60 protein-coding genes, 1 tRNA gene and 3 pseudogenes are annotated in these 55,086 nt (G+C 40.2%); 24 read left to right on the top strand and 40 right to left on the bottom strand.

The window, feature by feature from the left end:
- Positions 1–731: 731 nt before the first annotated feature.
- The 6 genes and pseudogenes from rsmA (at position 732) to RMY16_RS21570 (ending at position 4,377) form a co-directional block, all read left to right on the top strand.
- A complete protein-coding gene (rsmA, locus tag RMY16_RS21590; RefSeq protein ID WP_322738098.1) occupies positions 732–1,574 on the top strand; it encodes a 16S rRNA (adenine(1518)-N(6)/adenine(1519)-N(6))-dimethyltransferase RsmA in 843 nt (280 codons plus the stop codon).
- A gap of 73 nt (positions 1,575–1,647) precedes the next feature.
- Positions 1,648–2,601, top strand: a complete 954-nt coding sequence (ispE, locus tag RMY16_RS21585) for a 4-(cytidine 5'-diphospho)-2-C-methyl-D-erythritol kinase (RefSeq protein WP_322738097.1) — start codon at positions 1,648–1,650, stop codon at positions 2,599–2,601.
- A gap of 197 nt (positions 2,602–2,798) precedes the next feature.
- Positions 2,799–3,128 carry a DUF3082 domain-containing protein gene (locus tag RMY16_RS21580; RefSeq protein ID WP_292739837.1) on the top strand — a complete coding sequence of 110 codons (330 nt, stop codon included), beginning with the start codon at positions 2,799–2,801 and terminating at the stop codon, positions 3,126–3,128.
- Positions 3,129–3,183: 55 nt separating this feature from the next.
- Positions 3,184–3,280, top strand: a pseudogene (locus tag RMY16_RS33095) (indole-3-glycerol-phosphate synthase TrpC); the annotation flags it as partial.
- A gap of 243 nt (positions 3,281–3,523) precedes the next feature.
- Positions 3,524–4,135 (top strand): sporulation/spore germination protein, encoded by a 612-nt coding sequence (locus tag RMY16_RS21575; protein WP_322738096.1) that lies wholly within the window; start codon positions 3,524–3,526, stop codon positions 4,133–4,135.
- Positions 4,136–4,305: 170 nt separating this feature from the next.
- Positions 4,306–4,377 (top strand) — tRNA-Gly (locus RMY16_RS21570).
- Positions 4,378–4,534: 157 nt separating this feature from the next.
- Here the strand turns inward: RMY16_RS21570 and RMY16_RS21565 are convergent.
- The gene (locus RMY16_RS21565; RefSeq protein ID WP_322738095.1) at positions 4,535–6,283 is read right to left on the bottom strand and encodes a hypothetical protein; all 1,749 of its coding nucleotides are present in this window, start codon (positions 6,281–6,283) and stop codon (positions 4,535–4,537) included.
- 649 nt (positions 6,284–6,932) lie between these two features.
- On the opposite strand from RMY16_RS21565, the gene RMY16_RS21560 reads away from it, so the two are divergent.
- Both RMY16_RS21560 and RMY16_RS21555 read left to right on the top strand, forming a co-directional pair.
- Complete coding sequence (locus RMY16_RS21560) at positions 6,933–8,159, top strand: succinate--CoA ligase subunit beta (RefSeq protein ID WP_322738094.1); 1,227 nt, start codon at positions 6,933–6,935, stop codon at positions 8,157–8,159.
- A 398-nt stretch (positions 8,160–8,557) separates the two neighbouring features.
- The gene (locus RMY16_RS21555) at positions 8,558–9,439 is read left to right on the top strand and encodes a CoA-binding protein (RefSeq protein ID WP_322738093.1); all 882 of its coding nucleotides are present in this window, start codon (positions 8,558–8,560) and stop codon (positions 9,437–9,439) included.
- A gap of 342 nt (positions 9,440–9,781) precedes the next feature.
- Here the strand turns inward: RMY16_RS21555 and RMY16_RS21550 are convergent, their stop codons facing one another.
- The 4 genes from RMY16_RS21550 to cysK all read right to left on the bottom strand — a co-directional run bounded on the left by RMY16_RS21550 (position 9,782) and on the right by cysK (position 13,921).
- Complete coding sequence (locus tag RMY16_RS21550) at positions 9,782–10,870, bottom strand: HAMP domain-containing sensor histidine kinase (RefSeq protein ID WP_322738092.1); 1,089 nt, start codon at positions 10,868–10,870, stop codon at positions 9,782–9,784.
- Positions 10,871–10,875: 5 nt separating this feature from the next.
- Positions 10,876–11,586: a response regulator transcription factor gene (locus RMY16_RS21545; RefSeq protein WP_322667944.1), complete on the bottom strand. Its 711-nt coding sequence runs from the start codon at positions 11,584–11,586 to the stop codon at positions 10,876–10,878.
- A 99-nt stretch (positions 11,587–11,685) separates the two neighbouring features.
- Positions 11,686–12,381 carry an NYN domain-containing protein gene (locus RMY16_RS21540; protein WP_322667943.1) on the bottom strand — a complete coding sequence of 232 codons (696 nt, stop codon included), beginning with the start codon at positions 12,379–12,381 and terminating at the stop codon, positions 11,686–11,688.
- 580 nt (positions 12,382–12,961) lie between these two features.
- A complete protein-coding gene (cysK, locus tag RMY16_RS21535; RefSeq protein ID WP_322738091.1) occupies positions 12,962–13,921 on the bottom strand; it encodes a cysteine synthase A in 960 nt (319 codons plus the stop codon).
- A gap of 1,018 nt (positions 13,922–14,939) precedes the next feature.
- On the opposite strand from cysK, the gene RMY16_RS21530 reads away from it, so the two are divergent.
- The 7 genes from RMY16_RS21530 (at position 14,940) to RMY16_RS21500 (ending at position 19,453) form a co-directional block, all read left to right on the top strand.
- The gene (locus RMY16_RS21530; RefSeq protein WP_322738090.1) at positions 14,940–15,362 is read left to right on the top strand and encodes a hypothetical protein; all 423 of its coding nucleotides are present in this window, start codon (positions 14,940–14,942) and stop codon (positions 15,360–15,362) included.
- A 35-nt stretch (positions 15,363–15,397) separates the two neighbouring features.
- Positions 15,398–15,685: a hypothetical protein gene (locus tag RMY16_RS21525; protein WP_322738089.1), complete on the top strand. Its 288-nt coding sequence runs from the start codon at positions 15,398–15,400 to the stop codon at positions 15,683–15,685.
- Positions 15,686–15,687: 2 nt separating this feature from the next.
- Positions 15,688–15,999 carry a hypothetical protein gene (locus RMY16_RS21520; protein WP_292753940.1) on the top strand — a complete coding sequence of 104 codons (312 nt, stop codon included), beginning with the start codon at positions 15,688–15,690 and terminating at the stop codon, positions 15,997–15,999.
- Between the two features lie 332 nt (positions 16,000–16,331).
- Entirely contained in the window at positions 16,332–16,694 is a 363-nt protein-coding gene (locus tag RMY16_RS21515) for a hypothetical protein (RefSeq protein WP_069068421.1), read from the top strand.
- Positions 16,695–16,842: 148 nt separating this feature from the next.
- Positions 16,843–17,850: an LLM class flavin-dependent oxidoreductase gene (locus tag RMY16_RS21510; RefSeq protein ID WP_322738088.1), complete on the top strand. Its 1,008-nt coding sequence runs from the start codon at positions 16,843–16,845 to the stop codon at positions 17,848–17,850.
- Positions 17,840–18,214, top strand: a complete 375-nt coding sequence (locus RMY16_RS21505; protein WP_322738087.1) for a hypothetical protein — start codon at positions 17,840–17,842, stop codon at positions 18,212–18,214. The genes RMY16_RS21510 and RMY16_RS21505 overlap by 11 nt, the downstream gene beginning before the upstream one ends.
- A 354-nt stretch (positions 18,215–18,568) precedes the next feature.
- On the top strand, positions 18,569–19,453 hold the full coding sequence (locus RMY16_RS21500; protein WP_322738086.1) for an Rpn family recombination-promoting nuclease/putative transposase: 885 nt from the start codon (positions 18,569–18,571) through the stop codon (positions 19,451–19,453).
- 148 nt (positions 19,454–19,601) lie between these two features.
- Here RMY16_RS21500 and hypB read toward each other — a convergent pair whose 3' ends face one another.
- From hypB to RMY16_RS21445, 11 genes are all read right to left on the bottom strand, one after another.
- A complete protein-coding gene (hypB, locus tag RMY16_RS21495) occupies positions 19,602–20,423 on the bottom strand; it encodes a hydrogenase nickel incorporation protein HypB (protein WP_322738085.1) in 822 nt (273 codons plus the stop codon).
- On the bottom strand, positions 20,414–20,755 hold the full coding sequence (gene hypA / locus RMY16_RS21490) for a hydrogenase maturation nickel metallochaperone HypA (RefSeq protein ID WP_322738083.1): 342 nt from the start codon (positions 20,753–20,755) through the stop codon (positions 20,414–20,416). The genes hypB and hypA overlap by 10 nt, the downstream gene beginning before the upstream one ends.
- Before the next feature lie 20 nt (positions 20,756–20,775).
- A complete protein-coding gene (hypE, locus tag RMY16_RS21485; RefSeq protein WP_322738082.1) occupies positions 20,776–21,879 on the bottom strand; it encodes a hydrogenase expression/formation protein HypE in 1,104 nt (367 codons plus the stop codon).
- A 58-nt stretch (positions 21,880–21,937) separates the two neighbouring features.
- Positions 21,938–23,101, bottom strand: coding sequence for a hydrogenase formation protein HypD (gene hypD, locus RMY16_RS21480; protein WP_322738081.1), 1,164 nt, complete (start codon positions 23,099–23,101; stop codon positions 21,938–21,940).
- Between the two features lie 129 nt (positions 23,102–23,230).
- Positions 23,231–23,491 carry a HypC/HybG/HupF family hydrogenase formation chaperone gene (locus RMY16_RS21475; RefSeq protein ID WP_322667932.1) on the bottom strand — a complete coding sequence of 87 codons (261 nt, stop codon included), beginning with the start codon at positions 23,489–23,491 and terminating at the stop codon, positions 23,231–23,233.
- An 80-nt stretch (positions 23,492–23,571) separates the two neighbouring features.
- Entirely contained in the window at positions 23,572–25,920 is a 2,349-nt protein-coding gene (gene hypF, locus RMY16_RS21470; RefSeq protein ID WP_322738080.1) for a carbamoyltransferase HypF, read from the bottom strand.
- The gene (locus RMY16_RS21465; RefSeq protein ID WP_322738079.1) at positions 25,910–27,127 is read right to left on the bottom strand and encodes a hypothetical protein; all 1,218 of its coding nucleotides are present in this window, start codon (positions 27,125–27,127) and stop codon (positions 25,910–25,912) included. The genes hypF and RMY16_RS21465 overlap by 11 nt, the downstream gene beginning before the upstream one ends.
- A gap of 630 nt (positions 27,128–27,757) precedes the next feature.
- Positions 27,758–28,603 (bottom strand): NifU family protein, encoded by an 846-nt coding sequence (locus RMY16_RS21460; protein WP_322738078.1) that lies wholly within the window; start codon positions 28,601–28,603, stop codon positions 27,758–27,760.
- 56 nt (positions 28,604–28,659) lie between these two features.
- Entirely contained in the window at positions 28,660–28,884 is a 225-nt protein-coding gene (locus tag RMY16_RS21455; protein WP_322667928.1) for a hypothetical protein, read from the bottom strand.
- Between the two features lie 8 nt (positions 28,885–28,892).
- Positions 28,893–29,159: a hypothetical protein gene (locus RMY16_RS21450; protein WP_322738077.1), complete on the bottom strand. Its 267-nt coding sequence runs from the start codon at positions 29,157–29,159 to the stop codon at positions 28,893–28,895.
- A 62-nt stretch (positions 29,160–29,221) separates the two neighbouring features.
- Positions 29,222–30,196 carry a hypothetical protein gene (locus RMY16_RS21445; protein ID WP_322738101.1) on the bottom strand — a complete coding sequence of 325 codons (975 nt, stop codon included), beginning with the start codon at positions 30,194–30,196 and terminating at the stop codon, positions 29,222–29,224.
- Positions 30,197–30,677: 481 nt separating this feature from the next.
- On the opposite strand from RMY16_RS21445, the gene RMY16_RS21440 reads away from it, so the two are divergent.
- The 4 genes from RMY16_RS21440 to RMY16_RS21425 all read left to right on the top strand — a co-directional run bounded on the left by RMY16_RS21440 (position 30,678) and on the right by RMY16_RS21425 (position 34,841).
- Positions 30,678–31,418, top strand: a complete 741-nt coding sequence (locus RMY16_RS21440; protein WP_322738100.1) for an Rpn family recombination-promoting nuclease/putative transposase — start codon at positions 30,678–30,680, stop codon at positions 31,416–31,418.
- Between the two features lie 92 nt (positions 31,419–31,510).
- Positions 31,511–31,720: a hypothetical protein gene (locus RMY16_RS21435; RefSeq protein WP_322738076.1), complete on the top strand. Its 210-nt coding sequence runs from the start codon at positions 31,511–31,513 to the stop codon at positions 31,718–31,720.
- 440 nt (positions 31,721–32,160) lie between these two features.
- Positions 32,161–33,123: a hydrogenase small subunit gene (locus RMY16_RS21430; RefSeq protein ID WP_322667923.1), complete on the top strand. Its 963-nt coding sequence runs from the start codon at positions 32,161–32,163 to the stop codon at positions 33,121–33,123.
- Positions 33,124–33,245: 122 nt separating this feature from the next.
- The gene (locus tag RMY16_RS21425) at positions 33,246–34,841 is read left to right on the top strand and encodes a nickel-dependent hydrogenase large subunit (RefSeq protein ID WP_322738075.1); all 1,596 of its coding nucleotides are present in this window, start codon (positions 33,246–33,248) and stop codon (positions 34,839–34,841) included.
- 82 nt (positions 34,842–34,923) lie between these two features.
- On the opposite strand, the gene RMY16_RS21420 is transcribed toward RMY16_RS21425, so the two are convergent.
- The 4 genes from RMY16_RS21420 to RMY16_RS21405 form a co-directional block, all read right to left on the bottom strand.
- Positions 34,924–35,532 carry a Uma2 family endonuclease gene (locus RMY16_RS21420; protein WP_416211688.1) on the bottom strand — a complete coding sequence of 203 codons (609 nt, stop codon included), beginning with the start codon at positions 35,530–35,532 and terminating at the stop codon, positions 34,924–34,926.
- A complete protein-coding gene (locus RMY16_RS21415) occupies positions 35,532–35,699 on the bottom strand; it encodes a hypothetical protein (RefSeq protein WP_322738074.1) in 168 nt (55 codons plus the stop codon). Before RMY16_RS21415 ends, RMY16_RS21420 begins: the two co-directional genes overlap by 1 nt.
- 4 nt (positions 35,700–35,703) lie before the next feature.
- Complete coding sequence (locus RMY16_RS21410; RefSeq protein WP_322738073.1) at positions 35,704–35,913, bottom strand: hypothetical protein; 210 nt, start codon at positions 35,911–35,913, stop codon at positions 35,704–35,706.
- A 188-nt stretch (positions 35,914–36,101) separates the two neighbouring features.
- The gene (locus RMY16_RS21405; protein WP_322738072.1) at positions 36,102–37,142 is read right to left on the bottom strand and encodes an SH3 domain-containing protein; all 1,041 of its coding nucleotides are present in this window, start codon (positions 37,140–37,142) and stop codon (positions 36,102–36,104) included.
- 205 nt (positions 37,143–37,347) lie between these two features.
- Between RMY16_RS21405 and RMY16_RS21400 the strand changes: the two genes are divergently transcribed.
- Both RMY16_RS21400 and RMY16_RS21395 read left to right on the top strand, forming a co-directional pair.
- The gene (locus RMY16_RS21400) at positions 37,348–37,593 is read left to right on the top strand and encodes a type II toxin-antitoxin system Phd/YefM family antitoxin (RefSeq protein WP_322738071.1); all 246 of its coding nucleotides are present in this window, start codon (positions 37,348–37,350) and stop codon (positions 37,591–37,593) included.
- Complete coding sequence (locus tag RMY16_RS21395) at positions 37,590–37,988, top strand: type II toxin-antitoxin system VapC family toxin (protein WP_322738070.1); 399 nt, start codon at positions 37,590–37,592, stop codon at positions 37,986–37,988. Before RMY16_RS21400 ends, RMY16_RS21395 begins: the two co-directional genes overlap by 4 nt.
- A 9-nt stretch (positions 37,989–37,997) precedes the next feature.
- Here RMY16_RS21395 and RMY16_RS21390 read toward each other — a convergent pair whose 3' ends face one another.
- From RMY16_RS21390 to RMY16_RS21375, 4 genes are all read right to left on the bottom strand, one after another.
- Positions 37,998–38,192: a hypothetical protein gene (locus RMY16_RS21390; protein ID WP_322738069.1), complete on the bottom strand. Its 195-nt coding sequence runs from the start codon at positions 38,190–38,192 to the stop codon at positions 37,998–38,000.
- A 122-nt stretch (positions 38,193–38,314) separates the two neighbouring features.
- Positions 38,315–38,821, bottom strand: coding sequence for a GNAT family N-acetyltransferase (locus RMY16_RS21385; protein ID WP_322738068.1), 507 nt, complete (start codon positions 38,819–38,821; stop codon positions 38,315–38,317).
- Between the two features lie 63 nt (positions 38,822–38,884).
- Positions 38,885–39,094, bottom strand: coding sequence for a type II toxin-antitoxin system HicB family antitoxin (locus RMY16_RS21380; RefSeq protein ID WP_322738067.1), 210 nt, complete (start codon positions 39,092–39,094; stop codon positions 38,885–38,887).
- Positions 39,095–39,215: 121 nt separating this feature from the next.
- Complete coding sequence (locus RMY16_RS21375; RefSeq protein WP_322738066.1) at positions 39,216–39,884, bottom strand: DUF1294 domain-containing protein; 669 nt, start codon at positions 39,882–39,884, stop codon at positions 39,216–39,218.
- Positions 39,885–40,148: 264 nt separating this feature from the next.
- Here RMY16_RS21375 and RMY16_RS21370 point away from each other — a divergent pair, with 264 nt between their 5' ends.
- Positions 40,149–40,571 (top strand): hypothetical protein, encoded by a 423-nt coding sequence (locus tag RMY16_RS21370; RefSeq protein WP_322667916.1) that lies wholly within the window; start codon positions 40,149–40,151, stop codon positions 40,569–40,571.
- Between the two features lie 120 nt (positions 40,572–40,691).
- On the opposite strand, the gene RMY16_RS21365 is transcribed toward RMY16_RS21370, so the two are convergent.
- Positions 40,692–40,967 carry a DUF2281 domain-containing protein gene (locus RMY16_RS21365; RefSeq protein WP_322683927.1) on the bottom strand — a complete coding sequence of 92 codons (276 nt, stop codon included), beginning with the start codon at positions 40,965–40,967 and terminating at the stop codon, positions 40,692–40,694.
- A gap of 87 nt (positions 40,968–41,054) precedes the next feature.
- On the opposite strand from RMY16_RS21365, the gene RMY16_RS21360 reads away from it, so the two are divergent.
- Positions 41,055–41,528, top strand: coding sequence for a hydrogenase maturation protease (locus RMY16_RS21360; RefSeq protein ID WP_322738065.1), 474 nt, complete (start codon positions 41,055–41,057; stop codon positions 41,526–41,528).
- Between the two features lie 19 nt (positions 41,529–41,547).
- Here the strand turns inward: RMY16_RS21360 and RMY16_RS21355 are convergent, their stop codons facing one another.
- The 4 genes and pseudogenes from RMY16_RS21355 to RMY16_RS21340 all read right to left on the bottom strand — a co-directional run bounded on the left by RMY16_RS21355 (position 41,548) and on the right by RMY16_RS21340 (position 44,796).
- Positions 41,548–41,922 (bottom strand): hypothetical protein, encoded by a 375-nt coding sequence (locus RMY16_RS21355; RefSeq protein ID WP_322738064.1) that lies wholly within the window; start codon positions 41,920–41,922, stop codon positions 41,548–41,550.
- Between the two features lie 18 nt (positions 41,923–41,940).
- A pseudogene (locus tag RMY16_RS21350) lies at positions 41,941–43,167 on the bottom strand (SagB/ThcOx family dehydrogenase).
- 22 nt (positions 43,168–43,189) lie between these two features.
- Positions 43,190–43,450: pseudogene (locus RMY16_RS21345) on the bottom strand (ankyrin repeat domain-containing protein); the annotation flags it as partial.
- Between the two features lie 206 nt (positions 43,451–43,656).
- A complete protein-coding gene (locus RMY16_RS21340) occupies positions 43,657–44,796 on the bottom strand; it encodes a homocitrate synthase (RefSeq protein ID WP_322738063.1) in 1,140 nt (379 codons plus the stop codon).
- Positions 44,797–45,335: 539 nt separating this feature from the next.
- Here RMY16_RS21340 and RMY16_RS21335 point away from each other — a divergent pair.
- Positions 45,336–45,545, top strand: a complete 210-nt coding sequence (locus RMY16_RS21335; RefSeq protein WP_322738062.1) for a molybdopterin-binding protein — start codon at positions 45,336–45,338, stop codon at positions 45,543–45,545.
- 383 nt (positions 45,546–45,928) lie between these two features.
- Here the strand turns inward: RMY16_RS21335 and RMY16_RS21330 are convergent, their stop codons facing one another.
- The 11 genes from RMY16_RS21330 to nifK form a co-directional block, all read right to left on the bottom strand.
- The gene (locus tag RMY16_RS21330) at positions 45,929–46,228 is read right to left on the bottom strand and encodes a 2Fe-2S iron-sulfur cluster-binding protein (protein ID WP_322667909.1); all 300 of its coding nucleotides are present in this window, start codon (positions 46,226–46,228) and stop codon (positions 45,929–45,931) included.
- 228 nt (positions 46,229–46,456) lie between these two features.
- A complete protein-coding gene (locus RMY16_RS21325; protein ID WP_322738061.1) occupies positions 46,457–46,834 on the bottom strand; it encodes an iron-sulfur cluster assembly accessory protein in 378 nt (125 codons plus the stop codon).
- A gap of 97 nt (positions 46,835–46,931) precedes the next feature.
- Positions 46,932–47,741 carry a HesA/MoeB/ThiF family protein gene (locus RMY16_RS21320; RefSeq protein WP_152588234.1) on the bottom strand — a complete coding sequence of 270 codons (810 nt, stop codon included), beginning with the start codon at positions 47,739–47,741 and terminating at the stop codon, positions 46,932–46,934.
- Between the two features lie 10 nt (positions 47,742–47,751).
- The gene (gene nifW, locus RMY16_RS21315) at positions 47,752–48,069 is read right to left on the bottom strand and encodes a nitrogenase-stabilizing/protective protein NifW (RefSeq protein ID WP_322738060.1); all 318 of its coding nucleotides are present in this window, start codon (positions 48,067–48,069) and stop codon (positions 47,752–47,754) included.
- Positions 48,066–48,281 carry a CCE_0567 family metalloprotein gene (locus RMY16_RS21310; protein ID WP_322667906.1) on the bottom strand — a complete coding sequence of 72 codons (216 nt, stop codon included), beginning with the start codon at positions 48,279–48,281 and terminating at the stop codon, positions 48,066–48,068. The genes nifW and RMY16_RS21310 overlap by 4 nt, the downstream gene beginning before the upstream one ends.
- Before the next feature lie 135 nt (positions 48,282–48,416).
- Positions 48,417–48,893, bottom strand: a complete 477-nt coding sequence (locus RMY16_RS21305; protein WP_322738059.1) for a NifX-associated nitrogen fixation protein — start codon at positions 48,891–48,893, stop codon at positions 48,417–48,419.
- Entirely contained in the window at positions 48,890–49,303 is a 414-nt protein-coding gene (nifX, locus tag RMY16_RS21300) for a nitrogen fixation protein NifX (RefSeq protein WP_109012236.1), read from the bottom strand. Before nifX ends, RMY16_RS21305 begins: the two co-directional genes overlap by 4 nt.
- Positions 49,304–49,839: 536 nt before the next feature.
- A complete protein-coding gene (gene nifN / locus RMY16_RS21295; protein WP_322738058.1) occupies positions 49,840–51,177 on the bottom strand; it encodes a nitrogenase iron-molybdenum cofactor biosynthesis protein NifN in 1,338 nt (445 codons plus the stop codon).
- Positions 51,177–52,559: a nitrogenase iron-molybdenum cofactor biosynthesis protein NifE gene (nifE, locus tag RMY16_RS21290; RefSeq protein ID WP_100900530.1), complete on the bottom strand. Its 1,383-nt coding sequence runs from the start codon at positions 52,557–52,559 to the stop codon at positions 51,177–51,179. Before nifE ends, nifN begins: the two co-directional genes overlap by 1 nt.
- A 117-nt stretch (positions 52,560–52,676) precedes the next feature.
- Positions 52,677–53,024: a Mo-dependent nitrogenase C-terminal domain-containing protein gene (locus RMY16_RS21285; RefSeq protein WP_322738057.1), complete on the bottom strand. Its 348-nt coding sequence runs from the start codon at positions 53,022–53,024 to the stop codon at positions 52,677–52,679.
- Between the two features lie 156 nt (positions 53,025–53,180).
- A complete protein-coding gene (gene nifK / locus RMY16_RS21280; RefSeq protein ID WP_322738056.1) occupies positions 53,181–54,716 on the bottom strand; it encodes a nitrogenase molybdenum-iron protein subunit beta in 1,536 nt (511 codons plus the stop codon).
- Positions 54,717–55,086: the final 370 nt, after the last annotated feature.

Here is a 55,086-nt window from a genome sequence, read left to right as displayed (position 1 = left end):
TGTTAAGCATACCGCCAGCGTTCATCCTGAGCCAGGATCAAACTCTCCGTTTTGTTGTGTTTCGAGTTTGTGGCTCCGAAAAAAATATTTCCCGGAATCCTATCTATAATTTCGATTAACTTTTTGGGGAATCCCAAAAATAAAATCTTTTGACGAGGATTGGTTTTTTCTTAAGCTTTCAAAGTATTATGTTTTTCAGGTTCAGCGGTGGTTGGCTTCTTTTGCCTTTCCACTTAACTAGAGTAACTAGTCATCCCCTAGTTTGTCAAGGGGTAAATTTATTTTTTTTCTAAAAGGGCAAATCGCTTGACTGGACTTGCTTTCAGGTTAATGGGTTAAGCAACAAAAGGAAGACGAGAACGAAGCGGCTAAACCTGACTGTGTGAATAATGGATATTGCTTGTCTCTAAATGGGATCTGATGCAGGTTGAGTGATTATAGTTAATGATTATAGAAAAAGGCACGAGGTAGTCTTGCTAGAGCGATTTGTCCTGAATCCAAATGCTCGAACGAACGATATATATATAGTTATTGTGGAGCTTGCGGTTTAAGACTCCATCCTACAGGTAACGTTTATTATATGGACATTAACGCGATCGCCATCACTACGTTCGTGGAGGGTTTGAAAGAGAAGATAGGCGTTACAGTGAGTCTGACACTGTAAAGGGGCTTCAAAATTTATAATGAATTTTTGAGAAAAAGCTAAAAAATAGACTAGGCAAGAAATACAGATGATCCGACCGCGTAAGGTCTTTGCTCAACATTGGCTCAAAAGTGAAAAGGCACTCGACGCAATTATTAAAGCAGCAGAGTGTACAGAAAGCGATCGCTCCCCCAAAGGCGATCGCGTTCTGGAAATTGGCCCTGGAACTGGCATTCTGACTCGTCGTTTATTACCCTTAGTGCAATCTTTAGTTGCAGTAGAAATAGACCGCGATTTATGCCAACTGTTGTCAAAGCAGCTTGGGAAGAATGAAAATTTTTTACTGCTGCAAGGCGATTTTCTGACTCTAGATTTACCATCTTATCTGGCAGCCTTTCCCAATTTCCTAAAACCGAATAAGGTAGTAGCCAATATTCCCTACAACATTACAGGGCCAATCATTGAGAAACTACTGGGTACAATCGCCAACCCTAACCCTGAACCATTTGACTCAATAGTGTTGCTAGTACAAAAAGAAGTAGCAGAAAGGTTCTATGCTAAATCAGGCTCAAAAGCTTTTGGGGCATTGAGTGTACGGGTACAGTATTTGGCTGAGTGTGAGTTAATCTGCACAGTCCCAGCGGCCGCATTCCATCCACCGCCAAAAGTCGATTCAGCAGTGGTGCGATTGCGCCCCCGAAAAATAGAAATACCAGCACTTAATCCCCGACAATTAGAGAATTTTTTAAAGTTGGGATTTGGTGCCAAGCGCAAAATGTTACGAAATAATTTGCAATCAGTTATAGAACGTGATCGCTTGAGCCACTTACTGGAACAATTAAAAATAAATCCCCAAGCCAGAGCCGAAGACCTCAGCGTTCAGCAATGGGTAATTTTAGCAAATGAATTGGGAGTAGGGAGTAGAGAGTAGGGAACAAGGTAAATTTTTTCCATTCCCCTTTCTTTATTCCCCATTCCCCATTTCCCATTCCCCACTCCAAAAAATGCGTTCTTACAGTCTAATTGCTCCTGCTAAAATCAACTTATATCTGGAAATTATTGGCGATCGCCCTGATGGTTATCACGAGTTAGCCATGATACTTCAAAGTATCGGGCTTGCAGACCAAATTGATGTGCGTTCCATTAGCACTGATACCATTAGGGTTCATTGCAACCACCCACAAGTACCGACAGATAAAAGTAATCTGGCATACCGAGCAGCAGAATTAGTGGTAAGGCAATTTCCTGAAGCCTTTGCTAAATATGGGGGTGTTGAGATTACCGTCAACAAGCAGATTCCTGTAGCTGCTGGATTGGCTGGAGGTTCGACGAATGCAGCAGCTGTGTTGGTGGGGATAGATTTACTGTGGAAGTTGGGGTTAACTCAGTCAGAATTAGAGGAGTTGGGAGGTACACTCGGTTCAGATGTCCCATTCTGTGTAGCGGGTGGAACTGCGATCGCAACAGGTAGGGGTGAGCAACTTTCTCCTCTGCCGAGTTTAGATAACATATATATAGTATTGGGAAAATACCGGAGTCTGGAAGTTTCCACCCCTTGGGCATATAAAACATATCGACACCAGTTTGGTAATTCTTATATTAGAGATAGCGGCAACTTGGCAGCGCGTGCTAATGCAGTTCATTCAGGAGCAATAGTAAAATCTATTCTGGATAAAAATACGAGAGAAATTGCCCAAAAATTGCATAATGATTTAGAGCGCGTGGTATTGCCAGCCTATCCGCAAGTCTTGCGGTTGCGAGAAGTATTTGCTAATCAGGAAGGCGTTTTAGGAACAATGATGTCTGGTTCTGGGCCAACGGTATTTGCTCTTTTTGAGTCACAACAGCAGGCAGAACTAGTTTTGCGGCAAGTCAGGGAAGCAATTGTTGATGAAGACTTAGAATTGTTTGTGACTCGGACAATTACACATGGTATTCAGGTGGCATCGTCAATTTAAATAAATCTTTATCGTTAATGGAGTATGGGAAATAAGCTGATGAGCTTTTAAGTTGCATAGTTCAAATCACTAAAAAAATGCAAAGATGCAATTTTAATAATGATTAGTTGAGAATAAAAATTGTTCCTAATGCTGCAATCCAAAATCTAAAATCGTTCAACTGAGCGCTCACAACAAAGTCTAAAATCTAAAATATTATGAATGACCAAAATCTAACGCCGCAAACAGATGCTAAAGAATCGGTGACAGCTAGCCCGTTACGCTGTTTTACTGGGGCGGTGATTTCTGGAGGAATGGGATTTGCAGCGTATTCGCTGATGATTGCGATCGCGACAAATTTTGCTAGTAAACCGATCCATTCAATCAATCCATTGGTGGTAAAGATTTCTTCTGCTGTCCGCACTCTGGTTGTTGGTGTAGTTGCTTTAGGTAGCGGGATTTTTGGTATAGTGGCAATTGGTTTATTGGCTTTGGGAGTACAATTATTAGTACAGCAATTGACTAAGCAAAAAAGTAGTGAAAACTAGTAATTTGCTTTGAATCAGTAATCTAAAAGCACAAGTTTTTCTAAGGCAGGACAACTTACCCATACTGTACAAGGAGTTGATTTTACTCTTGCCAAATTTATTTAGTACAAGCCGCAGGCGTAGATGCAGTGCTACTGGTTGCAGCAATTCTCTGGTTTACTGTATCCCTACTTGTTTTAGTCAAGCTTTTTGGAATTGACATAGACACAAAGCGGCTTGTCGTCAGACATCGCTCCTTGAATAGAAGATGTTGTAATTTTGGTAAATAGTATAAAATTTGACTTTAAAAGATTTCGGGTTGACACTTTATAGACTGGCTCAATATTCACAAATTTATACGGAATTGATACCAAAGACACTGAAATCGATAACAACATCATTTATAAGCAAAATTTATGAACACAATCAAGAGATATTTTTTACCCCCTATTTTTGTGACAATGGTTTTGAGCCTCGGTAGTTGTAGCTCTAACCCGACCGCAGGTAATATTGACAGCGCAACCTCATACCCTACCACAGCACCAGCACCAACGAATAGCCTACCTTCTCAGTCTCCCAGCCAAATTCCTAGCGTAGCTCAGTTAAGAGAAAAATCTCCTAATCAAGAATCTTCTAAGGAAAATACGCCTTCCTCATCAACTTCTAAGGTTGCCACTGCCAAAACAACTAGCGTAACACTATACACAAGTGATACTCAGTGTCAAAAATTAATTCCAGAAAAGGTTTCAGTACCAGCCGAAGAACCAGTGACAAATGTAGTGAGTAAAATCTTAGAAAAACGAGATACAAGCGACTTTAGCTTGTCTGGGTATCGTGTCAACATTAAAAATGGCATTGCTACAGTTGATTTACGCATATCTCCTGAGTCAAAGCGGCAAATAACTTCTCTTTCTAGTTGTGAACAGTTTGCTCTGTTTGGCAGTCTCCGCAAAACCCTAACGAGCAATTCTCAATGGAATATTAAAGAGGTTCGCTTCACGGAGCGAGGCGAGGACATTGTTCTTTAGTTAAATATAGTAGTAAGTGCCGTCATCAGCTAGCTAAAAAGATTTTTCAATCTGAACAGCCGTATACTCATGCATCAGTATTTGCTAGAGTGGTGTATGTTCTAGGCAATTGAAAACAGCTGCAAATAGTGGTATATTTTATTTGACTACTAAGTTTATGTTAGCAATCTGCGGGTGTAATTCAGTGGTAGAATGTCACCTTCCCATGGTGAACGTCGTGGGTTCGAGTCCCATCGCCCGCTTTGAAAAATGTTGTACATCCTTAAATAGGAAAAAACCTGACATAATCCTTACTATGTCAGGGTTTTAGGTATTTGAAATCTGTGACAATATTTTGTTAAATTGACAAATAATTAGTTAATGTACAATTCATCCTTTATACTTCACTGGGGATACTACTTACCCGCCTAAAGTCCGCGTATAAATTACCTGACCTTGGGAATCATAAAGAAAAAGGGATAGATTGGCATTTTCACCAATTACGGCTAAGGCTTCGCGTAAGATTTGCAAGTGATTGGTAACATCAACAGCAGTATCCGAATTCTTAGAATAAGGATTGGCCAAGTTATTTTGCCTTATTTGGTCATACTCAGGGGTTAGTCTGACAATAATTTCTGCATTGTCCGTGCTAAAGGTGCAAATCTGAATTCCATTAGTACAGGTCTTATCCAAGTCAGTGCGAGTTTGTTGCAAACTACTAACAACTTGTAGTTTTTCTTGTGCTTGTTTGAGTGCAGCTGAATAGGGTTCGATGAGAGACTGAGCCTGAGTGTAGTACAAGCTATCTTGGGGAACTTTTTTAACCGTTTGCAAAGCCTGCTCCCAATATATCGCCGCTGCTTGCCATTGGTTTTGTTGTTCATAAACTTTGGCTTGCTTGGCAGTGCTAAAGGCCTGTTGGTAGGTTTTAATAGCTAATTGTTCTTTAGTAGCGCGATCGCGTACTAATACTAATTTAGGTTTATAGCCTACCAACAACTTTTGGGCTTCTTGGTATCCAACGCTATTTCGGGGAATAGTATTCAAGGTATTAATTACTACCAGCCAAGTAGACTGCGCCTTTTGCCAATCATTTAAGGATTTAGCAGTAGCTTCCCGTTTCTCGGCTGCAACGGCTACACCTTTTGCCGCTGTTAGTTTTTTCAGCCATTTTTCCTCAATAAATATCTGTTGATTTACAGCGTGCAAACGAACACGATAATTCAGTAATTTACCCTGCACCAGCCCATAGAGTTCACTACTCGAACTTATACTTTCTAGTGGCGCTATAGCCTGTCGCCATAAGTGTTGCCTGGTTTGTAATTCCTCTAAGCTAGATGCTGGAGTTTGAACTTTTTGTGTCGCCAAAGATCCCGTCTGCAAAGCTTTGACCACCTGATTGATTTTTTCTGCTCGTCCAGACAAACTTGCTTTTAGTTCCTGTGACAGCTGGTAACGAGGCGACCAACTAGGAATTACATTCAGGTCTGTGCTGGCTGCTGCAAGTTGCTGTTGTACAGCAACTAATTCTTTTTCAGACTTAGCGCGGCGCATCAGTTGCGGAGATTTTGTTTTTAATTGCTTGGCGTTTTGTATTTCTTGACACTCAGACATCACACAAGGGCGAGTCAATAAGTAAGCACCACCACCTAAAACTATAATTCCCACCAACACTGCACCCAGGAGGATAGGTTTAACCTGGAATCCTGGCTTTGAAGCCGACAAATTCGACACATCTGCAAACGGGTCAAAGAGTTCTTCTTCTTCGCTCTCATTGATTGATAAAGAATATGTCAGAGATGATGAGGGGGATATTACTTCCTCATCTTCTTGTGCTTCCTCATCTCCCTCTGCTACCCATCCCTCCGTCGGCTTCAACGCCAAGAAACATTTAGTATAAGGGAGTTGTTCGCCAAAAACTCTGAGGAAACATTGCACCCGCTGCTCTTTGTGGGGTGCTAAAGACTGAAGTACCTCCTCAATGACTGCAAAAATTAGTTGAGCATCAACGATTACATCTGACGCGTGTTGCGTTAAAATCATTAGCTCGCCTTTATTGACGACGCACTTAACCTCGAAGACTTCAGCCGTTGAGACTTCTACAAGTAATTGTTCTTGCAAAGTTTTGGCTAAAAGCTGTAAATCTTCCTGCTGGACTGCTACTTTCATAGAGCTTTCCCGCTGAACTTCTATATTGTTTTGATTATCTTTAAGGGGATGAAATGAACTTTTTAGGTTTGTTGAATGCAAATGCACAATTTAGCCAACCACAGCCTGAGAATCTGAACGACCAACTTTCTAACACAAATTCTGACTTTTCACCAAAAATTAAAAAAGGAAATATTGTTCGTAGCGATACATTTTTCCATCGCTAGATGCAAAATTAAATAATCTGTCCTCGGATATAAATTACAAATAAAAAATGGGAATAATAGAAGGTTTGAGTATTTTCACTGCATTACTTTGCGATAATTAAATTCACAAAAGCTGCTGCTTTGCAAAATTCTACTTGCAGAGCAATTTTTGCCAAATTATCTAAAGGTTAAGAAAAAGATGCTATGTCAGAGGGCTTTGACAAAAAAGCTAGTTATCTTCTATGCTGGGAAACTTGCTGAGGAGATTAATTATGTGTTGTGGCTCTGCCACAAACAAGTTAACTATCAAAATTAATATGCTTCATTTGCTCAATTCGATAAAATTGATCCGTGAAAAATAATTTTTTATAGCTGCAAAAAGGTTAATTCTGCAATAAAGGTGCTGCAAAATATCAAGACAGGAATAACCAAAATCTTGGAAAGTGTCAATATAAGGTGTATCAATGGATTTATTAGAGTACCAAGTTAAAGAATGGTTTGCGAAGATAGGCATTCCGGTATTGCCTTCACAACGAATTGACCATCCTACAGATTTAAAACGGTTAAAAATTCGCTTTCCAATTGTACTGAAATCTCAAGTCCACGGAGCAGAACGGGCAAAAGCGGGTGGAGTCAGGTTTGCCCAAACGACTATCGATGCGATCGCAGCAGCTCAAAATATCTTTAGTTTACCAATATGGGGCGAATTGCCGGAAGTTGTACTGGCAGAATCTAGATACGACGCCAACCAAGAATTTTATCTAGCAGTAGTTTTAGATACAGCTGTCTGCCGACCAGTACTTTTAGGTTGCAAAGAAGCAGACATCGATTGGGAATCAGCTGGGGAAAGAATGCACTACGTTGTTGTGGAACAGGAATTTTCGCCATTTTATGCGCGAAGATTGGCTTTGAAAATGGGTTTGCAAGGGACGCTGATGCAGTCAGTAAGCAGCGTTGTGGAGAAGATGTACCACTTATTTGTCCAAAAAGACCTGGATTTAGTCGAAATTAATCCCTTGGCAGTCAGTACTACTAGTCAAGTTATGGCTCTTAATGGTAAAGTCAGGGTCAACGAACGGTCGATCAAGCGTCATCCCGATCTTGCCGAGATGGCAGCAAAAATTATCAGTCGTCATACCACTACTGAAATCAATGGTATTTTGGGCGACTGGGATGGTGTGCAAATGCATGGAAAAATCGGTATTTTAGGCAATGGTACTGGTTCAGTGATGGCAACTTTAGATTTAGTTGCGAATGCTGGTGGCAATCCAGGTGTTTGTTTGAATCTACGTCATGCTTTCCTTACAGATACTACACCAACTACCTTCCGCGATCGCCTAGAAACAGGTTTGAAAATGCTAGAGGCTGATAAAAGCATTCAAGTAATACTGATTAACTTTCTGGGTAGCATTCCGCAAACTGAGGAAGTGGCTGAAGTTATAGCTAGAGTTGTGCAGCAAGACAACAGCGAACTTCAATCACAAGTTGTACGTTCTAATGGTAGTAAGGTTCGGCGAGAGCTTAATTTTCCATCCTTAGTTGTCCGTCTTGCGGGTTCCGAATTTAACACTGCGAGAAAATATTTGACGACACTAAAAACCCACACCGATGCGCTTGTTGTGGTAGAAAATTTAGATGAGGCAGTGGCAGCAGCAGTTCTCCTTGCTAAACCAACGGTTAATAAAAGATAGTGAATGTCATTTTGTTCCAATCCAAAAATCAAAAATTATTAGTTTTTACCGTCTGGTATAAATTGTTTAATTTAATGCTCAAATTAAGTACAGCTTTGCTTTCTGGAACTAAATTCTATAAACTGTTCCACATTTTAATTGCATAAGCTGGGTGGGCAAGATGCCCACCCCACAAGAGTTATATTTAATTCGATTATGCAAATTAGATGTTTTTTAGCTTAATACATTCAAACTGGATATTCCTATCTAGAGGCGCGTTTTCTCACTTTTGAAGCACTCAGCTTCCAGACTAATTTTTGGAATTTCAGTAAAAATTGAATCAATACGACACTGTAAATGTGTCGTTTTTATGCCCAGTATTTTAAGGCGCTGGGTTGCCAAATTTACGGTAATTTTTTATGAACCTAACGCCAGAAAGTAAAGTTTTAATTCAAGGCTTTTGTGAATTTATATCAAGCACTCATGTCGCTCAAATGAAAGCTTATGGCACGAATTTAGTAGCTGGTGTTAATCCTGGATGCGGCGGGCAGGAATTGCATGGACTGCCAGTACTTGATTTAGTAGAGGAAGTAACAGAACAATTTGGGGCTATTGACACGACGATTATTTGTGTAGATCCTTACGACGTGTTAGATGCGGCATTAGAAGCGATCGCATCTAATATTTGCCAGATCATTATTATTACTGCTGGCGTGCCGCCTTTGGATATGGTGCAATTACTCCGCAAAGCCGAAGCTTGTGAAACTTTGGTAATCGGGCCAAATAGTCCGGGGATCATCGTACCGGGAAAAATTCTCTTAGGGACTCAACCCAGCGAATTTTATACCCCTGGAAGAGTGGGTATCGTTAGTCGTAGCAGCACCCTCACCTATGAAATCGCCTATGAACTAACAAAAGCAGGTTTAGGGCAGTCGATTAGTGTCAGTATTGGTAGTGATGCGATCGTTGGTTCCTCGTTTTTGCAATGGCTGCAAATTCTCGATGAAGATGAAACCACAGAAGCGATCGTTTTAGTCGGTCAACCTGGCGGTGGTAGTGAAGAAGCAGCCGCGCGTTATATTGCTGAGGCAATTGATAAACCAGTAATTGCCTACATTGCAGGAAGACTTGCACCACCAGGAAAAAGTTGGCGTCAAACCGGGACTTTAGCAACAGTTATCGGCCGCGATCCTAACTTTGGCACAGCCCAAAGTAAATTAGCTGCTTTAAAAGAAGCGGAAGTTCCAGTAGCAGAACGTCCTTCTCAAATTCCAGAATTATTGCGAAAGGAAATTAACTAATTACTAATACTTCTCTACGAGACGTTGCGCCAACGACTACGCTCAGGACAAGCTCGTAATTCAATTTTTAACTACGAATTACGAATTATTTTGATTAGTCAATCTTGGGAACGATTTTGAGGGAACAGGTAGGCGATCGCAGCATAACCCGAAGCACTGAGTAAACTAACCAAAAAAGCAGCCAAAATAAAAGTAGACATAATGTTATACTCTATGCATTTCTAAAATCCTGGCATTCATCAACAAGCTAGAATTTTGGATACTTTCAAATTAGCAATTGGGTATGACACAGCCATGACTACCTTGTGTCAATCCCTCAGACTCAAAGTTTTTTAGCTCAACTCAAGCCAAAGGCAGAAAAAACCGAAACGTACTGCCAACTCCCAATTCGCTTTCTACTTGAATTTGACCGCCTTGTAATTCAATCAAACGACGGGAAATAGTTAAGCCAATACCAGTGCCTCCCGAATGGCGATCGCGCGATTGGTCAGTTCGCCAGAAACGCTCAAACACATGAGGCAAATTTTCTGGAGCGATACCAATGCCTGTATCACTAACCGCAATGCAGAGTTGAGATGCTTCAGCCTCAACAGCAATGGTAATTGAACCTTCGTTAGTATAACGAACTGCATTACCTAGCAGATTAACTAATACCTGTTCCGTGCGGTCAATATCTGCCAATACAGGAGGTAGCACAGATGGACATTGCAAGAGCATAACTGGCCCATCTTCCAATAGTTGGTCGGTAAATTTCTCCACTAATGACTCTAACAATGGACGCAAATTTACCCTTTGGATATTAATTGGTAGATAACCTGCTTCTGCCTTAGATAGTTCTTGTAAATCGTTCACCAACCGCTCTAAGCGCCTAGTTTCTTTAGCTAAACGCCGATAGATTTCAGGAGACGCTTCAATTTCCCCATCAGCCAGTTCTTCCAAATAACCGCGCACCACAGTTAATGGTGTACGTAGTTCATGGGTCATGTCTCCAATTACTTCTCGCCGCCGCGCTTCTACCCCTTCTAAACTAGCAGCCATTCGGTTGAAACTAGCACTAAGTCCACTGAGTTCTGGAATATCAGACACAGGTAGTCGTGCATCCATTTGACCAGCAGCAAATTTTTGGGTGATTTGTTCCATCTCGGTCAATCGCTGCATAATCCGTCTGGACACCCAGTAACTCAATCCTCCGGCGGCGGTACTACCGACTAAGACTGACCAAATAGTGCTGCGCTGCCAAGCAAGTTCAAATCCTGTAACCAATTCAGCACGGACATCAATTAAGTTGAACCCCTGATTTTCTAATCCTTCCAAATGCAAGACAAATAAGCGGGGAGAAGAGATTTTACTGATGCTCACCAGACTAGCTACCCCCACGATCATTACTACTAAATGGGAGAAAAATAGGCGCCCTCTCAGCCCCATCTTCATAACATTTACGCTACCAGAGGATCTTCAAATTTATAGCCCACGCCAACAACAGTTTTTATAAAAGTTGGATTTGCCGGATCGGGTTCAATCTTTTTTCGCAACCGAGCTACATGAGTATCTACAACTCGTTCATCGCCAAAAAAATTATCTCCCCAAAGTTTATCAATTAGTTGAGTGCGGTTCCAAACTCGACCAGGGTTACTGACAAAAGTGGTTAGCAAGTTAAATTCTAGAGTAGTTAAGTCCAAAATTTCAACTTCTTGAAAATTCATCTGGCGACTGGCAGTGCGCTGGTCTACATCGACAATAAAGTGTTGGGTACGATTGACTTGATGTTGTCCCCCTTGGCGGAGGCTACGCCGTAATAGTGCCCGCACCCTAGCTACCAACTCTCTGGGGCTAAAGGGTTTGACCATATAATCATCAGCACCAGTAGATAAACCAATGACGCGATCGATTTCTTCACCCTTAGCCGTGAGCATTAAAATATAAGGATCTTTTGTACCTGGTTTCTGGCGAATTCGGGCACAAACTTCCAATCCATCCAAACCAGGAATCATTAAATCTAGAATGATTAAATCCGGTGGTTGCTCTTGAAACATCCGCAAAGCATTTAGTCCATCGCGGCTAGTGCGACAAAAAAATCCTTCTTTTTCTAAAGAGAGTTCGATTAAACGAGCAATTTCTGGTTCATCTTCAACTATTAAAATATCCATCTGAAATATAGGGTCGAGCAAAATTGGCAGAGCAGGGACACGGGGACACGGGGATATCTTTACACTGCGTCCCCATGTCTCCCACTCTCCGTCTCTTCATTAGAGGTTTGAATTTGACGACGTGCGATAACTATAGCCAAGATTAGAATCTTTTTGAATGTGTGTTTTAATACTATCTAGATCAATGAAGCAGTCAGCAACATCAATCAAACTTTCACTAGTCGTTGTTTGCAAACTGACTACTTCCACCCGAACCCCCATTCTGCTGACAGCGTTCACAGCATAAGCTAAATCTCCATCGCCACTGACTAAAACCGCTGTATCATAGTAGGGAGCTAAAGTTATCATATCTACAGCAATTTCTACGTTCAGATTTGATTTTTTGAAATTCTCTGTTGGTACAACGAGTTCCTTTGCCACTACGCGATAGCCATTGCGACGCATCCATAAGAGAAAACCCTGTTGCTTTTCATTACTGATATCAACCCCAGTATAGAAGAAAGCACGCAATAGTCTGGAACCGCTGGTTAAATGACAAAGCAATTTAACGTAGTCAATTTCTATGCCGAGTTGTAAGGCTGTATGGAACAGGCTTAAGCCATCAATAAAAATCGCAACTCGACCACGATTTAAGTTATTCAAAATCAAACTATCAGGTGCAGGATCTCGCATCTTGGTATCTTTACCTTTGACAGCAGCATCGCTCAAATTTTGCCCTTGCCAATGTGGTTTCGCTTTGAGTACTTTAGATTCCTTAAATTCATTTCTTTGTTTGCTAAAATTAGTTATAATCATTGATACCTCTGATTTTAAAGCTGTAAAGGATTTTGACTAAATTTTCTATAGTATAGTCTGTACTGATTTATAACCTAGCAGGTAATGGTCTTAAGTCACTATATGCAGATAAAGTTAACTGGTGCTAAACAAGATTTAAAATAGACAGCACAAGGTTTTCACTATTGTTATGGTTGATTGAACGAGATATTGCTTCTGTCCACAGATATGTTAATCTTTACCCACGGAGACAGCAAGAGTTTCGATAAAATAAATCTTTTTGTCAGGGTAAGGGCTGTTTTTGTGAGGTCTGTATTGCACTCAACCCAGAAGCACTATGTCTATATTTGGGTAGGCACGAACTGTAAGACCTGTAATAGGGGCAACCCAAGATAAGCAAATTCCGCACAAGAATCCCACTGTTTTTAAGGAGAATGAGCGTAACAATATTTACGCAGTTGTGGGAGTGCCGAAGAGTTAGAAGCACTAATAACGTAATATGGGATGCGATCGCACTTCCAAAAGTAAGTTGTATTAATTTATATAAGAGCCAAATGAGAAGGACAGAGATGATTTGTTGTTCTCTTGTCCCCCTATTTGCTTAACGCACGCCAGCAGTTTCTAAAGACAAATCTTGAAACATGGGTGTGCTGAGATAACGTTCGCCAAAGGAAGGCTGAATCATCACAATTAAACGTCCGGCATTTTCTTTTCGTTTACCGACTTGAATTGCAGCGCACAAAGCTGCACCAGAGGATATTCCAGACAATAAGCCTTCTTCTTTTGCCAAACGGCGCCCATAAGCGATCGCTTGTTCATCGCTGACTCGAATTACTTCATCAACCAATTCTAGGCGAAGAACATCTGGGATAAATCCGGCGCCAATACCTTGAATTTTATGTGGCCCGGCTTCACCCCCAGAGAGGACTGGGCTATTGCTAGGTTCAACTGCGATCGCTTTAAAAGTCGGCTTGCGCTGTTTGAGTACTTCTGCAATCCCAGTAATCGTTCCACCAGTACCTACCCCAGCAATGACAATATCTACTTCCCCGTCTGTATCTGCCCAAATTTCTTCAGCGGTGGTTTCTTGGTGAACTTTGGGGTTAGCAGGGTTGCGGAACTGTTGCAGCATAAAAGCATTGGGAGTATTAGCCACAATTTCTTCGGCTTTGCGAATTGCTCCCCGCATTCCCTCAGTTCCTGGTGTCAACTCTAAAGAAGCACCATAAGCCCTAAGCATAGCCCGTCGTTCTTGGCTCATAGTCTCTGGCATCGTCAAAATTAACCGATAGCCACGCGCAGCTGCTACCATTGCTAGAGCAATTCCTGTATTACCAGAAGTAGGCTCAACTAAAATGGTTTTTCCTGGATAAATTGAGCCAGCGGCTTCTGCTGAGAGTACCATACTTAACCCAATGCGGTCTTTCACCGAAGCCGCTGGGTTCATGCCTTCTAATTTAACAACTATTCTTGCAACTACTCCCTCAGCTTGAGGAATTTTGTTCAGTTGAACTAAAGGAGTTCGTCCAATCAGTTCTGTTACGTCTTGAGCAATCCGCATTATTTAACCCCTAAAATCCTAAATATTAGTACAGAGTATTTACTTATAACAATAAGCTTTGATGTATTTATTTTGCCGTTTAATGCCAATAAATCCATATCCTATATATTTTAACTAAACCACAAAACATTAAAGTTTAGAAAGAACTTTTATTAGATGTCCCCATTGATTGCGACTTCAACAAACGGCTAGCTTACCACCCTTCTATTTTACCATTTGAGATTGCTGATTATTATCTCTTCAGTTAAGATTACTTTTTTTAATTCTGTATATATGAATAACTTTTTTCATTGTTTTCTATTTATTTTGAAAATCTAATTTATTTTCAAAATAATTAATTGCTTTTCCTCACTTGTTAGTCTATCTTTATCACAAGACATTAATATTTTTTTCTGAGTGCAGATTTTGTCAGTTCAAAATTGCATCTAAAACAGTCTTTAACCATTGCCTACATTGCTTTGAGATTGAGTGCAAAAACCCCAGAACCCCACCTCGAAAATACTAGAACCCCATCCAAAAAACACTAGCACCCATACCCCAATGAATTTTTATAAGACTTATCAGGTAGGGATTATAGGCTTTGAGTACTATTCTAATCAATTTAATAATCTTAACAGGGCTGGGGTAAACTGTTTGGTGGAGAGCGGCTGATATAAATCGTATAGGATTTACGCAGAGATTCCCCTCTACCCCCCAACATTCCTGAGCGAAAGCTTAGTGAACTAGGGGGGACTTCTTAATCTCCCTTTTGAGAGTAGGATGAAACCAGATTCCCGAATCAAGTGCGTTCTTTCTGACTAAATAATCCTATGTTTTGTGAAAAGGGTGGTAACTTTTTATTAGTCAGTAGTCAGTAGTAACGAGAAAAATAACTGGCAACTAATGATTGTAAAAATTACCGATTACACATATTTTAATATCAAAACTGTTTAAAAGGTAGAGATATATAACTACTTTAGATAAACAGTAAAAGATATTTTCTTACTGGGTGCATACTACCTAGCAAGGGAGAGCCAAGATGAAAGCCAAACTTTTAAATGTTTTTACAGTTTGCGTCGTTACCTTAGCAGTGCTTTCACCAGGACTAGTAGTATTTGGCATAATTTGGGAGCGACATCTGGAATTAGTAAAATCTCAGAATTTAGCTTACGAAGTTAACAACACAACTACAGATGCTCCCGCCTTGGCTCCCCAGACAGAGGGTACACATTCCCCTCAGACTAGCATTCAATCCTCCGATCGTAATGTGGTTCATCAAATGCTTGCTGTTGCTGAACAATATAAATTTGCCACTATCCTGCAATGGTTCTTCTTGTTAACCCCGATTTGTGTTGGGTTAGGGATTCTTTTTTACGACAGATATCTAGTTCATCGTGCTGCTGTTTTAAGAGAACAAGTTGAAATGTTGGAAAGACTGTGGCACCAAAGTATCGAACAGTAACTTATTCACAATTTACTAAAATCAAGAAAATTACCATGACAGACCAAGAACAACGCCAAAGCTTGTATTTTAATCTGATTGATGAGTTACTTAGATGTCCTAATGGTCAAGAACCAGAGATTTTGGAATCTAAGCCCGAATTGATTGATTCCGGTTTAGTAGAAACAATGTTACAAGTAGCTACTATGTTTGCCCATGAAGGCAATCAAGATGGTGCCAAATTTTTATTTTTTGTGGCGCGTGAACTAGCTAAAGAATTAGGTTTATACCCGGAAGTTACCAATACTGAAGTTGCAAATCCTGAAGTTGCAAATAAGGAGTAAAAATGTTGTTGACTTCAACGGATGCGGGACAAATAGCTTTAGAACTGCTCATGGCAGACTGGAATATTTCAGAAGAGAACAGAGAGTGGTTCACAATCTTTAGCTCTCGCCTGATTGGCGAGAGTTGGTACACTGTGGAACTAGGTATAGAAGGATTCCCTGATAGGTGGTTTATTCAAGTATATGACACTGGAGCGTGCGATCCAAACTATACATTTATTTCACCAATCCGGGGTTCTGAAGGATTTACGGACTTTGTAAATGTACCGGATATCATAGCAGAAGTCTTAGTTTGTGAACGCAATGCTCGTTAATAATTAACAATTCAAAAGTTAGAATTCAACAATAATTTGTAATTAAATCAAGACTTAGAGTCAGCGACCTCTAAAAGTTGTATTATTTATTATGGTTATGGTTCAAATCATAATTTATATATAGCATAATTACGTTGGCGAGTCTGCAAATATAATTACGAATTACAAATTACGAATTACAAATTTTTAATCTAAAGGTGCTTTACGCAAATTTGAGGTGATACCAAATGAGGTACACCTCTTTTTTTATATAGTATTTAAGTTTTTATTTAAGCTTAATCAGCTATTTTGTCATATTTAATTGATAAAATTATGTTATATTAAATAGCGTGATGGACGCTACAGAAATATCAGTTCCAATGATTGCTGAAGATATCTTAGCCAAAGAATTCACAAGAGTCGTCAACCATTACTACCCGCAAGTTGGAGAATTGCTGGATGGGTGTTATGTGAAAGTGATCACCTGTTTTTGGGGACGACCTGCTAGACGTTTGCAATATATAGGAATTTATTGCTCTGACGAAATGATTTCCTGTGTGCAAGCTCAAAAAGAAATACTCAGAGAAGTGGCAGACAACATGGGTTTAATCCAGGTTGTCTGTATGAATGCCAAGCGATTGTTGCGCGATCCGATGTCGAAGGTCAAAGAGAACAACCCACGCCTATGGTTGGAGTTGCAGTGGGTTGCAACTTAGTGATTCATCGCATTAATTGAGAGGGGTAAATGCTTTTGTAGAGAGGACTTTATTCCTCAAATATTTAAGCACTAAAGTGCTTACTACAAACCTATCGACCACTAGAATAATCAGCACCTACGGTGAATATAAAGTATCAACGCAAGTAATGAAAACTGGAATTTTCTGCAATTACGATAATTTTCACCAAGATGCTCGTCGTGCCATCTTTGAGCAAGTTGCACTGGTAAAACAGGCAGAAAGCTTAGGTTTTGAGGAAGCGTGGGTGAGTGAACACCATTTTAGTGAATCTAATCTCAGCCCGTCCATGTTAGTGTTAATGGCACACTTGGCGGGATTGACTTCAACTATCCAATTAGGCACTGCGGCGGTGTTGCTGCCATTCCATAACCCCATTAGGGTGGCGGAAGATGTTGCCACTTTGGATAACTTGTGCAATGGACGATTATTATTTGGAGTTGCCAAAGGCGGCCCCTTTCCTCAACAAAACAAGCATTTTGCGACACTCCCAAGTGAATCCCGTCCCAAGATGCTAGAGGCGATCGCACTGATTCAAAAGCTCTTATATGAAACTGATGTATCATTTAATGGGCGATATTATCAATGCGATCGCTTGACAATTTATCCGAAACCATTGCAGAGTAAAATACCAGTGTATGTTGCCACTGGTGGTGATGACGGTATCGAGCTTGCTGCTAAACATTCCTTCAGCTTGATGGGTGGGCCGCCATTTTCTTTAGAAAGATTGAAGGATACTGTTACCAAATATCGAGCCTTAAATTCTAGTGGTGCGGAAAAATTAGTGCTGGCACGCTTCTTTTTTATTGGCAAAACATTTGACGAGGCGGTGAGTGAAGCGTTACCTTTCGTTCGCAAATTTAGCCAAAAAATGAAAGCTAATTCGGCTGAATTATTGCAGAATAATCCGAATCCCAACCAAAAACCATTCGACCGCACAAATATTTGTTTCGATGAAGATTATTTGATTGAGAACTCAATTATCGGTGATGTGGAGACTTGTCGAGACAAAATCAAGAAATTTCAGGACGAATTAAATTTAGGTACGCTAGCACTCAAACCCTCGTCTGCGGATTTGCAAAAAAACCTAGAGAGTTTGACGCGCTACAACCAAGAGGTGCGAAATTATGTCTTCTAAACTATACTTGCTTCCTCCCGATGATTTACCTCCCGCTGAGGTAACTAAAGAGGATGGAATGCTGCAAATGGAGCTAGAACAGTCTGCTGGCAGATGCTTTTATCTAGCTTGCGATCGCATTACGCGAGTACTGTTATCTAATTGTCAATGGTATCTCACAACAAATGCTAACATCCTCACACTAATTATTGATTGCCCTGACTTAGTATCTTACTGGCATATTGTCAGCAATATTCCCCAGTTGGGTAATAGGTTAGAGCGGTTTGCTAGCAATGGTAAAATCCGCGTTTATCCGCCATTCGGTAAAGGAACGCCGTTTGAAATTAGCGTAAATGAAATATCAGCTTATCGAGATTGGCTTTGAGGTAAATAGAAACTGGGAATCATCTTTACCGCTGTCTAACACCCTGTACTTTTAAAGTGCAGGGTGTTGTATTTTATGATAGATAAAATCCCTTTTTTTAATGATATGCATTTATTTATCAAAGTAGAAATAACTACTAGAAATTAGGCTAATTTTTGTGTTTTGATACGGAAATATTTAGGCGATCGCAATGTCCATATTCATACCAATTTGAAAAAAGAATGTGACAGATATATACTCCCAAACCTTTGTTTTGTCTGGCTTTCTGAATTTTGAATTTTGAATTTTGAATTGGTATTAGTGGTAGTCTAATTAAAAGTGCAGTAGCGATTATCTAAACTTATCTACTTGCTTATGTCCAAACCTGCTGATATCAGCACTAAACGCCTAATCAGTCTTGCGCCCGATAACTGGGTAAAATGGGTAACACAAATTCCCGATGTTATTGTAGGTGAAATTCTCAACTCAGAATTTCAGTGGGTTAGTAGAGAAAGTGATGTACTTATCCGTGTCGAGAATCCGCAGTATGGAAAATTTCTAGTTGTCAATGAATTACAACTGCGCTATAAACCGGAAATGCCACGACGGATGCGTGCTTATGCAGCTCTAGCTGAAGAAAAATATAATTTACCTACCTATCCGGTATTAATCAACATTCTTAAAGGAACTAACACAGAAATACCTACAACATATACATCAAATGTTGCAGGTTTAAGAGCAACTCAAGATTATCGGGTGATTAACCTATGGGAAGTTGATGTAAATACTGTCTTTGAAACACCATTACCATCCTTAATTCCATTTGTACCCATCCTCAAAGGCGGTGAAAACGAGATTGTAATTCGAGAAGCCTTGCAAATTCTGCGTCAGGATGAACAATTAAATCAACTTGAAACAGTTTTGGCTTTTTTTGCTACGTTTGTAATAGAGAGTACCCTAGTCCAAGAAATCATGAGGTGGGATATGACTGTGTTGCGTGAATCGCCTTGGTATCAAGAAATTTTACGTGAAGGAGAAGCACGCGGGGAGGCACGCGGAGAAGCACGCGGGGAAGCACGTGGACGACGAGAGGAATTATATTCAGGTATTGAATTGGCACTGGAGATTAAATTTGGGACTCCTGGCTTAGATTTAATGCCAATCATTTACCAAATCACAGATTTACAGCGATTAAAAGTGATTCAACAGGCTATCAAAACCCTAAATACAGTTGAGGAACTACAGCGACTTTGTGATTGATTTACTGGTAAAAAAACTTGTTATAAAAAATACTTCCAGTTTTGATGAACTTCCAGAGGAATTTCGTAAGTCACTGACTTAATTTGACAGGTTTTAGTTTAAACGCAGAGGTACGCTAAGGAAAGCGCAAAGGGGCGCAGAGTTTTTACTATAATGATGCAGTTAGCCATGCATACCAATTTTCTAACCCAGCACCAGTAGTTGCAGAAACCTGAAAAATCTGAATTTTGGGATTTACTTTTTTAGCATATTCTATACACTTTTGAACATCAAATTGCAGGTAAGGTAGCAAATCGATTTTCGTGAGAATCATGATGTCACTAGCACGGAATATATGCGGATATTTTAGCGGCTTATCTTCTCCCTCCGTGACGGAAAGAATCACGACTTTTGCCTGTTCTCCTAAATCAAATAAGGCTGGACAAACTAAATTTCCAACATTTTCAATCATCACAACTGAGCTTAATGGCGGATTCAGTTGTTGTAAACCTCTTTCTATCATTGAGGCATCTAAATGACAGCCTGTTCCGGTATTGATTTGGATGACTTTAGAACCTGTTTCTTTAATTTTTTTGGCATCGTTAGCAGTTTCTTGGTCGCCTTCAATGACACTAATAGATAATTGATGTTTTAAATCATTGATAGTTCGCGTTAAAAGAGTTGTTTTTCCAGCACCGGGAGAACTCATTAAATTTAAAGCGAGAATATTACGACCTTTAAACCATCCCCGATTTTGGGCTGCTATCAAATTATTTTTTGCCAAAATATCCTGTTCTAAAGATACCGTTGTGTTGTGTATTTTGGCATGAATTTGAGACGCTTCTATATGAGTATCGTGACTGTGGGAGTGAGCGATCGCAGTCCCATCTGGTAAAGTATGAGTATGATGGTGGTGATGTTCAGCTTCACTTGTTTCTAAATTGGTAATTTTAGTTTCGCCATCATCAGAACAACCGCAGGTTACACACATAGTTCCTCTATTTCTATTTCTTTAATTTTCAGTTCTTCACCAGTAATTAAATCTAATTGCACGCTACCGCAATTACAGATTCCGAACGGTTTATCTAAATAAACTTCTGCACCGCATTGGCGACATTTTGCTAAACCGGGAATTTCTAAAATTTCTAATGTCGCCCCTTCTAAAACTGTACCCTGAGTGCAAATATCAAAACAAAATCGGATAGCGTCGGGCATAATGGCTGAAAGTTTGCCAATTTCTAATAAAACTCGCTGCACTTTTGCGCTTTTGGCGTGTTCAGTCACAATTGCCACAATATTTTGGGTAATTCCAAACTCGTGCATATTATAAAATCTATTAAAGATTAACAAATTCGTGGCAATTGGTCGCCTACTAACATATCAACAATCCTTTCAGCACCAAAAGCTGTTTTTAGTAAAACGATACCTGGGGGTGAGGTAATAACTTCGCCAATAATACAAGCATCTTTGCCTGCTGGGTGGGATTTCATAGCTGATAAAACATTTTCAGCATTCTTTTTTGGAACCACCACAACTAACTTACCTTCATTAGCTAAATACAATGGGTCTAAACCGAGAATTTCGCAAACTCCGTTGACTTCTTCACACACTGGGATAGATTCTTCAAAAAGACGAATTCCCACATCGGAACTGAGGGAAAATTCATTTAGGACTGTAGCTAAACCACCGCGCGTAGCATCTCGCATAGCATGAATTTGGGGACATGTATGAAGAATAGTTTCTACTAAGCTATGTAACGGCTGACAATCACTTTCAATATTAGTCTCTAAGGCTAATTTGCCACGGGCAATTAAAATTGCTGTCCCATGATTGCCTATTTCACCATTAATTATTATTGCATCTCCAGGTTTAATGTTATGAGCAGAAATGTTAACTCCTCGCTGGATGACACCAATACCAGCAGTATTAATAAAGAGTTTATCGGCAGCACCGCGAGGTACAACTTTTGTGTCACCAGTGACAATTTGAACACCAGCATTTTTTGCGGCTGCGTTCATACTGGCTGCGACATGGCGTAAGGTTTCTAGAGGTAATCCTTCTTCTAAAATTACGCTACAAGTTAAATATAAAGGTTTAGCACCGCTGACAGCTAAATCATTAACTGTGCCGTTTATGGCTAATTCTCCTATATCACTACCGGGAAAAAATAAGGGGTCTACTACATAAGAATCTGTTGTAAATGCAAGTCTGTCTCCTTGTTGTAGGAGAGGGGCTAAGTTGAAGCTGGCTTGGTCTTCTAGTTGTGAGAGAATTGGGTTATCAAAATTGCTGATAAAGATATCGTCGATTAAATCACGCATGGCTTTACCACCACTGCCATGTGCGAGAGTTATATGAGTGTCTTGCACTTTAGTTTGGCGACGGCGGACTTTTTCTATTTTCTGAAATAGGGGATTTTGTATTGGGTTTGTGGGGAAAATATTCATATTAAAATTTTTTTAAACGCAAAGGGACGCCGAGGAAAGCGCAGAGGGACGCTGAGTATTATTCTGAGGAGAAGCCGCAGGCGGGGAGAGGTTCTTGAGTTATTTTTGGTTTTTGGACAATTGTGGAGAGTCGCCCATATTTGTAATAGGCTGCACAAGCACCTTCGGAAGATACCATGCAAGTACCAATTGGTGTTTCTGGCGTGCAAGCTGTACCGAAGACTTTGCACTCCCAAGGTTTTAAGACTCCTTTGAGAATTTCTCCACATTTACAAGCTTTATGGTCGGCTACTTTAAGATTAGGAATGGTAAATTTAAGTTCGGCATCAAATTGAGCATATTCAGGTTTGATTTGTAATCCTGAATAGGGAATGTCACCTAAGCCGCGCCAATTAAAACTATCTCGGATGGCGAAAACTTTATTTATGGCTTGCAGGGCTACTGTGTTCCCAGATTTTTCTACAATTCGGTTATATTGGTTTTCAACTTCACAACGATTTTCTACTAACTGCTGCAATAGCATCCAAATTGATTGGAGAATATCTAAGGGTTCAAATCCTGAGACAACTATCGGCTTATTATATTGTTGGGAAATAAATTGGTATGGGTCACTGCCAATTACCATGCTGACATGGCCAGGGCCAACAAATCCATCTAGTTGTAAGTCGGGATTATCTAATAGTGCTTTGAGGGCGGGAATCACGAGGACGTGATTGCTAAACATACTAAAGTTATGAAGTTTTTCGGCTGCTGCTTGCAGAATGGTGAAGGCGGTGCTGGGGGCTGTGGTTTCAAAGCCTAATGCGAAGAAGACTACTTCTTTGTCGGGATTATCTCTGGCAATTTGCAGGCTATCTAGGGGAGAGTACACCATACGGATGTCTGCACCTTGTGCCCTAGCTTGCAGTAAAGTGGTTTTGGAACCGGGAACTCGCATGGCGTCGCCAAAGGTGGCAAAAATGACGTTATGATTTTGGGAGATTGCGATCGCATCATCTAATCTCCCCTTTGGCATAACGCATACTGGGCAACCAGGCCCATGAATTAGTTCGATGGTTTGGGGTAAAATTTCTTCGATACCGTATTTAAATATGGAATGGGTATGTCCGCCACATACTTCCATGATTTTGATGGGTTTTTCTAGCTGGCGACATAATTTGGCGATTTCGCGGAGTATGGCTTCAGCTTTTTCCGGTTCGCGGAATTCGTCAACATATTTCATAGGAAGTGAGGTGTAATGAGTTTTATGTATCTGTTAATTTCGCTTTTGTGGTAGAAAGTTTTTTAACGAACCGCGTTTGTGCAACGTCTTTTAGAGAAGCCTCATCTAGATTTAAACCTACTGCCTTCTTCACGTACTAATCCCTGCTTGTGCTGCTGCTAATTCTTGGAATAGTTGTAATGTCTCTGCCGCTTCTTGTTCGTTAATTCGATTCATAGCAAAGCCAACATGTACTAATACCCAATCCCCAATACAAGCTTCAGGGGAATGTTGTTCATCTACGATACAAGCAATATTTACCTCGCGCTTAACACCACCAATGTTAACTATGGCTAATTTATGGTTAACGTTGGTAATTTCTATAATTTGTCCGGGGATTCCTAAGCACATTTTTCTATTTTTTAGGATAAATTAACCGCAGAGGCACGGAGAACACAGAAAGAATTATTTGTGAGAAAAATTTTCAAATCTCAATGCTCATGTATTAATTGAGCGGCTGCTATCACTGCTTGTCCTAAAGATAAGCCGCCGTCATTAGCTGGAACTAAGCTGTGAGTAAGTACTTTTATTCCCAATGTTTGTAATCTTTTGGTAACTTGTTCTAACAATATACAATTTTGAAATACTCCTCCTGTTAAAGCTACCTGATTAATCAGATTCTCTTGACTAAGATGCTTAACCATTTCCACAATTGCATTTGCTAAACCTTGGTGGAATTTGGCAGCTATAACTGGCTGGGGAATCTGCTGCTGTAAGTCATTTAGCAAGGCTTGCCACATTGGACGCGGGTCTATACAGTAAATACTATCTAAAAAGCCAAAATTAAAAGGGTAGATTAGCGTTTCTTTATCATTATTTAAGCTGCTAACATCTACTATAGCTTCCATTGCGATCGCAGCTTGTCCTTCATAGCTACATTCTTCTCTATAAATACCGATAGCCGCCGCCACTGCATCGAACAATCGCCCCACTGATGAAGCTGGAGGAGAGTTAATCCTTTTTTCTATAAGTTGATTTAGTAGCTTAAGTGGCTTGTTTTTCAAAAAATTAAATATTTCTAAGTCAGTATACTTTTGTTCGCAATCATTCCAAAGATTAGCAGCTAATAATTGAGCATAAGTATTACGCCAAGGCTGATAAATAGCTTGTTCACCACCAATCATTGCTACTGGTTTAAATGTTGCTAGTCGTTGAAATTTTCGGTAATTTGCTAAAAGAAATTCTCCACCCCAAAGTGTGCCATCATTGCCGTAACCCAAACCATCTAAAGCAATACCTAATATTGGAGGTGAATCTAAAGGAATCCCATTTTCCGCCATGCAAGCGGCGATATGGGCGTGATGATGTTGAACTGGATAAAGTTTGATTTGATTTATGCCTGCAAGTTCTTTACCAAGTTTGCTTGAGAGATATTCAGGATGTTTATCAATGGCAATTATTTCTAGTTGATGCTCAAATAGATTTAAGTATAAATTTAAATTTTCTTGGTAAGCATTAAAAGCCGCAGCATTTTCTAAATCTCCTAGATGTTGAGAGAGAATTGCTTTTCCTTCACGCAATAAGCAAAAGGTATTTTTTAACTCACTGCCCATTGCTAAAATTTGCGGTACTTTCTGAAATCCCGGTGGTAAACTAATTGATGCTGGTGCATATCCTCTGGCACGGCGAATTGTTTGAACTTTATCACCAAGAACACGCACAACCGAATCATCTACCCGATTAATAATCTCTCGATTGTGAAAGAGAAAATAATCAGCAATTTTCCCTAATTTTTCCCTTGCTTCTTCATTATTAAGACATTGTGGTTCATCAGTCAGATTGCCACTTGTTAAAACAATTGGGCGATTCATCCGCCGCATAATTAAATGATGCAACGGCGTATAAGGTAGCATAAAACCAAGGGTATTTTGCCCTGATGCTACTGACGATGCTAATTGTTTTGTACCTAAAGCTTGTAATAAAACAATTGGTGCAGCAGAACTTGTTAATAATTCTTTTTCTTTGGCGTTGACAATACAATATTGTTTAATTATTTCAACATCCCGTGCCATTAAAGCAAAGGGTTTATGATAGCGCTTTTTTCGCTGACGCAGTTTTTGTACAATGCTTTCCTGTGTTGCATCGCAAGCTAGATGAATACCGCCTAACCCCTTAATTGCCACGATCTCACCTTTTTGTAACAAGGTACAAACAGCATCGACATCATCCAACATCGAAAACATGGAAGCAGTAACCGATTTACCATCGGCGCGTTCTAACCAAGCTGCGGGGCCGCAAACATGACAAGCTATAGGTTGGGCGTGAAAACGGCGATTTTCGACATCATGATACTCCTTTCCACATTCCGAACACATGGCAAACGCAGACATACTGGTATTGCATCTGTCATAAGGAATCGCACGAATAATACTCAGGCGGGGGCCACAATGAGTACAGTTAGTAAAGGGGTAGCGATAAAAGCGGCTAAAGGGGTCGAATATTTCTTGTTGGCATTGCAAACAAGTGGCGGCATCAGGAGTAATTTCTGTTTTAATGGCATTATTGACACTACTAGAAATCACAAAATGATCAAATTTCAATTCACTTTCATAAGGAGTTCTAGTTAGTTGATTAATTCTTGCCAATGGTGGACATTCTGTTTGCAATCTGGCAACAAATTTTGTGATTGCTTCTTTACTACCAGATACCCTAATTAATACACCTTCGCCATCATTACAAACATCTCCACCCAAACCGCAGGCTTTCGCCAGACGATAGACAGTAGGTCGAAATCCTACTCCTTGAACAGTACCACGAACTCTAATTTCTTCAGTCGGCATAGTTAAAGTGCCACAGCAAAATTCGGTTATTTCCAGAATCAGCTATCACTGCTGTATTGCCACAAATTTTTATCCCGTAACACCAATTTAAGCTATCTCGTTTAGGTAGTCCGAAATTACGATTTTCACCTTTACTTTGAAAATTTATTTGTCCTCCTAACCCATCTGCCACTACACCTTGCAGTGATAAAGTTGATTCTGACTTTCTCCAACCTAACAACCGGGAATTAGCAGTATCTGCAACTACTAACCAATCTCCAGCCACCCCCACACCATAAGGCATACTCAAACTACTAGCAGTAGGATAATAAACTCCTTGATTCATTTCCACAAAATCAAAGCTTTTTTGTCCTAAAACTACTGCACAAGGGACATTGTTTTCTGTTGGGATTCCCTGCCAAATCATCACTCGGTGATTACCTGCATCGCTGACAACCAAATTTTTTCCCCAAAGGGTGATATCGTGACACCAACGCATACTCGCTGCGGTTGCAGAAGCACCGCCGTTTTCATTGCGAGATATCATATCTGGTTGTCCCAAAACTAAATCAGCAGGTTGACCATTTTCTGTTGGTAATTGATGCCAGATTAATACTCTTCGATTACCAGTATCGGCAACAAATAGCTGCCCTTGATGATAAAAAATACCATAAGGCCAGTGCATTGTACTAGCAGATGCTGCTTGATTTCCTTGATTTGGTTCATTATCGGTAAAATCAACTTGCCCTAACACCAAATCTGCTGGAACATTATTATCTTCTGGTAAGTTCTTCCAAATCAAAACCCGATGATTCCAAGCATCTGCTACAGCTAACCCTTCGCCGCAAGGACAAATCCCTGTTGGTACACTTAAGGTTGCCCTTCCCGGTTTAGTTTTAGCATTTTGTCCTTCATGATAAAAGTCAGGTTGTCCAATTACCCAATCAGCCGATTCACCATCTCTGGTGGGTAAATTTTGCCATCCTAATAATCGATGATGTCCAGTATCTGATACCCATAATGGGCCAGTTTCTGATAACAAGCAAGCACCACGAGGCCCAAACATTGTTGTGGCATTGGGTGCTACAGGTATAACTAATTGTTCGGGTTCAATAATATTGCCTAAAATTACCTCCGCACCTTGAGATGATAGAGGTAAATATTGAGGATTTTCTATTGCTTCTAGCGGTAATTGTGATATGGAACTAATTATGTTTGGGATATCCATGAACCGCAGATAGAGGCTGATAATTATTTAAAAACATTAATGTTGATTAGCATGTAACAATAGTAACGGTTTTGCATTATGCTTTTTTCAAATTCAGTTAAAACCTCTAATCAACTTCTGTATTAATCAAGCTTAAACAAATCAAGATAGCCTTTAGTTACTTTTGCTACATAGCGAATCTTTGGCATGAGTGCGCGATTTACTGAAATGAGAAAGCAAACTGGAGTTTGAGAAAGTAAAAGCTTATTTTACTTGCGGAAAACACTAAAATGAGTAAGTCAAATGACCTTTTGCTTGCGGAAAACACCAAAATGAGTAAGCAAACTGGAGTTTGAATAAGTAAAAGCTTATTTTGCTTGCGGAAAACACTAAAATGAGTAAGCAAACTGGGGTTTGAGTAAGTCAAATGACCTTTTGAGAAAGTAATATGCCTTTTTACTTTCTCAAAACACTAAAATCAATACCTGAATTACACAAATGAGAATGAATTTAGAGATATTGAGAAAGCATTCGGACATTTTACTTGCACAAAATATTAAAACGAATGCGCGAACTACTGAAATGAAAAAGCAAATTAGCCGTGATTGACTAATCGCCAAGTATATTTGCTGAAATCTTGTCTTCGCATGCTCATTTTTGTAGTTTCACAAAAACTTTATCGTCTTTAACCTTGACTGGATATGACTGAAGCGAAACATCAGGAACGGTTAAGCATTTACCTGTCTCCAATTTGTACTGGAATCCGTGGGCAGGACAGGTAATGATACCATTTTCAACTTTACCTTTTTCTAAGGGAGATCCTAGATGGGTACAAGCATTACGGTAAGATTTAACTGTAACGCCTTGACGATGTAAAATTAGTGAAGTACCAGCAAGTTGTACTGCAATTACGCTAAACTCAGGAACTTCATCAATCGTTGCTACTTTGATCCAAGTACAAGTTATTTTTGCAGAAAATGGACTGATTAAACCAGAATTCGCGTTCTTAACAGTAGGGCTATTATTGACTGCAACTACTTTTGTAATTTCAGGACAATGGTTTTTTATTGCCTGTTCTACTCCCTGAGATAAAGTCAAAGTAGAAGTCGGACAACTGCTGCAAGTTCCGATTAATCTAACTTCTACTGTATCTGGTGGCTTAATTGACACTAATTCTACATCCCCATTATGGCTTTTTAAACCTGGGCGAACTTCTTCAAGGGCTGTTTCAATTCGCTGTGCTAGTGATGGTTTTGGTGGTTTTACTAACTCGTGATACAGTAGCACTGCATACACTAACTCATCTGCAACAGCATGACGCAAAGCTGGCATTGATTCTTGTTTTAGACTTTTAATCAAATTAGTCAATGCAGCTTTATGCAAAGCTTCGATTGCTCTTTTTAGACCTACTGCTACACACCGTTGGCTTTCATCCCACTCGGATATAATTGCCTCAAAACGATTAATTTCCTGAATTAATTCTTCAAGGTTTGTCATTTATCATTGGTCATTGGTCATTTGTCTTTTGTCATTGGCTATTCATCAATGACCAATCACTTCATTTTGAAGTCCTTAAGGAGAAATGGCATAATCATGCCCGTCACTAAGCTAGATAAGATTATTGGGTAGTAGAAAGGAATTGGAGCTTGTGCAAGTAACACTAGCAGTAAGAAACCTATAGCAATACCAGTAGTAGTTTGCTTGGCAAAATACATTGGGTCGCGTATTAGCTTTCCTTTAAAAAATAACTTGGCAGAAAGCCACCCTATCTCTAACATGTTTTCTCCTAATAAGTTGTCAATAAACTTAAAGTAGCAAGCCCTAAAAGAATGGCAGGAATTACACCCGCCGGGGCCAATAATGCACCAAGCATTGCTGAAAATTGATAGCCTATATCTTTCCCTGCTAACAGCATTCCACCAATTGCACCGCCGACCATAGACAAGATTAATGCTATGATTAGCCACGAAACTTCTGTTGCTATGTTCAATTCACCATCTGCTAAACTTGTGATAAAATTTATCACGTTTGAGTAGGTAAAAATATCTCTCATGCTGTTTTGTCCTGATTGTTAGTAATTAGGGGAGTAGGGAGTGGGGAGAAAGAATAACTAACCTATTTGCTATTCCCTATTTCTGCTTCTACATCTTGTAGCGCTTGGACTACTACCTCTGCTTGTGCAATTTGTTGGTATTCCGTAAATATTTCTAAAGCATCTTGGTAGTAAATACGCGCTTGCAAAAGATTTTGAGGATTACCAGCTTCTGGTTTTTCAGGGTCGTCTGGTAAGTTGAATAGGGCGTTGGCTTTGTTGGAAATTGTGTTAGCGTACTCTACGGGTGTATCTTTGGCGTTACGCACTTTTAACGCTTCGTCATAAGCTGCGATCGCTCTTAAATTATTCTCTACAGGATGGGAACTCACTAAATATTGCAAAGCGTTACCTAAGTTGTTTTGCAACATCGCATATTCTCTAGGATGATCAATCAGATTAATATGCTTTAGTGCTACCTCAAATGATTGCACAGCTAACCCTTGACGCAAGTATTCTCGTTCCGATGCTAGAGGCATAGAAAGGTAAGCGATCGCAATATTGTTATATAAAATCGCATATTCTTGGGGGTAATCTTCCCAAGTAAACACCCGCAACGCCTCATGATAAGCCTGGATGCTGTCAGTTATCCGCGCCAAATTGAATGGCACTAGTGACTGCAACACCAGCCCAAAATTCATCTGCGTCTCTGCTACTTCCTCTGGTGAAGCTAATTCCTGTAAAATTGGCAGTGCTTCTTCATAACCTGCTTTCGCTTGCATCAGCAGTTGGTAATCAGCGTCCGGTATTGCCTGTAATGTCCCCGCCATGCCCACTTTGGCCCTAGCTTTCAGTAGGGGATACTCCTCACCACACATCTCGTAGGCCCGGTAATATAAGCCAACTGCATTCCGCAAGTCTTGGGCAGCTTTGGGCTTTTTTTGAAAACCCTGTGCGATCTCAATCAGCATTTGGATTTTTTCCTCTGCTGAAGCTGACTCCGATGCAACAGCTGCTACCGCAGCCTTCACCGCCGAATCTGTAATGCTGGGGTTCATAACTCTGCCGTACTCTAGCCAATTGGGAATTGAATCTGTCAACGCCCACGAATGATTGAGATACGTAAACGCATCTAATCACGGGCCATACTGATTTACGCAGGCTTCGAGTCCTTTAGGCGGAATTCCCCTTTTTTATTTGAGCTAACATTAAAGACTAGAAACTAGGGAAAAAACTTAATCCTCTATAGCCAATGTCTTATGCCATGCTCAATACAATACTATAAAACACCCTATTTCTAAAATTCTAGGGGGAAATTGCTAATATTAATGTCAGTTTTAAACACCTAATTTTTTTTAAATGCTTTTTGTATCATCGTCTTATACAATTTAAATATTTTTTATTGAATTGTTGACATACATAATATTTATTGTACTCAAAATAGTTACCACGGGTTAGTCGTTGTGTAAAATATATTCATCAACTGTAAAACAAGCTCCTTTGAAAACAGACAGTATCTTTTATCGGATCTTTTAGAGTATCCCCAGCACTTTCTTTGAACTGATTAACCAACCACCCCAACTAGCTAATGCTTACCAATTTTCTTCAGTAGAAGTTAAGCAACTGGCGTTTAGAATCGATGGTGTCTTTCTTCCAAATACGCCAGACTTACCGATTTATTTTGCCGAAGTGCAGTTTCAACCAGATAAAAAATTATACTCACGTTTATTTACCGAAATCTTTAACTATCTCGATAAAACCGAATTAACTAACAATTGGCGTGGTGTTGTAATCTTCCCCAACCGCAGCGTTGATACTGGAGATACCGAAAGATATACAGAATTACTAAACTCACAACGAGTAACTCGCGTCTATCTCGACGAATTAAGCTCAATTGAGGCATCATCAATTGGTATAGAGACAGTTAAACTCATCATCGAACCCGAATCAACTGCGACAATAAAAGCTGTAGAGATAGTCAACAGTGCCCGACAGCAAATTTCAGATGTCACTACTATTAGAGAAATAATACAATTAATAGAGACGATATTAATCTACAAGTTACCGCGATTGAGCCAGGAGGAGATAGGAAAAATGTTTGGATTAAATGAATTAAAGCAAACTAGATTTTACCAAGATGTTTTTGCAGAAGGTAAACAAGAAGCTAAGTTAGAAGCGATACCCCAGTTATTAGCGTTGGGTTTAAGTATTGAGCAGATAGCTCAAGCATTAGGTTTGGACGAACAAGCTGTTAGGCAAGCTATACAGCCAAAATCCTAAAACAATAGGGTGCGCGAAGGATTAACAGTGCTTTTAATAGAGACGATATTAATCTACAAGTTGCCGCGATTAAGCCAGGAGGAGATAGGAAAATGTTTGAATTAAATGACTTGAGGCAAACTAGATTTTTCCAAGATGTTTTTGAAGAAGGTAAAAAACAAGGTAAGCAAGAAGCTAAACAAGAAGCTAAGTTAGAAGTGATACCGCACTTATTAGCATTTGGTTTCAGTATTGAGCAGATAGCTCAAGCGTTAGACTTCGACGAAGAAGTTGTTAGGCAAGCTGCACAACCAAAATACTAAAACAACTGATATATAGTTGACGGGGCGCAAAGTTTAGTGCCCCTATTTTTGGCTCATTTATTACATGAAAATCTGAAGACTGAAAATATTCATTACCTTATACTAATTGACAGTTGACACTAATTATTAATGATTATAGAGTTTTGATAGCGAGAAATTAAGCATATTGAGTTTGTTTAACCTCAAGATTTAAAAATAAGATGCAGTGCTTATTTTTACTATTTTGCATTTATAGAATGTGTTGTATGTAACAGAGAAAGCTATTGAAAATAATATTGAGACTATTTAATATATTGTTAATGATTAATTCTTTTTTAATGAAAGTGAATTAAATAAAAAAATATCTTAAGATAAAAAAATAAATATTGATAAGCAGGTGAGACTTTACAAGCATTATCACCTACATCATGCATGGGAAACAATAGAAAAACGCATAGCCGATGACTAACGTACTATGGCTACAGGGTGGTGCTTGTTCAGGTAACACCATGTCATTTCTCAACGCCGAAGAACCGACAGTCTGCGATTTGATTGCTGATTTTGGCATCAAGTTACTTTGGCATCCATCTTTGGGATTAGAACTAGGCAATAACTTACAAACACTGCTACGGGATTGTATTTCTGGCACAATTCCTTTAGATATCTTGGTATTTGAAGGCAGCGTTGTTAACGCCCCCAACGGCACAGGTGAATGGAATCGGTTTGCCGATCGCGCCATGAAAGATTGGTTAGCAGACCTCGCCAAAGTTGCTCAATTTATCGTCGCCGTGGGAGACTGTGCTACATGGGGAGGAATTCCCGCCATGTCACCTAATCCCAGTGAGTCGGAAGGTTTGCAATTTCTCAAACGTCAAGAAGGCGGCTTTTTAGGTAAAGACTTTCTCTCACAAGCCGGATTACCTGTAATTAATATACCTGGATGTCCCGCCCATCCCGACTGGATTACGCAGATATTAGTTGCGATCGCTACTGGACGCATAGCAGACATTGTTTTTGATGAACTAAATCGTCCTCAAACCTTCTTCAACACTTATACCCAAACAGGTTGTACCCGTAACGTCCACTTTGCCTACAAAGCCTCGACTGCCGAATTTGGTCAGCGCAAAGGCTGCCTATTTTATGACTTGGGTTGTCGTGGGCCCATGACTCATTCTTCCTGCAACCGCATCTTATGGAACCGCGTCTCTTCCAAAACCCGCGCTGGAATGCCTTGTTTAGGTTGCACCGAACCAGAATTTCCTTTCTTTGACCTTAAACCAGGAACCGTATTCAAAACCCAAACAGTAATGGGAGTTCCCAAAGAATTACCGCCAGGAGTGAACAAAAAAGACTACGCCTTACTCACAATGGTCGCAAAAGATGCAGCACCACCTTGGGCAGAAGAAGACTTTTTTACAGTTTAGTCATTGGTCATCAGTCATTGGTCATTGGTCATTAGTCATTAGTTTTTCACAAATGACAAAGGACAAATGACAAAGGACAAAGAACAAATGACAAATAACAAATGACAAAGGACAAATGACAAATGACAATTCAATCATTAGACATTTCGCCTGTCGGTAGAGTTGAAGGTGATTTAGATGTCCGAGTTGATATTGAACATGGCAGAGTAGTCAACGCCTGGACACACGCGGAACTATTTCGCGGATTTGAAGTTATCCTACGCGGTAAAGATCCCCAAGCTGGATTAATTGTCACACCTCGTATTTGCGGCATTTGTGGCGGTTCTCACCTAACCTGTGCATCTTGGGCATTAGATACAGCTTGGGAAACAGAAGTTCCTCGCAATGCGATTTTGGCGAGAAATCTCGGTCAAATTGTCGAAACCATTCAAAGCATCCCCCGCTACTTTTATGGACTCTTTGCTATTGATTTAACCAATAAAAAATACCGCCATAGTCGCTTTTATGAAGAAGCTGTAAGACGCTTTGCTGCTTTCACAGGCAAATCTTATGAACTAGGCATAACAATTTCCGCTAAACCTGTAGAAATTTATGCACTCTTAGGCGGACAATGGCCTCATTCTAGCTACATGGTTCCTGGTGGTGTAATGTGCGCCCCCACCCTTACAGATATTACCCGTGCTTGGGCGCTTCTCGAATACTTCCGTACCAATTGGTTAGAACCAGTGTGGTTAGGTTGTTCTTTAGAACGCTACGAACAAATCCAAACTTATGATGACTTTAGAGACTGGTTAGATGAAAACCGCAATCATCGAGATTCCGACTTAGGTTTTTATTGGCGCATGGGTTTAGATATCGGTTTAGATAGATATGGCGCTGGTGTAGGTAAATATGTCACTTGGGGATATTTAGCCCATGAAGATAAATACCAAAAGCCGACTATTGAAGGGCGAAATGCGGCGATGATTATGAAAAGTGGAGTGTACGACAGCTTCGCAGACACTCACGTTTTAATGGATCAGTCATTTACCCGCGAGAATACAACTCACTCTTGGTACGATGAAGGGACAGCAGATATTCACCCTAGCGATCGCACCACTAAACCCACTGCAATTAATACCAAAGACTTCGATAACGCCTACTCTTGGTCGAGTGCAGTCCTTCACAAAGACTTCGGACGTTTGGAAACTGGCCCTTTAGCGCGGCAATTAGTAGCTGGTGGTAAACATGGCGAATCTTGGCAACACTACGACCCCTTCATCCTCGATGTTTTCAAACGAATGGGTGGTGCTAGTATTCATGTGCGTCAGCTAGCACGAGTTCACGAAATTGTCAAGTTATATCGGCAAGCTGAACACTGTTTGCGCGAATTTAAATTAAACGATCCCTGGTATATCAAACCCACAGAAAAAGATGGACGCGGTTGGGGTGCAACGGAAGCAGCGCGCGGTTCCTTATCTCACTGGGTGGAAATAGAGGGCGGTAAAATTAAGAATTACCAAGTCATCGCCCCTGGTACTTGGAATATCGGCCCTCGTGATGGTGAAGGAATTCGCGGGCCGATTGAAGAAGCTTTAATTGGCACACCCATTTACGATTCTAGCGATCCGGTGGAAGTTGGTCATGTGGCGCGATCGTTTGATTCATGTTTGGTGTGTACAGTTCATGCCCATGATGCGAAAACTGGTGAAGAGTTAGCGCGTTTTCGGACTGCTTAATTCTCAAAATTCTTCTGGCTTTCTATCACCGTTTCTTCAATTCATCCTTTCTTGTAGCTGTTCAAGACTCATTTAGTCGTCGTTAATGGCACTGCAAAACTTGAACAGCAGTCAACTTTAGATCAGCAAATACAAGCGAAGCGATCGCACTATCTCCTAGATACACCTTCTCCTCATAAAAACCCTCTACCCATTCCAGAACTGTTACTCGCTGTTGTATCGGATCAACAATCCAATACTCAACAATACCCCGTGCTGCATACTCAGATCGCTTATAGCGATAATCACGACTACTCTGATTTGGACTCACCACTTCAACCACTAATAACGGCGGTGGCATCTCTGGCATTACCGTAGATCGTTTAGCCCCCTCCATCGCCGTCGCCAACTCCTCAGAAAACACCACTAAATCAGGAACGCGCACCCGTGAACCAGTAGTCATAATTTCCGTTTTCATCGACAGCCGATAAGCAGGAATACCCAGTTGCACAAAGCAGACAAGGATAAACATGGCAATTCGTCGATTTATCTCACTCTCGGCCGTCATCAGAAGCAATTCTCCATCTTCAAACTCATACATTGCATCTGTACCATCGTCATAATTAAAGAACTCCTCAAGAGTCATATTCCCAGATGCAGCTTTATCTAATGTGATTGCCATAATCACCTTACCTTCTGGTAAAAACATCATTAGCTTACTATTATCACAATATCTCGTAGAACATTTACAGTTGCACCACTGTCCACCAGTGCAAGAGCTTCAACCGCTCTATCATCTAGACAAAGACGCAGTGGAATCCGTAGCAAACTGTCAAACTCATTTTGAGAAGTATCAGTAGTCAAATATTTGAATCGCATCTGGTCACATTTTATCTGTCTGTTTCAATGCCTGCATAAGAACTTCACCTGCACCAAATGAATTGTAAGGTGTAGGCAAATCACAGGTTTTAAAAGGTTCTAGAGGCGAAATATCTTCGTTAGTATCCAATTCTTCCGCCAAAATGCGGATTAGCTTAATTTTTTCTGATACAGACAGTTTGCGGACAGCAGGAAGTAGCTCAGTGAGTGTCATGTTTCGCACTCCATTTCTCCAACTAGGCTCACTTACAGCTTACTGGATCGGTCATACACTTGACTCAATTGCTTCCTATCAGCGTAAGTATAGTCTGTCTAAAAAACTAACTATTAATACTATTTCTTTCTTTGCGGTACACGGTAAGCTGCTGGTGCGTCTACACTATTTGTATAATTTAATATAGTTTAATGTTGGATTGGCATGACTTGAATGAAGTCACTGCGAACCCATCCATCAGCGCCTGAGATTGGAAACTTGATTTGATACCAAATATAGCTATCTTGACCGCGAACAGAATTTATAATCGTGACTTTATCACCAACTAATCCATAGTGACGGCTCTTAAAATTTATACCTGCTCCAGTACGCACGTTAATTTGAGCTTCAGAATCTTTAGCAAAAAGAACCCCTTCTTCAGATGTTTGTGAAGAAGTAGTCGAAGTCAGGGATGATTCAGAAGTCGTTAGAGAAGTATTGAGAGAAACCCCATCTTCTGCTTTGTACCGCACCACTAACGAATCTTTAAGGATAATTGACCCATCTGTATCTTGAACATCAGCCCTAATGACTGTTTCATTACCATTAGGCTCTATGCTGAACTGGCTTGGTGTTGTTGAATAATCAATCCATGTTTGATTTGCATTTCCTAAGCAGTTATTCAACTCTCTGACTTTATCAGTCCATGTTTTTATAGATAAATCAAACACAGTCTGCCATTCCTGTCTCGCTGTACTTTCAAGTGCTTCTACACCACATTTCCAATCACGAGTATAATTAACAACGATCAACTTATCACTTTTCTCAACTCTCCCAGCAGTTTTATAGGAGAAATCAAGTCCTTTTTTTTGCACCAAAGCCCCAATACTACTTTCTTTAGATTTAGGTAAAGGTGTCTCTGTTTCTAACTTTGTTGGAGAATTTAATTTTGGCGGTTGATTTAAAGCAGAGATGGGAGAAGTAGGTTCTGGCGTTGCTTGCTGTGTTACATATTGAGGCGATTGTAAATGTACCTTATGTGAACTAATTAGCACAATACCAATAAAAACGATACTAATCCGCTTCCACAAATTTAACTGTAAACCTGATTTTGCTGCCAATTTATTTGTGGAAGGTAGTAAAAGTACTCCCCAAGATAAAAAAACTAGTCCTGTAATGAGTTGCTGAAAAAGTCCAAATGCTCCGATTATAAGAAAAAACCATCCAAAAAAGCGACGAACTATTTTCATTGTGTTGTTTAAATACTATTTATTTGTATCAAGTTCAGTATTCCCAATCTGCAAATTAAAAGCTACGTATACAAAACCTTAGATCACGATTCTTTGTGATCGCTTTACGCAAAAATAGTTGCGTAGACGTAGCCCATCGTATATATCGCTCTTGCATCACTGTGCCAAAAAAACTAAACTTAGTTTACAGACTTAGTTTAATCTTATGGAAACCGTAAATATTCATCAAGCTAAAACGAATCTCTCAAAGCTGTTGTCGCGCGTAGAACTTGGAGAAGAAATCATTATTTCCAACCGAGGCATTCCGATCGCCAAGTTGGTTCCGTTTCGCACCTCATCAAATCGACTCAATAGTTTAGGGCAAGATAAAGGACGTTTTGTAGTGCCGGATGATTTCAATGTCCCTTTACCAGAAGAAATTTTGGCAGCATTTGAGGGCGGTGAGGAGTGAAACTCTTGCTAGATACACAGTGCTGGTTATGGTGGTTTACTCAACCAGAGCTTTTGAATGAAGCGGCTATCGCCCATATTGCCGATGAAAGGAATGAATTACGGCTCTCAGTTGCCAGCATTTGGGAAATGGGGATAAAAGTTGCGATCGGCAAGTTACCACTGGCAGATCCCCTAGACAGTTATATTTCTAGTCGGATGACGGTGTTGGCAATGCGCTCGCTAGAAATTACAGCTTCTCATGCTTTACAAGCGGCTGCATTGCCTTTGCATCACCGAGATCCTTTTGACAGAATGTTGATTGCACAGGCTCAGATAGAAGAAATGACACTTGTGAGTGCCGATTCGATGTTTAATAAGTACGATATTTCTCTACTTTGGGCAGCCAAATCTTAATGCCTACGCTTACACATTTGTTGATTCGGCGATCGCATTTGTTGATTTGGCGTTCGCATTTGTTATTTCAGCGATCGCATTTGCTATTTCGGCGACTACATTTGCTATTTCGGCGACTACATTTGCTATTTCGGCGACTACATTTGCTATTTCGGAGACTACATTTGCTATTTCGGAGACTACATTTGTTATTTCAGCGATCACTGCTGCTCATTGCGTTCATCTCTAAACAACAGACTGACCTAGACAATCTAGATTGCAATCAGCTACAACGCTGTGTTATGCGCCACGCACCAGTGACTTATCAATACTTACAATATTTTTACTTACGATTTCTCAATTCTGAAAAATACTAGGGGGTTGCCATTCACGATTTTTTCCTCCACCTTTGTCATACCTATTCTTTCTGTTACTTTTTGTGATTCAAGGTTTGGGCGATCGCAGCTTGCTAAAAGATACTGATAGTTAAGTTTGTTAAAACAATACTCCAACATCTTGGTTGCAGCTTCGGTAGCATAGCCTTTTTTGGTTGCTTCAGGCAGTAAAGCATAAACTAATTGGGGCTGTTCTTCATCAAAGAAATCCCATAAACCAACAAAGCCAATGGTTTCTTGCTCATTTTTAGTCTCAATAAACCATAAACCAAATTTTTTTTCTTCAAAACTATTCTGGCTCTGTATCACCATTTCTTCAACCTGTTGCAATGGAAAAATTTTGTCATCGCACAGATACTTTCTCACGTATGAGTCAATGAGAATAGCGTGTAGTGTGTTCAGCCCACTCTCCAAAATTGGTTTTAACAACAGCCTCTGAGTTTCAAGTATTAGAGTCATTAGTTAAGACCTCACTGCAACTCCAGCATTTTTGAGAATAGAAACATTACTCATAGTCTAAGTCTAGTAAACCACAATCTGTTGTGTACTTACAAACTCAGTCTCGAACACCAGATCCTCATCCTCTAGAAGGATCTCAATAATTTCAGGCAAATTTTCCTGCAATTCATTCAAGGTTTCACCTTGAGAATGCGCTCCAGAAAAGCCAGGGACATAGCCGACATAGAACTTAGTATCAGAATCTCTTTCAGCGATCGCAGTAAAAGTTTTCATATCATAATCATCGACAAGGCTTACTTTACAGCTTACTGGAGTAGACATCTAACTGAGCGACGCCGAATAGTCTGTCGTAGACATCGCCTTTGTATCATTATGACAATCAGACTAAACTTACTTATCCCCTAGAAACAATACCCAAAAACAGATTTATCAATGCTTTACCAAAAAATAGCCAATCCAACCAAAATACAATGTGAAGAGTTGCTATCAACCAAAATACAATTTGATAAGAAACTTTGCTGCTTTTGTGACGTAACTTCTGTTGGGCAAAAAATGCACCTAACCAACCACCCATAAATTCGCACAGATGTAAAGTATTTTCTTGCCTTCTCCATCCTCCTTGTTGTGCACGAGATTTATCGTCGGCATATAGCAAAAAGGTAATTAAACTCATGACAGGATAAAGGATTAGCGGAATTGGGTTGCCAGTTGTTATTGCAAGATGAATTGAACCCAGCCCAGGTAGTAAAGATAGAAGCAATGTCTGTAATGCTAATGATAAAGATTTGTCTACAGTTTTGGATATAGACTTCTTGCGTGCGGCAGAAGATAAGGATTTTGATTGAACTTCTTCGATATAAGCATTACAAGCGCGTACTTTGCCATCTTTACTAGCTGTTAACTGATAACAAATGAAATCATCAACTTGGGGACGATGGTTAACGTCTTTCAATGCCGTAATGTGTAAAAAAACTTCTTGACTACCATCATGCGGTTGTATGAAACCAAACCCACGATTGTCATTCCATCTAATTAATTGGCCTTTATGTAAAGCAGGTTTCATGAAAAAACTATATATTTATACCTGTTTTATAGTGTGCCCTTATCTACACAAATAGACAACACCAAAAATGCGATCGCCTCACCAACTCTTTTAACCGAGAAGTGAGGAGTGGGGAAAATGAGTGATAACTAACCTATGCCTAATGCCATATTCCCAATGTCTTATATTCAAAACTCGTAGCCTAACACACTAAAACTTATAGAAACAGTGCGTTAGGCTTGCGTTAATGCATTTGCATAAAACAGCAATTTACACGGTAAGCTTGTGTCTGATTTAGCGCTACATAATTATCTTCCTCGCGTTCCCGATGCAGCATTGCAAGAATACATAGAATGGTGTGTTTTAGAGCAAGCTCAAGCCGCAGAATGTAACTTTACTCCTGATAGAAGTAAGTTAGATAATTTGCCACCAGAAGACTACGTTCCTAAACTGGTCGAGCAGTTCATGAAAGTTAAACCAGACCCAATTAAAGCCGGTTTGGTAGCTGCGATCGCTGGTAAGGAAGCTGACAAACACGCTTTATCCGGTTTAGCGATCGCTGCTGATTTTGTATCTCTTTATGTCAAGTATTTAATTCCTAAAGAGGGAAGTACTAAAGAACAAGCTGAAGAGATATTAACTCAAGCATCACAACATCAGTATGAGAAATTGACTGAAGTTGCTAAGAAACATGGTGTAGAGTTATAGTTGACTGCTGATAATTTCTTTTCAGAGGCTTTGTCTGTCTCATAAGTCAAAGCCTCATATTTTGCAGATTATGGCAATAACTCGTAAGCGCAAATAAGAAACTTGTATCCAGGATTGCTGTCATGTACGCTCATCTGCTTTAAGACTCCAACCACGTACAGAATCAATCTCATTTTTTAATATATCTTCATCTTGTTCTGAGACATCAGTTTCCCCAGAAGCTCCTAATCCTGCAATAGACATTAGAAAAGAAGACCCATGATTGTTTACTTCTTTTTGCCTTGTCGATTTATATTGAAGATATTCAACAAAGCTTGCTAGCTCAATTAATTTTTCATCTGGGAGAGCATTAATTGCCTCAATTAATGTCTGTCTATTTGTAGTCAAAGTATCCATACGCTTGACAAAAGGAAAGAATTGCTGTGACTTATTGTACTTTATGCGATCGCTCTGGTAGCAGTTCAAGACATTGGCGTACAAAAAATGCTCACTATCATCGGTTGCGGCAATCTCAATCGCAGTGACGACGCTGTAGGTGTAATCATTGCCCAACGCTTACAAAAATATCTAGCTCAAAACCCTCATCCTCATGTACGAGTATATGACTGTGGCACCGCAGGGATGGAAGTAATGTTTCAAGCTAGAGGTAGTAAACAATTAGTAATTATTGATGCAAGTTCAACTGGTTCTGAATCGGGTGCTGTGTTTAAAGTTCCAGGAAAAGAACTAGAAGCAATGCCCGAACCTAGTTATAACTTGCACGATTTTCGTTGGGATAATGCTTTAGCCGCCGGACGGAAAATCTTTCAAAATGATTTTCCTGAAGATGTGACAGTTTATTTAATTGAGGCGGCAAATCTTGGTTTGGGACTAGAGTTAAGTCCTGTTGTTAAACATTCTGCTGATTTGGTTTTTGAAGAGGTAGCTGCACTTATCAGCCAGAATATCAACTTTTAATTAACAATCCAAAATCGAATCAAGCCCAATCCCGATAAACAGAAAGTTCATCTACCCTCATTTCAAAAGGTACGCCTTGACTCTCTGGCGGACAAACACGGATTTTTGCACTGCTGACAATTCCATATAATAATGTCCCCATTGGCACGATTTTTTGCAAAATACGCCAATTAGTAACTTGATCGGGACATTCAATTACCAATGTCAGAGCATTGGCAGGGGTTGTGACATACCACCGACAATTAGATAGAAGATTTTGGATTGTGCGATCGCAAGCGTCATAAAAGTATCTGCTAATAGAATACTCTAGTTGTTGCCGCAGTATAATATCCGCAGATGTCGGTTGCATAGGATGTGAGTCATCACCATTTAAGTAATACATTTTTCTAGCCATCTCTCTTTCGCTTCCTGCTTATATTCCAATCACCATTCCATAAAGTACATCTTTATTCGTTTCTAATAATTCTTGGGTTTCGTCATCATAATACGCACCAATCCCACTACACTGAATTCCCAAATAATTACTAGTTAAATAAAGTCTTTGTCCGACAAAACCAGCTATTTGCATAGCAGTTTGATAATTTAAATAATCTGACACAAAAAATAAAGTTACAGCGCCATCTCTAGCAATAGCCTGATTAATACATAAGTAACCTGTTTTTTCGCTAAAGTTACCCCCTTTAATCAGATACGTACCTTTATATAACCCAGGTGTCATTCTTTCTACTCGATGCACCACTAAGTAAATTTCTATTTGCTCATAATTTTCTGTCGGTATTGACTGCTGAAGTTGTTGTACTACATATAAATAATCTTCTTGAGAAATAGGCTCTTTCCGGAAACGTCTAATAGAACGTCTATCCCAAATTGTTCGATAAAATTGATCCCGTTCAAAATCAAATTGAGGATACTCTAATTGCTGCTGACGACTCTTTTGTAGAGCAGTTGCTTAATAGGCATCTTCAATAAATTGATTGGATTCAAAATAATCAGTACCAGAGACAAAAGGAATTTTCAGCCTTAAGCGTCTGATTTTATTGTCTTCTATTTCTCCTGACACCGCACAAGCAGTAATAAACTCTTTATTCTCAAAACCAAAATCTGAATTGAGAGCGAGTTTATCAAAGTCAAAAATTAGTTGTATATCTCGGTTGTGGAGAAAAGCTGAAGCGGCAACTGCACCTAAATGGTGTCCGCTATCTAAGAAGCAATATCTTATGCTTCTATTTTGATATTTCCAGCTAGACCTATAATAAACACAACTAATTAAAAAGATGAATCCGTTGATACATTTACCCGGTATAATATAATTCTCTAACCCATCATTGATTAATTCAGAGATGAGAGTTAGACAATTATTCTCAACTTCTAGATGGTATATACTATTTACCATTCCCTTAATCCCACGAACCTGTACGTAAACTTCCGTAGGATACAGAGCGCCTGCTGATGGATTCACCCGCAATTTATAGGGGCCATCTTTATATACTTTTTCTAGTGTTATTGCACTGGTTAACGAGATAAAAGAATGAACCGGATTATTGAGATTTAATTTCACTCTCCGATAAAACTTGGGATAAACTTTAAATGCAGATGGCTGTGTTGAAGCATCTACATAATTTGGATCGAGTTGTACCAATAAGTAAGAATGCTTGTTAGCGTCATGATAAGCTTTGCCCTATATCTGACTTTATGGCATTTTTGAGTATCCTTAAAACTTCTACGTTGCTAGCAAAATCTATCGCTTTATAATGGTCTAAGTTTTTTAAATATAAATTAGGATGATGTTGTAAAAATAACTTGACGGCTTCTGTCTTCCCGGCTGAAGCTGCCTACATTGAAACAGTTGCAGCATGATCATTTTAGTTGTCGAAATTAATGTTTACAGACAACAATAAATTAATTCAAATGTAATGATTACCAATATTTTTACTTACATATATGCTATCAATTTTATAAGTTTAAACTCTGAATCATTTATAAAGAGCAACAGATATTTTTCTTAAGAAAGCTTAGAAAATAATGGAAAATCAGTAATTATTACAGTTTTTTTCCATAAGATAGATACCCGACTTCTTCTAGAAGTTGGGTATCTACGCTTGGACAGTAAGTGTGTATATTTTCCAATTTACTGACAATGATAAGAATATAAAATATTATCTACATCTTCAATGGTAAGACTTTGTTTGTCAGCTAAAGTTTTCAATCTATGGGTAATATCTTTAAGCTGAGACAAATTAAAGGAAAGTCCTAATTCATTAGCTCGATGATTAACCGCCTGTTTTCCAGCCAATTTATGATTAATTAAAATTGAGCGCGTCACACCAAAACTCCGGGGATTAATAGCCTCATAAGTTTCAGAGTTATTAAGCATAGCTTTAGTATGAATGCCAGCTTTATGACTAAAAGCACTTTCACCAAAAACACAATGGTTAAAAGGAATAGGAATTCCCACTTTTCTTGCAACTAATTCATGCAAGTAACCAAGTTGATCCAAATGATATTTAGACTTAATCCGCTCTGGATTTGTGGCATATAACCTAGCGATGAATCCAGCTAGTGAGGTGATACCATTGCGTTCACCAATGCCCAGAACACAAGTGTCAATATGAGTTGCTCCCGCTTCTAGTGCTGTATAACTGTTAGCATTTGCACATTCTGTATCATTATGACCGTGAAACTCAATATCTAAATTGGTGAATTGGCGTAAAGTCTTCACTAATTCAAATATTTGCATTGGGGTACTAATTCCTACCGTATCGGCAATTCCTATGCGTTTGACAATTCCTAATTTTTCAATCTCGGAATAAATTGTAATTAAATCTTCTATGGAAGTACGTGACGAATCCTCAGCCGAAAACCGTAACTCAATATCGGAAGCTTGTTGATGAATAAAAGTTAAAACTTCAGATGCTAAATCAATAATTTGATTAATATTTTTACCATGACTGAACTGACGCATCAAAGAAGAACTACCAATAGTTAAATTAATCCCGGCTACGCCTGTTGCTAAAGCAACTTTAGCATCTTCTAAGTGACAGCGAATGTGAGTTAATATTTTGGATGGCAAGCCTAACCGAACCAAACTTTCACAGTCTCGTCTAGACTGAGGTGAAGCAATTGGTGACGTTAACTCTATATATTCCACTCCAAATGCAGCAAGAGCTTCAGCGATTTCGACTTTATCATCTGAAGAAAAATTAGCTTTGATGAATTGTTCACCTTCACGGAGAGTACTTTCTACAATTGCAAATTTAGATAGCGACATCGGCCAATCCTTATGCTAATTCTTATTAATGATATCTACTTATTAGTTTTTATATTAACAGATTTGCATAATCGAGAAATAATTGCTTTGGCTGATTCTTGGAGACTAGTTACAGTATCAATTATAAGAGAGCGATCGCTTGTATCCATCGCGTCTAAAACCTGTTTCGTAAGAACCGAATCATAGTTCTGACTTTCTTCAACAAATATTTTTAGTTTGTCTCGCAATTCTACACCTGTGACAACTTGTTTACCTACAAGTTATAAGATTTCTTGTTCTTCTTTAAAAGTAAAATAAGCAGAAACCTCTGCTACGCCCAAACTAACATAGAATTGACTTTTTGTGGATTGATGTGTAGCGAAGCTTTGGAGCAAATTACCGTCCCATCCATTTGTGTAATGCTCGTCAAGTAGAGATACTACCTTAAAGTAAATGAGATTATTTCAAAATTATTAAGAAATTTTAAAAAAAAGCTATTTTAAAACTAAAACTTGCTAATTTACTAAAGTATAAATAGTTCAACTTAGTAAATTAAAAGCATGAAAATTAGCGCTCGTAATTCTCTGAAGGGTACTGTCAAAAAAGTTGTACATGGTTCAGTTAATACTGAGATAACTTTAGAACTAGCGCCAGGAGTAGAGCTAGTGTCAATCATCACAAAATCATCAGCAGAAAAGCTATCACTTGCAGAAGGTAAGCAAGCTTATGCTGTGATTAAATCATCAGATGTGATAGTTGCTGTTGATTAAAAAATAGAGTTGGCTTCCTTTGCAAGCCGCTCTATTTTTCATATAAAATTGCACTTGTATAATTTAGCGACTCACTCATAAAAATGGTTATAAAAAGTGTGCAGTAGTTTAATTAAGAGTAATTGCAGCAATCATATTAGATTTTTAAAGCTTGGAAATTATATATACCCAATTTATTTAAAAAGTCGAGTATTTGATTTTTCAGAAATAATTAAGTAAAGCTATACATAAAGGTTAATTAATAGAATTATCAATAATAACACTAAAATTGGTAAACATTTTAATTATAAATTAGAAATTGTGAAAGGAAGAAGGAAGTATATTTTCATCCTTCATCCTTTATTTTTTATTTGGTAGCCAAAAGCAGCAACCAAAGTAATAGTTTAAACTAAATACGCTTCTTGATGAGTCTTAATTGTGCAATTAGAACGAGGATAAGTTACACAAAGTAGAGCGTATCCTTTAGAAACCTGATCGTCATCTAGAAAGTTTTGATCTTCTTGATTAACTTCACCTTCAACAACTTTACCAACACAGCTAGAGCAAGATCCTGCATGACAGGAAAAAGGCAATTCAATACCATTTTCTTCTGCTGCTTCTAAGATGGTGGTGTCTTCTTCAACTTCAATTGTGGTGTCGAGGTCTTCTTTTTTGTTGATTAATCTAACTTGGTAGGTAGCCATTTTCAGATTCTCCTCAAACGTTATACAGTTGGTCTAATTTCCGAGTTTTTTGAGCAACCTATCCTACTTTTTGCTTCCCTTCTTCTTACAGAGATGCTAAGTTTAGTCAGCTTCTCTATAGGGGTAAGGGATGCAAAGCGAACTAGAAGCTACCTCAAGAGCATTGAAACTCTGTGGAGTGTGTCTATGGGAAATCTCTACAATTGACTTAGCACTAACGAAATGATGTTAGCTTTGGCTGCAAGGTACACCAGTAGGCGTACCGTCGTCTGTTTTAAAAGACTTTCCACAACCGCAGGTATCAGTTGCATTGGGGTTGATGAATTTAAAACCGCTTTCCATCACTCCCTCAACGAAGTCAACGATAACTCCGTCTAATAAGGGCGCACTTTTGGCATCAACGTAAACCAGTACTTTGCCTTGGTGACTTACTAAATCATCTGGTTGGGGCTTGCTGGTGATATCGATCGCATATTCATAGCCACTGCAACCACCATCTTTTACAGAGATGCGGACACCTTTAGTTGCGCCATCAGCATCGGGTGCGGAACCTTTGAGGAATGCCCGCAGATGAAATTCTGCTTTTTCTGATAAAATAACGGCCATTAAGTCTCCTGATTTGTAGCGATTAGTTATCTGATTTCAGGTGTAGGTTGTCATTTGTCAGTTGTCTTTTGTTATTTACTAATGACTAATGACAAAATTAAGTGTTTTGTGCAATACCTGTGGCTGTGGGTTCCATCGAATTGGATTGCGCGTGTCTCCAAGGCGCACTATTACCGCATACTGGACAAGAGCGATCGCGGTGAGAACGGCGTTTAGCAAATTCCATCCGATTTAGGTCGATTGTCAGCAATTGCGATAATAGAGGCTGACTAAACCCAGTGATCAACTTGATAGCTTCCAGTGCTGTTAAACAAGCTAGTGTCCCAGAAACAGCGCCTAGAACTGAAAAGCCGCGCTGATCCCACTCAGGCTTTTCTGGAAACAGACAAGACAAGCAAGGAGTCACACCAGGAATAATCGTTGTCAGGTAAGCCTCCATCCCATTCATTGCAGCTTCCACCATTGGCTTACGCGATCGCACACAGGCTTCATTTAACAAATTGCGCTCTGTAAAGTTATGGGCGCAATCAAGAGCCATATCGGCGGATTGCACTAACGAGTCTACATTTTCCGGGGTGATGTAATCATGAACAGCTTCCACTTGGACATCAGGATTAATCGCATCCAGAGTTTCTTTAGCTTTGAATACCCTTGGCTTACCTACCCAATCATCAGTCATGAGAACCTGACGATTCATATCATCCAGCCGCAAGTCACCACCCCGGACTAGAATTAGCCGCCCAACGCCCGCTACTGCTAAGTAAAGCGCCGCCGTACCGCCTAATCCCCCCACACCTGTCACCAGAACTGTCGCTGACTTCAGGCGTTTCTGTGCTGTTTCGCCAAAATTCGGAAGCATCATTTGGCGACGATAGCGTTCTAATTCGGTAGGCGTTAGGTTAACCAATTTATACCTCCTAATCAGAAGTGATTTCTGTCAGTGTGACTACATTTTTCGGCTTATCGTTAAACACTTTGAACAGCTTTTGTTCGTGAGGTGTTGATTCGACAAATACCTGATAAGCTTTTTGCAAAGCCAAAGAATATTGATTTAGTCTCTCTTCTTGATTCAAGTCAGGAGAATTATCATCAATTTCCTGTATATATTGAGAAAACTTTTTCAGAATATGTAAACGATTTACATTCACAACTTCTAAATCGTAAGGCATATTAAAGAATTCAAAAAATTCTTCTGCATCTACGAGCTTCTTGAATTCATCAATTGTTCCAGTCATTTCGCATTCTCCAATTGTTTCAGATGTTGCTTAAGTTCATCTAACTGGCGATAGATTTCATAAGTTGCGGCGGCAACATCCATAAGTTGGTTGTAATCTGTTGGCAGACCTTCAGCTAAATCATGCAGATCCATTTTCATTTGACCTGCTTTGCTGTTCAGCCGTCTGATTTGTCCTTGTAGTTCCTCAATACTCGTTTCTTCTGCTTGCACAATCAGCCACTCCTTTTCTAAAAGTTAGGAGTTATAAGTTATGAGTTATGAGTTATAAATTAGTAACTGTAAATCCTGAATTATCAGTTAATAGTTAATTCAACTCCTCACTCCTAACTCCTCACTCCTAACTCTTTAAATTTTGCCAACTTCAGGAAAGCGTTTCGCCAAATCAAGACCTTTTTTGACGTAGTTTTCTCCCTCTTCTGCTAATTTCTCTACTGAGTCAAAGCCAAAGCGATGAGCATCTCGCAGGGTTTTCACAGTTAGCAAAAGACGACCAGAAAAAACTAGCGCCCAGCCAAATCCTTCATGGCTCAAATCAACTACAACCTGAGATATCAAACCTGTTTCTTGTTCAATTCCAGCCGCTACAGCCCGAAAAAATGCCATAATTCGTGCTTGCGTGATCGGATCGACTTCGCCCTCAACGGAGATTTCCCGTTTCTTTTGTTTGGTAACAATAAAAGGTTTGAGAATTAACTCATCCGACCAAGTACGATAAACTCCATAACTGTCTTGACCACGGATTTGTTTGATTAATACCTTAAGAAAAGGTGAGTTCAAGACTTCAGTTGTAGCGGTTCCGTTAACACTATTATTTGCGGTCATACTGTTGCTTCGTCTTCGATTTCATCAGCAAAGTTTGTGGTTTTTGGCTGTAAAGCTTTACGCAACCAAGGTGGAGGATTACCTTTGAGGGTTTTCACTAGCTTGTTTAGCACTTCACTAATTTCTTCTTCTTCCGATCGCGCCTTCACTGGGGTGACACCTTTCTTAATTAACCGAGCGGCGGCACTACCACCAATTGCTGTTACGTAAATAATCGTACAGTCGCCTATTGCCTCAAGTTTTGGGGTGATTTTATCTTCATTCCCATCTTCTTTGAGTTCGCCTTCAAAGGTGAGGGTTTCTACGAAGTGATATCCCTCATCGGTAATTTCGTAAACATCAATCATTTTTGCCCATCCGAAGTGGGCATTAATATGAACTCGGTCACTCGTCGTGAAGGCTATTTTCATTGTAATTCTCCTCTCTAAAGTTTTGAATTTTGAAGCAATACGGTTCAGTTAGTAATATTTAGCCTCGAAATATCCCCCCATCCTTAAAAAGCTACCGTGTACACACAAGTCTTTTAGAGTGGAGTGGCTCCACAGACTTTTAATCCCCACCACCCCTCTTGAAAAGCAAAGCTGTTTTATTTCCTCAATGGCTCAAAAAAGACTTGTGTTCTGAACGAAAGTCCTTGTGTTCTGAACGAAAGTCCTCGTGTTCTGAACGAAAGCCCTCGTGTTCTGAACAAAAGTCCTCGTGTTCTGAACGAAAGTCCTCGTGTTCTGAACGAAAGTCCTCGTGTTCTGAACGAAAGCCCTCGTGTTCTGAACGAAAGCCCTCATGTTCTGAACGAAAGTCCTCGTATTCTGAGCGAAAGCCCTCGTGTGTACACCGTAGCCTTAAAAAGGGGGGGCTAATTTAAGGCTGGCTCTATTCCTCCTTAAAAAGGAGGGTTAGAGAGGATCAACTCTTAACTGAACTGTTTTGAATTTCAAGTGTGAATTCAAAACTCTGCGCCGACAGTTCCGAACTCTTGGAACTGTTTAACTCTCGCTTCTTCTGCCTCTAAAAACAGGTTGCCGATGCCAAACAAAAGTTCCATCGTGCCTCGATAGCCAACTTTAGTAAATTGACCGTTACCTAAACGGTCATAAATGGGCAGTCCTAGACGATAAAGAGGAATCGAGAGGCGTTTTGCGATCGCACCCACATTCGAGTTACCAATCAGCAAATCAGAACCACCCGCTAGACTCTCAAAGTCTTCTAAGTCGCCGATGGTGATGCTTTTAACCGGGAGTTTTTCTAAGAGGTGCGATCGCGTGGTTGTCACCACTGCATGAATTTGCGCTCCCATCGATTGCAGGAAATGCACGGTTGACCACAACAAATCAGGTTCCAGTGCTAAGGAAACTCGTTTTGCACCGAAGTAAAAGTGAGTGTCCAGCATCGCATCTTGCAACTGACGACGTTGGCGGCGGTATTTTTCGGGTACGTTGTTACCGCTCAGAATCGCCAATGCTTGGATAAATTCATCTACTGGTTCTAACCCCGTCAGTTCGCCAAACACCTCATAAGGTGTGCCAAAGCGTTCTTCCAGAATCTTGGCAGCACCCCGCATACTTTCACCTAATGCCAGGGTAAAGGCAGAACTACCTACTTCTCGTAGCTGTTTTAAGGTAGTCCCACTGACTGTAACCGCACTATAATTATCCTCTAAATGACCATCTAGAGATGCACCAAGATCAGGTACAAAGATCGGCACTAGTCCAAAGGACGTGATTATCTCTTTGATTTCCTGTACATCCCCAGGTGTGAAGGCAGAACCCGCCAAAACCGTGACTTGTTCAGTTCTGAGTCCACCTGCGCGGGGAATTTCCTTAACTATACTTTCGACAGCAACAGCAAAGCCATCTTGCAACGCACCTTTAAAATCTGGGGTAGGTGCAAAAACGATCGCTAAATTATTCAATTCGGGATGGCGATCGCGGATTTCCTTCAGAAAACCTTCAATGTCATCGCCTCTAGTTTCCGTTAACCCAGTACTACATAAACCAATAATTTCTGGGTTAGCTTTTTCTACTAGAGTCAGAATTGCTTGCTCCACATTCTCTTCACCACCCAAGATAGTAGTGACTTCCGTCATCGCTGTGGTAGCAAGGGGAATCGCTTCCCGGAAATGCCGCACTAAGACAACTTTGGCGAAAGCAGTACAACCTTGGGAACCGTGGAATAAGGGCATTGTCCCTTTCAATCCCAAAAAGGCTAAGGTTGCGCCCAAAGCTTGACTTTGCTTGAGGGGATTAACTGTCAGTGCTTTGTTAGAAGCGGTAACGATCGCCATTAAACTTCCTCCTCTTCTTCCCAAGGAGCGGGTTTGCGTATTTGTTCCCAAATCGGGCTATATAGAGCTTCGTACAGTTCCCGCGCCATCTCAATCATTCCCACATAACCTGCATAAGGATGGTGGCGTTCTTGGTTGATATCAAGGAAAGGAATTCGAGCTTTCAAAGCTGTGTATTGGTTACGTCCACCAGCAATCAGCATATCTGCGCGAGTGTCTTTAACCAGTTGTAGCAACTCCTGAGCGTTGCCTTTCTCTAGCATGATGCCATCATTGCCAATCAACTTCTTGATTTTGGCTTTGTCTTCTTCAGTACTTTTCCGAGTACTGGTAGCAACAACTTCAATACCCAAGTCTCTAGCAGCCGAGATAATCGACCAACTCTTGACACCACCTGTATATAACACAACCCGCTTACCTTTGAGCCGAGCGCGATAAGGAGCCAATGCCAAATCTAAAGCAGCCGTTTCTTCTGCAATTAGCTTTTCTGTCCGCTCCTGTAAATCAGCGTCGCCTAATTTCGCAGCGATGTTTCGCAGACAGCGATTCATATCATCGATGCCGTAGAAAGACTCTTCAATGTAAGGGATGTTGTAACGCTCCTCCATCTTTCTCGCCATATTCAGCAATGCTCGTGAGCAGATCATGACGTTGAGCTTGGCGCGGTGGGCGTAGCGAATTTCATTGTAGCGAGCATCGCCCGTAATTTTAGACAAAATACGGATGCCTAATTTTTCTAACAGTGGTGTTACTCCCCACATTTCCCCGGCGATGTTGTATTCGCCGATTAAGTTTATATCATAGGGCGTTGTATGTTCCGGTTCTGCTGTTCCGACAACATATTCTAATAAAGATTCACCACCAAAACGGTTGCCCAGATTTTTACTGCCAATAAATCCTGGAGCAATGACGGGAACAACAGGAATACCAATTTTTTCAGCCGCAGCTTTGCACACAGCATCCATATCATCGCCAATTAAGGCTGTAACGCAAGTGGCGTAGACAAATACTGCTGCTGGTTGGTAGCGTTCGTGAAGTTCCAAAATTGCTTTGTAGAGTTTCTTTTCGCCACCGAAGATGACATCATTTTCACCCAAGTCAGTGGTAAAGCCCATTTTGTAGAGTTGAGGGCCAGACGACAGACTACCACGGCTGCCCCAGGAATTACCAGCACAGGCGATCGGCCCGTGGACTAGATGCGCTGCATCTGCGATCGGCACTAGAGCAATCATTGCACCATCAAAGGCGCAGCCCCCTTGAGCCGCGCCAGGTTGTGCCTGTTGAGCGCATGACTTATTTTTCTTTTCCGCTTGTTTGTGCTGATTATGTTCGCATCCTGTCTCAGTCAGCAGCTCGTTGATTTTGCCTTGGGTGCTTTTCATCTCTCTTCTCTTAATTGTTAATTGTCCTTTGTCATTTGTCATTTGTCCTTTAAATAGCTAACAACTAATGACCAATGACTATTGTACAGACGCGATTAATCGCGTCTCTACCAATGACTAACAAATGTATTTTGTGACATCTTCTCCACATACATCGGTCAGGTAAGATAGAGCGCGGAAACGCAATCCTACAAATTCGTCATATAAAGGATTGAGTTTACATAGTGGTGGGATATCAATACACTTCCCAAATAATTTAATTTGTCGCTCAAAGGGACAACAACAAGGAATTGTTTGGCAAATTAGATGAGCGAAGCGATTATTTTTAACCTGAATTCCATCCACTACACCACGCAACGGATTAAGAAGATTGTGGAACCATCCTCGTTTTTTCTGGTTAGGTGGATGGTAATTAGGATGAGGATGAGTGTGAGTATGTTCGTGAGTGTGATTGATGGTTTCCATCTATATATACCTTGGGTAAATGCTATCAAGAAAAAGGGGAGTTGGGGATTGGGGATTGGGCATCGGGCATTGGGTTTGGATTCCCTACTCCCTATTCCTTACTCCCAACTCCCCTTCTTCACCCTTTAATTAACACGTTGTGTTTCTACGCAATTTCTAACGAATCAAGTCGTAGGAAATATCTGTCTTAGAAGGAATGTTGGTGTTGCGATCGATTTCTTCAAACAGGGTGTTTACAGTCCAGTTGAGGAGGTTGATCACACCTTGATAACCAATGGTGGCGTAGCGGTGTAAGTGGTGGCGATCCATGATGGGGTAGCCGATTCTCACGAGGGGAATCTTGGTGTCGCGCCACAGGTACTTACCGTATGTGTTACCAACTAAGAAGTCTACTGGTTCGGTGAACAACAGCGATCGCATGTGCCACAAGTCTTTACCACCCCAAACAGTTGCATGTTGACCAAAGGGGCTAGAAGCAAGCAGTTCTTTGATTTCTGCTTCAAATACTTCGTTGGTGTTGTGAACCAAGATATGCACAGGTTCAGCACCCATTTCTAGCATAAAGCCAACTACGCTATATACTAAATCTGGTTCGCCGTAGATAGCGAAGCGCTTGCCGTGAATCCATGAGTGAGAGTCAGTCATGGCATCAACTGCCTGACCGCGTTCAATTTCCAATTGTTCGGGAATGGGGATACCGCTCAATTCGCTGAGTTTCATCAAGAACTCATCAGTACCCTTAATGCCCCAAGGACGGGAAACTGAGGTTGGTTGCTTCCACTCTTTCTCGATGTACTCGCGGGTTTTGGGGGTAGAGTGTGCTTGCAGAGCGATCGTAGCTTTCGCATTGATTGAATCTGCTGCATCTTCTAACTTTGTACCACCTGGGTACATATCAAACTCACCTGTGTTTGGTGAATCGAGGTAGTCGCTGTTGTCGGCTAGAATTGTGTAGTCAAAGCCGAACAAAGAAGCAATCCGCTTGATTTCGCGGTTGTTACCTACGTAGGTGTCAAAACCTGGGATGAAGTTGATTTTACCATTGCTGGTTTCTTTCTTATGACCTGCGGTCAAGTTAGAAAGAATTCCCTTCATCATGTTGTCGTAACCAGTGATGTGGGAACCAACAAAGCTAGGGGTGTGAGCGTAAGGTACTGGGAAATCTTGAGGAACTGAACCTGCACTCTTAGCGTTGTTGATGAAGGCTTGTAAGTCATCACCAATTACTTCTGCCATACAGGTGGTGCAGACAGCGATCATCTTGGGCTTGTAGAGTTGGTAAGAGTTCGCCAAGCCGTCAATCATGTTTTGCAGACCACCAAACACGGCTGCATCTTCAGTCATTGAAGAAGATACACCAGAGAATGGTTCTTTGTAGTGACGGGTTAAGTGGGTGCGGAAGTAAGCAACGCAACCTTGAGAACCTTGAACGAAAGGTAGAGTACCTTCAAAACCAACAGCAGCAAAAATTGCTCCTAGTGGTTGGCAGCCTTTAGCAGGGTTAACGGTTAAAGCTTCACGAGCGAAGTTCTTTTCACGATAATCCCAACCCTTTGTCCACTCTGCAACCCGTTGTACTTCTTCGGCTTCGTGACCGTTTTCAAACTGCTTTTTGTTTTCAAATAGCTGTTGGTACTCGGGCTGGTGGAATAACTCGACGTGATCTTGAATTTTTTCTGGATTCTGAGGCATTTCTTCTGGACTCCAAGCTTACTGAATTCTTTTTTTACTGAACGAGGAATGAAGAGTTGAGGCAGGAATGGGAATTGGGAATATGATTCAAAATTCAAAATGCAAAAATCAAAAGAAATTTTAATCTTTTAATTTTGAATTTTGGATTCCCAACTCCCACCTGGGGTTTTAGCCCCAGGTTATCCTTACTTATCGCTCTCTCCCATTTCCCTAGACGGCAGCCTTAGCCTTAGCTTCAGCCTTCTTAGCCTGAGCTTTTTCATTCCAAGGAGCGCCAATTAATGACCAGGTTGGGCTGTTGAGTGCCAAGTCCATGTCGCGTGCGAAGATGGCAAAGCCGTCATAACCGTGATAAGGGCCGGAGTAATCC

Origin of the sequence: Nostoc sp. DedQUE12b, assembly GCF_034530835.1 — a bacterium.
Lineage (GTDB): Bacteria > Cyanobacteriota > Cyanobacteriia > Cyanobacteriales > Nostocaceae > Nostoc.
This window is presented reverse-complemented; position numbering and strand designations above follow the sequence as displayed.

What these genes read in the sequence shown, in the direction of transcription:
- rsmA (WP_322738098.1), top strand. Translation starts at nt 732, where the DNA reads ATGATCCGACCGCGTAAGGTCTTTGCTCAACATTGGCTCAAAAGTGAA.
- ispE (WP_322738097.1), top strand. Translation starts at nt 1,648, where the DNA reads ATGCGTTCTTACAGTCTAATTGCTCCTGCTAAAATCAACTTATATCTG.
- RMY16_RS21580 (WP_292739837.1), top strand. Translation starts at nt 2,799, where the DNA reads ATGAATGACCAAAATCTAACGCCGCAAACAGATGCTAAAGAATCGGTG.
- RMY16_RS21575 (WP_322738096.1), top strand. Translation starts at nt 3,524, where the DNA reads ATGAACACAATCAAGAGATATTTTTTACCCCCTATTTTTGTGACAATG.
- RMY16_RS21565 (WP_322738095.1), bottom strand. Translation starts at nt 6,283, where the DNA reads ATGAAAGTAGCAGTCCAGCAGGAAGATTTACAGCTTTTAGCCAAAACT.
- RMY16_RS21560 (WP_322738094.1), top strand. Translation starts at nt 6,933, where the DNA reads ATGGATTTATTAGAGTACCAAGTTAAAGAATGGTTTGCGAAGATAGGC.
- RMY16_RS21555 (WP_322738093.1), top strand. Translation starts at nt 8,558, where the DNA reads ATGAACCTAACGCCAGAAAGTAAAGTTTTAATTCAAGGCTTTTGTGAA.
- RMY16_RS21550 (WP_322738092.1), bottom strand. Translation starts at nt 10,870, where the DNA reads ATGAAGATGGGGCTGAGAGGGCGCCTATTTTTCTCCCATTTAGTAGTA.
- RMY16_RS21545 (WP_322667944.1), bottom strand. Translation starts at nt 11,586, where the DNA reads ATGGATATTTTAATAGTTGAAGATGAACCAGAAATTGCTCGTTTAATC.
- RMY16_RS21540 (WP_322667943.1), bottom strand. Translation starts at nt 12,381, where the DNA reads ATGATTATAACTAATTTTAGCAAACAAAGAAATGAATTTAAGGAATCT.
- cysK (WP_322738091.1), bottom strand. Translation starts at nt 13,921, where the DNA reads ATGCGGATTGCTCAAGACGTAACAGAACTGATTGGACGAACTCCTTTA.
- RMY16_RS21530 (WP_322738090.1), top strand. Translation starts at nt 14,940, where the DNA reads ATGAAAGCCAAACTTTTAAATGTTTTTACAGTTTGCGTCGTTACCTTA.
- RMY16_RS21525 (WP_322738089.1), top strand. Translation starts at nt 15,398, where the DNA reads ATGACAGACCAAGAACAACGCCAAAGCTTGTATTTTAATCTGATTGAT.
- RMY16_RS21520 (WP_292753940.1), top strand. Translation starts at nt 15,688, where the DNA reads ATGTTGTTGACTTCAACGGATGCGGGACAAATAGCTTTAGAACTGCTC.
- RMY16_RS21515 (WP_069068421.1), top strand. Translation starts at nt 16,332, where the DNA reads ATGGACGCTACAGAAATATCAGTTCCAATGATTGCTGAAGATATCTTA.
- RMY16_RS21510 (WP_322738088.1), top strand. Translation starts at nt 16,843, where the DNA reads ATGAAAACTGGAATTTTCTGCAATTACGATAATTTTCACCAAGATGCT.
- RMY16_RS21505 (WP_322738087.1), top strand. Translation starts at nt 17,840, where the DNA reads ATGTCTTCTAAACTATACTTGCTTCCTCCCGATGATTTACCTCCCGCT.
- RMY16_RS21500 (WP_322738086.1), top strand. Translation starts at nt 18,569, where the DNA reads ATGTCCAAACCTGCTGATATCAGCACTAAACGCCTAATCAGTCTTGCG.
- hypB (WP_322738085.1), bottom strand. Translation starts at nt 20,423, where the DNA reads ATGTGTGTAACCTGCGGTTGTTCTGATGATGGCGAAACTAAAATTACC.
- hypA (WP_322738083.1), bottom strand. Translation starts at nt 20,755, where the DNA reads ATGCACGAGTTTGGAATTACCCAAAATATTGTGGCAATTGTGACTGAA.
- hypE (WP_322738082.1), bottom strand. Translation starts at nt 21,879, where the DNA reads ATGAATATTTTCCCCACAAACCCAATACAAAATCCCCTATTTCAGAAA.
- hypD (WP_322738081.1), bottom strand. Translation starts at nt 23,101, where the DNA reads ATGAAATATGTTGACGAATTCCGCGAACCGGAAAAAGCTGAAGCCATA.
- RMY16_RS21475 (WP_322667932.1), bottom strand. Translation starts at nt 23,491, where the DNA reads ATGTGCTTAGGAATCCCCGGACAAATTATAGAAATTACCAACGTTAAC.
- hypF (WP_322738080.1), bottom strand. Translation starts at nt 25,920, where the DNA reads ATGCCGACTGAAGAAATTAGAGTTCGTGGTACTGTTCAAGGAGTAGGA.
- RMY16_RS21465 (WP_322738079.1), bottom strand. Translation starts at nt 27,127, where the DNA reads ATGGATATCCCAAACATAATTAGTTCCATATCACAATTACCGCTAGAA.
- RMY16_RS21460 (WP_322738078.1), bottom strand. Translation starts at nt 28,603, where the DNA reads ATGACAAACCTTGAAGAATTAATTCAGGAAATTAATCGTTTTGAGGCA.
- RMY16_RS21455 (WP_322667928.1), bottom strand. Translation starts at nt 28,884, where the DNA reads ATGTTAGAGATAGGGTGGCTTTCTGCCAAGTTATTTTTTAAAGGAAAG.
- RMY16_RS21450 (WP_322738077.1), bottom strand. Translation starts at nt 29,159, where the DNA reads ATGAGAGATATTTTTACCTACTCAAACGTGATAAATTTTATCACAAGT.
- RMY16_RS21445 (WP_322738101.1), bottom strand. Translation starts at nt 30,196, where the DNA reads ATGAACCCCAGCATTACAGATTCGGCGGTGAAGGCTGCGGTAGCAGCT.
- RMY16_RS21435 (WP_322738076.1), top strand. Translation starts at nt 31,511, where the DNA reads ATGTTTGAATTAAATGACTTGAGGCAAACTAGATTTTTCCAAGATGTT.
- RMY16_RS21430 (WP_322667923.1), top strand. Translation starts at nt 32,161, where the DNA reads ATGACTAACGTACTATGGCTACAGGGTGGTGCTTGTTCAGGTAACACC.
- RMY16_RS21425 (WP_322738075.1), top strand. Translation starts at nt 33,246, where the DNA reads ATGACAATTCAATCATTAGACATTTCGCCTGTCGGTAGAGTTGAAGGT.
- RMY16_RS21420 (WP_416211688.1), bottom strand. Translation starts at nt 35,532, where the DNA reads ATGATGTTTTTACCAGAAGGTAAGGTGATTATGGCAATCACATTAGAT.
- RMY16_RS21415 (WP_322738074.1), bottom strand. Translation starts at nt 35,699, where the DNA reads ATGCGATTCAAATATTTGACTACTGATACTTCTCAAAATGAGTTTGAC.
- RMY16_RS21410 (WP_322738073.1), bottom strand. Translation starts at nt 35,913, where the DNA reads ATGACACTCACTGAGCTACTTCCTGCTGTCCGCAAACTGTCTGTATCA.
- RMY16_RS21405 (WP_322738072.1), bottom strand. Translation starts at nt 37,142, where the DNA reads ATGAAAATAGTTCGTCGCTTTTTTGGATGGTTTTTTCTTATAATCGGA.
- RMY16_RS21400 (WP_322738071.1), top strand. Translation starts at nt 37,348, where the DNA reads ATGGAAACCGTAAATATTCATCAAGCTAAAACGAATCTCTCAAAGCTG.
- RMY16_RS21385 (WP_322738068.1), bottom strand. Translation starts at nt 38,821, where the DNA reads ATGACTCTAATACTTGAAACTCAGAGGCTGTTGTTAAAACCAATTTTG.
- RMY16_RS21380 (WP_322738067.1), bottom strand. Translation starts at nt 39,094, where the DNA reads ATGAAAACTTTTACTGCGATCGCTGAAAGAGATTCTGATACTAAGTTC.
- RMY16_RS21375 (WP_322738066.1), bottom strand. Translation starts at nt 39,884, where the DNA reads ATGAAACCTGCTTTACATAAAGGCCAATTAATTAGATGGAATGACAAT.
- RMY16_RS21365 (WP_322683927.1), bottom strand. Translation starts at nt 40,967, where the DNA reads ATGGATACTTTGACTACAAATAGACAGACATTAATTGAGGCAATTAAT.
- RMY16_RS21360 (WP_322738065.1), top strand. Translation starts at nt 41,055, where the DNA reads ATGCTCACTATCATCGGTTGCGGCAATCTCAATCGCAGTGACGACGCT.
- RMY16_RS21355 (WP_322738064.1), bottom strand. Translation starts at nt 41,922, where the DNA reads ATGGCTAGAAAAATGTATTACTTAAATGGTGATGACTCACATCCTATG.
- RMY16_RS21340 (WP_322738063.1), bottom strand. Translation starts at nt 44,796, where the DNA reads ATGTCGCTATCTAAATTTGCAATTGTAGAAAGTACTCTCCGTGAAGGT.
- RMY16_RS21335 (WP_322738062.1), top strand. Translation starts at nt 45,336, where the DNA reads ATGAAAATTAGCGCTCGTAATTCTCTGAAGGGTACTGTCAAAAAAGTT.
- RMY16_RS21330 (WP_322667909.1), bottom strand. Translation starts at nt 46,228, where the DNA reads ATGGCTACCTACCAAGTTAGATTAATCAACAAAAAAGAAGACCTCGAC.
- RMY16_RS21325 (WP_322738061.1), bottom strand. Translation starts at nt 46,834, where the DNA reads ATGGCCGTTATTTTATCAGAAAAAGCAGAATTTCATCTGCGGGCATTC.
- nifW (WP_322738060.1), bottom strand. Translation starts at nt 48,069, where the DNA reads ATGACTGGAACAATTGATGAATTCAAGAAGCTCGTAGATGCAGAAGAA.
- RMY16_RS21305 (WP_322738059.1), bottom strand. Translation starts at nt 48,893, where the DNA reads ATGACCGCAAATAATAGTGTTAACGGAACCGCTACAACTGAAGTCTTG.
- nifX (WP_109012236.1), bottom strand. Translation starts at nt 49,303, where the DNA reads ATGAAAATAGCCTTCACGACGAGTGACCGAGTTCATATTAATGCCCAC.
- nifN (WP_322738058.1), bottom strand. Translation starts at nt 51,177, where the DNA reads ATGGCGATCGTTACCGCTTCTAACAAAGCACTGACAGTTAATCCCCTC.
- nifE (WP_100900530.1), bottom strand. Translation starts at nt 52,559, where the DNA reads ATGAAAAGCACCCAAGGCAAAATCAACGAGCTGCTGACTGAGACAGGA.
- RMY16_RS21285 (WP_322738057.1), bottom strand. Translation starts at nt 53,024, where the DNA reads ATGGAAACCATCAATCACACTCACGAACATACTCACACTCATCCTCAT.
- nifK (WP_322738056.1), bottom strand. Translation starts at nt 54,716, where the DNA reads ATGCCTCAGAATCCAGAAAAAATTCAAGATCACGTCGAGTTATTCCAC.